Genomic DNA, 55034 nt, shown 5'->3' on the forward strand with positions numbered 1-55034 from the left:
GTTAGGATGCCACAATATAGATAATATCTGTTTTGTTCAAATTGATGGTGATCCTGTTGGTCCTAGTTCATGTAAGACTAATTCAGTTCGGTGGGATATAGAAAAGGATCCTAATGGTAAGAGCAGTTTTAGTTTGCTAAATGCCGCATATTTCTCTGGAAAGTCAGTAGTACTACAAATTAGTGAGCAATGTTTCAAATATCAAAATAACTTTCCTACTTTTGTATGGCTGACAGTGGTTAATTAAGGTTTAACATATGTTTATAAGAAAATTATTTATTTTTTTTATATTTTTCTCTGTCTCTATGTCTTCCCAAGCAGAGTGTGAAAAATGGGGTTGCATCGGGAAAATAACTAATATCTATACTAATGCGGATGGGATGATCTATTTTGGCACTGAGTACAACGAGAAGAAAGCGAATTGCACACCAGTTTCTGATGTTTACTTTACACTTAATCCTAAATCAGAAAATGCAAAAGAAATATATTCTTCCGTATTGTCTGCTTATATGGCAGACAAGAAAATACAGCTAAGGGTCAAAGAGGGTAGTCAGGGGTGTGAATTGGCTTATGTTAATTTATCCACATCAATTTAAGGTGAAACTTGTATGATTTTAAAAATGAAAATTAAACAATTTTTTTGGTTTATGTTAATGGCTGTCTCATGTAATGCTTATGCCGATATTACCTGTTCTGGTAAGGTATTGACTGTTTTACAGTATGCTAATGGTAGTGTAAATGTTAAGACATCTTATCGTAATGATTATACATATATATGTAATACCGTATCTAATTGGAAGGGCATCAGCCCTGATGCCTGTCGTTCTATGTTGAGTATTGCTCTTTCCGCTAAGGCTGTCGATAAAAATATCCTTGTTTACTATTCTGGTAATCAATTTTCTTGTGCAACGATCCCTAAATATGCTAATTCACCTTCTCCTGTCTATGTAGGAATAGATCAATAATGATGACTAAAAATTCTGTTATAAGCATAACGCTACTCACGTTAATGTCTGTCTTGACCGCATTTAATGCCCATGCTGCTCGTCAGGTTGGTAAGATTACAGGTGTCATTCCCTATGAAGCTTCAGGGAAAAAGATTGTAATTTTTAAAATCGAAAACAATATTGCCCAAGGGTGTAATGTTACTGGCCGTTTTGCATTTGATGAGTCCAAGAAAAATTTTGATTTGATGTCTTCTGCGCTTCTTTCAGCATTTCATAGCCAAAAGACTGTTCAAGTAGAATATACGGACAGTTGCAATATTTGGGGAAATTCGTACGACATTGCATATTTCTGCATCGGGGACATACCTTGTTAGCTTACTTATCACCAACTTTCTGGTTTGCCTTTCCTCTTTAAACTTAATACTTGCCTTTCATTATGGGTATTGCACAATAGCGCCTCTCGCTGACTTTACCCAGAGCGCTTTAATTCACATGCTACTTATCATCGATAACTACGATTCGTTTACCTACAACTTGTACCAATACTTCTGTGAGCTGGGAGTTCAAGTGACGGTGGTGCGTAATGATGAAATCGATATCGCTGGCATTGAAGCGCTCAGCCCAACGCATCTGGTGATTTCCCCTGGGCCTTGCACGCCGAATGAGGCGGGAATTTCACTGGCCGCGATTGAACATTTTGCGGGTAAACTTCCGATTTTAGGAGTCTGCCTTGGGCATCAAGCCATTGCGCAAGTGTTTGGCGGGCAAGTGGTGCGAGCCAAAAAGGTGATGCATGGTAAAACTTCACCGATCCAACACACCAACCGTGGCCTCTTTCTAGGGCTCAATAACCCGTTAACCGTTACTCGCTACCATTCGTTGGTGGTCAAAGCCGATTCTCTTGCGGACTGTTTTGAGCTCACCGCTTGGACTCAACAGGCCGATGGTTCGATGGACGAAATCATGGGTTACCAACATAAAACACTGCCAATTGATGCCGTGCAGTTTCATCCTGAATCAATTAAAACAGAACAGGGTCATCAACTGCTCGCAAATTTTTTGCGCCGTTGAACCATTCTCAACCGGACTGCGATCACCTTTCTTAACATTTTCTTCATCATTTCTGCTGTTTTTTATCTTTGCAATATTATGCACCATACATCCTGTTGGAATGAGGGATGGCTTGTTGCCTCAAGGCCTTGTTGTGCTTATTCATATTATTTATAAAAAAGTGCTTCATAAAAGAGGTGACTTAATGCATAAATAATCATAAGTAGTGACGATTGTCGGTGGTTCTGCCGATCTAAAAGAATAAATCACTATTGAAATGGTTAATAATTTGTAAATACAATGCTGCATTAGCTAAAAAGCGAAACAATATCTTCCACTCAAGCGTTTAGTAGGAAGATCGCAATCTGCTTGGCATGCGGTATCAAGAGGGAATGTGTAATGACAGTGGAAAATAATGTAGATCGCAATCTGTTTGATGAGGTGATGGTCCCTTGTTATAACCCGATGGAGATGATTCCAGTTAAAGGGCAGGGCTCTCGAGTGTGGGATCAACAAGGTCATGAATACATCGACTTTGCTGGCGGTATTGCGGTGAGTTGTTTGGGCCATTGCCATCCGGCGATGGTTGATGCGATCACCAAGCAAGCCAATAAGTTGTGGCATCTCAGTAACGTGATGACTAATGAGCCTGCTTTGCGCTTGGCGAAAAAATTAACGCAAGTCAGTTTTGCTGAAAAGGTGTTTTTTGCTAACTCCGGCGCGGAAGCTAATGAAGCGGCGCTCAAACTGGCGCGTCGCTGGGCCGCTGATGTCCATGGTGAACAAAAATCAGAAATCATCGCCTTTAACCAAGGCTTCCACGGCCGCACTTTCTTTACAGTGACGGTTGGGGGGCAAGCAACTTATTCCGATGGATTTGGTCCTAAACCTTCGGATGTTACCCACCTACCGTATAACGATATTGAAGCGTTGCAAGCACACATCTCTGATCGCACTTGTGCGGTAATGATGGAACCCTTGCAAGGCGAGGGTGGCATTGTGTCCCCTTCGGCTGAGTTTGTCCAAGCCGTGCGTGAATTGTGCAATAAGCACAACGCCCTGTTGATCTTTGATGAAGTGCAAACCGGTAATGGCCGCACTGGTGAGTTCTATGCTTATCAAGGATTGGGCGTCACGCCGGATATTTTAAGTACCGCGAAATCATTAGGTGGCGGTTTCCCTATTGGCGCTATGCTCACCACAAACGAATTGGCCGCGCATTTTAAAGTGGGCACTCACGGCTCTACTTATGGTGGCAACCCACTGGCTTGCGCGGTAGCGGAAGCGGTGGTTAATGTGGTTAGTCAGCCAGAAACCTTGGCTGGCGTGAAGGAGCGTGAAGCGCTCTTTCGTGAAGGATTAGCTAACATTAATGAGAAGTACCACATTTTTAGTGAAATCCGTGGTAAAGGTCTACTGCTTGGCGCGGCATTGAATGAGCAGTGGCAAGGTCGCGCTCGCGATATCCTACAAGCCGCGGGCAAGCAAGGTTTACTGGTGTTGGTTGCGGGTATGAACGTGGTTCGTATGACGCCTTCATTAGTGATCACCAAACAAGAAATAGAAGAAGGCTTAGCAAGATTAGATAAAGCTATTGCATCACTCATGTAGTGAAAAAGCCTAGCAGCCCAAGGTAGGATGCCTTGGGCCACTTCAAGCATCTGGAGGGAAGTATTGATGCTAGTTGTTCGCCCTATCGCAATGTCGGACTACGATGCGCTACACACATGCGCTATTGAATCCGGTCACGGGTTTACATCACTACCCGTGAATGAAAAGCTCTTAACCAACCGTATTACTCATTCTGAATACAGCTTCGCTAAACCCGACGTCTCAGAGCCGGGAGATGAAGGTTACCTGATGGTCGGTTTTGATTCTGAAACCGGTGAGGTAGCAGGGACGACTGGCGTTGAGGCATCGATTGGCCATGACGTGCCGTTTTATTCTTATCACATCAGCACGATCGTGCATTCGTCGCCTAAGCTGAAGGTCAACAATACCGTCAAGTTGCTTACTTTTGGCAATAACTACACGGGATGCAGTGAAATTTGTACGCTTTTTTTACGCCCAGATTTTCGTCAAGGGTTGAATGGGCGTTTGATGTCGAAATGCCGTTTTCTGATGATGGCAGAACACCCACATCGTTTTTCTAAAACCATCTTTGCTGAAATGCGTGGTGTGTCTGATGCCGAAGGCAACTCGCCCTTTTGGCAATGGCTGCAAGAGCATTTTTTCTCGATTGATTTCACTATGGCTGATTATTTAACTGGCATTGGTAAAAAAGGGTTTATTGCTGATCTGATGCCCAAACTGCCGATATACGTCAACTTATTGAGTAAAGAGGCACAAGCGGTGATTGGTCAAGTGCATGACAATACCCGTCCAGCGTTAACGCTACTCGAGCGTGAAGGATTCACCTGCCGTAACTATGTAGACATTTTTGATGCAGGTCCAACGGTTGAGTGTGATTTGCGCAATATCGAATCCGTACGTCACTCGGTGCGAGCGAAAGTGGAACTGACCGAGCATTCAAGCTCGCAAGATTATCTTATCTGCAATAGCTCGTTTGAAAACTTTCGTGCTACTGCTGCAAAAGGTGCTTATAACCGCGAAACGGAAACGGTGATCATCTCACCTAAAGTGGCGCAAGCTCTATTGGTTGATAGTGGTGATTTTGTTCGAATTTTGGCGCAGTAAAATAGGTACATTGGAAGGTAAGGATTAACAGATGACTCAGTGGATTGCAGGTGAATGGTTAGCTGGACAAGGCGAGGCAATGCTTTCGCTTAGTCCCTATAACAATGAGACGATTTGGCAGGGCGATAGCGCCACACCCGCGCAAGTAGAAGCAGCGGTTACGGCGGCAAGAGTCGCATTTATAGAGTGGAAAAAACGCCCTTTTGTTGAGCGTGAGCAATATGTCTTAGCCTTCGCTGAAAAAGTGAAACAGCGCAGTGAAGAGCTTGCGCAGATCATCGCCAAAGAGACAGGGAAGCCACTCTGGGAAACGCGTACTGAAGCGGCAGCAGTAGCGGGTAAAATCGCTATATCCATTCGAGCTTATCATGATCGCACTGGTGAAAACACACGCGAAGCGGCGGGTAATCAACTGGTATTGCGTCATCGTCCATTGGGCGTTCTTGCGGTTTTTGGTCCGTATAATTTTCCTGCCCACCTGCCGAATGGTCATATTGTGCCTGCACTTTTAGCGGGTAATACGGTTGTGTTTAAACCTTCAGAGCAGACTCCGTGGACGGGTGAGTTTGTGATGAAGTTGTGGCAAGAAGCAGGCCTACCTGCGGGTGTACTTAACCTAGTGCAGGGCGCGAAGGAAACGGGTATTGCGCTTGCTCAGGCCAAAGGTATTGATGGCCTTCTTTTTACTGGCAGCGCAAATACAGGTCATTTACTCCATCGCCAGTTTGCTGGGCAGCCGGGGAAAATGCTGGCTTTAGAAATGGGCGGCAACAACCCAATGGTCATCTCTAAGCAGTATGGCGAGCTTGATGCGGCAGTGTATACCATTATCCAATCGGCATTTCTGAGTGCCGGGCAGCGGTGTACCTGCGCACGGCGTCTTTACGTTCCTGAAGGGAATGAAGGTGATCTGTTACTTGAAAAGCTGGTCAGTGCCACTCAAAAATTGCGTATTGATCACCCCTTTGCTGAGCCAGCACCTTTTATGGGGCCACAAATATCACAAGCGGCGGCGCAGTTCATTCTTGCTGCTCAGGATAATTTACGCACCTTAGGTGGCGTCAGCTTGCTGGCCGCGACACCTTTGCAGGCGGCGTTTGTCACTCCGGGCATTATTGATGTCACCGCAGTTAGTCAATTGCCTGATGAAGAGTATTTCGGGCCATTGTTACAAGTCGTGCGTTACCAAAGCTTAGATCAAGCGGTGCAACTGGCTAATGAAACTCGCTTTGGTTTATCGGCAGGCTTAGTGTCGACCAATGATGCCGAATGGGATTACTTTGTCGATCATATCCGCGCTGGTATTGTAAATCGTAATCGACAATTAACCGGAGCCAGTGGTGATGCACCGTTTGGTGGGCCGGGAGCGTCGGGAAATTTAAGACCAAGCGCCTATTACGCGGCTGATTACTGCGCATACCCAATGGCATCAATGGAAGGTTGTTCGACAGAACTGCCTGCCACGCTCAGCCCTGGGGTTGAGCTATAGCAGTAAACTTTATCTAAAACCCCATGCCTACTAGCATGGTTTAAACCGAGCACAGACAAGGAGGCGTTATGACGCCAACCGTTTTATTTCAATCATTATGGAATGACTACATTCAGCGCCTTTGCCCTTCTGCCGACAAAGTCCATCACTTGCTTCAAGAAGACGAAGCCTTGATTAATGACCATATTGCGTTGCGAACCTTCAATGTTGCGCCATTAGGTATTGAAACGCTGGCTAAGCCTTTTCTTGCCTTAGGCTACGTTGCCTGTGGTGATTATGTGTTTGAAAGTAAGAAGCTGGTAGCGAAGCACTATGAACACCCTGATTCGACCCAGCCTAAAGTATTCATAAGCGAGCTGAAAGTGGAAGAGTGCTCACCTGCACTCCAAGCCATTGTGGAGAAACTGCTACATCAAGTCGATAGCAATAAATTAAACAGCAGTGACTTTTTATATGGCGGTCGCCTGTGGCAACTAAGCTACAGCGATTATTTGCAGCTTGCCAACGAAAGTGAATACGCCGCTTGGTTGGCGGCGCATGGTTATGGCGCAAACCATTTCACTGTTAGTGTTAATCAACTGCAGGCGTTTAATGAAGTGAAAGCGGTCAATGATCATCTACGCCAAGCGGGTTTTACCATCAATGAAAATGGTGGGGAAGTGAAAGGTACGCCTGATGTGCTGCTTGAGCAGTCGTCGACCATGGCCGATAAAGTACCGGTGCAATTTACGGAAGGGGTGGAGGTGATTCCCGGTGGATTCTATGAATTTGCCAAACGCTATCCAATGGTCAACGGTGAACTCTACAGTGGTTTTGTGGCGGCCTCTGCAGATAAGATATTTGAAAGTACAGACATGCAATAGCCTCTCATCTTTTTACTTTCGTATCGAAATATCACCAAAGAAAAAGCCACCTGAGTTCCCCAAGGTGGCTTTATGCATTCAATCTCAATCATTTTGATTGAAATTAACGAGTTCCGTACACCACGATAGTTTTACCGTGGGCAGAAATTAAATTCTGCTCTTCGAGCATCTTCAAAATACGTCCCACAGTTTCACGAGAACAGCCTACAATTTGGCCGATCTCTTGACGGGTGATTTTGATTTGCATGCCATCTGGGTGCGTCATTGCATCAGGTTGTTTCGCTAGGTTAAGTAGCGTTTGTGCAATACGGCCCGTCACGTCTAGGAAGGCTAAATCGCCTACTTTTTGACTGGTGACTTGCAGGCGTCGAGAAATTTGTGCAGACAGACGCATTAAGATGTCTGGGTTCACTTGGATAAGCTGACGGAATTTCTTAAAAGAGATTTCCGCAACTTCACAAGGTGATTTTGCACGGACCCAAGCAGTACGCTCTTGGTCTTCTTCAAATAGACCAAGCTCACCGATAAAGTCACCTTGGTTGAGGTAAGAGAGGATCATCTCTTTACCTTCTTCGTCTTTAATCAATACCGCTACCGAGCCTTTGACGATGTAGTACAGCGTCTCTGCTTTTTCGCCAGCATGAATCAACGTGCTTTTCGATGGGTATTTATGAATATGACAGTGTGAAAGAAACCACTCTAGTGTTGGATCGGTTTGAGGTTTACCTAGAACCATAATATCTCACTTCCTCTGCAGGGTACGCTTGCCGCTTTCCATATTGTAGCTAAGCCTAAAATAAGCTTACTAGGATAAGAGCACTTTCCAAATGCTGCAAGCTAACTTGTGTTTCGGTTAAGGATAGTATCCTTTTTCAGAAACGATTTCTTGATTTTAATCGTGTCAGTGGCATGATTTTTTACGCAAAACTGTGCACATGATCACGGTATGAAAAGTAACCGTCAACTTGTCCGATCACTTAGCCAATTTTACCTGTTTCAATCAATTGCTGCAGGATCGGTCTGACGATCAATTCCATCGCAAAACTCATCTTGCCACCCGGCACCACAATGGTGTTGTGGCGCGACATAAAAGAGCCATCAATCATGGCGAGCAGATAGGGGAAATCAACATTCTTTATGCCGCGCAGACGGATCACGACGAAGCTTTCATCCAAACTAGGGATTCCCTTGGCGTTAAGTGGGTTTGAAGTATCAACCGTTGGCACCCGTTGAAAGTTGATGTGAGTTCGCGAGAATTGAGGGGTGATGTAATTGAGGTAATCGTCCATTGAACGAACGATAGAATCCATCACTGCTTCACGTGAATGGCCTCTATCACGTGTATCACGCACGTATTTTTGTATCCACTCAAGGTTAACGATTGGCACCATACCTATCAAAAAATCGACATGCTGCGCGACGTTTACATCGCCATCGACTACACCGCCATGCAGACCTTCGTAAAACATCACATCCGAGTTTTCTGGTAAATCTTGCCAAGGTGTAAAGGTGCCGGGCATTTGATTGTAGGGCACAGCTTCGTCAAAAGAGTGCAGATAACGACGAACTTGGCCTGTGCCTAATTTCCCATATTGGCGGAAAAATTCTTCCAATGCAGGAAAATCATTGGCTTGTGGACCAAAGTAGCTGATGTGCTTCCCTTGTTCGCGCGCTTTACGAATTTCCACATCCATTTCTGGGCGGGTAAAGCGGTGGAAGCTATCCCCTTCAACCCATGCTGGTTTTATGTTCATCATATTGAACATTTTGCGAAAGGCTTCAGAGGTCGTAGTTGTACCGGCACCGGACGAGCCGGTGACAGCGATAATTGGATGTTTTGCTGACATGACAAACCCTGTCTGTATGTAACGTACTTGTTATCGATGGCTGCAATATAGCACGAAAAGAGTAGATTGTTTTGTGCGGAAATTATTTACGCAATTGAATATCCACACTTTCATGCAACTCAGAATAGACGATGATCGCTTCCCCTGTTGCGAGCTGTTTCTTTATTTGCTCGATTTTTTGCTGCAATGGTACTTCCTGCTCTCCGTAATCAGTACCTTCGCGTAATACAAACGTTTCAATCAAATTATCCAGTGTTTCAGGCGCAATGTGCTGCCAAGGAATAAGCATGACGACCTCTTAAACTGTCATGGAGAAAAGGGTATCGATTTAAAGCGATATGTGATTAATCATGCGTTGCACTGATGGTCAATAGGGTTGCCGTGACGCAGGTTTTCGTAATAAGTTGGAAGTGCTTCTTCGAGCCAAAATTTAGGCTTAAGCGCGCTACCGCTGAGAAAACCGACATGGCCACCTTGGGTAAATAAGCGGTAATGGATATTCTCTGGTAAAGAAAATTTGGGGATCACGGCATCCGTCATAAAGGGGTCATCTTGCGCTTGAATGATTTGTAGCGGCACGCGAATTTGTGTCAGCTTTGAAAGGCCTGAGCACTGCTGGTAGTAATCCTGCGCATCTTGAAAACCATGCAAAGGCGCGGTGATGAGATCGTCAAATTCGTAAAGTTTTTTGATGTGTTTAATTTGATGGTGAGAAATACCTAACTCATTATGTAAAAGATGCTGTTTCTTTAGTGCATTTTTTTTCAATGATGTCAGTAAGTAAGCGCGATAAACCTTTGAAAATCCCTGTTCAATGCGTGTGGAACACGCTGCCAGATCGAGCGGAGCGGAGACAACGGTTGCCGCGCTAACGATCGGGTCGTGATTATATTGCGCTAAGTAATTAACCAACATATTGCCGCCAAGAGAAATGCCCACCGCGACGATAGGTCTATTCGGGCATTGCTTGCGTATGTATTCGAGCACAAAGCGTGCATCTTCAACCTCACCAGAATGGTAAGCGCGTGCCAAATGGTTCGGTTTGCCGCTACAGCCGCGAAAATGCATCATGACCGATAACCATCCCTGTTGTGCGAAGGCGTACATTAAGCCATTGGCATAAGGGCTATGAAAACTGCCTTCTAAGCCATGAAACAAGACGAATAGGGGTTTATTTTGTACTCGCTCTGAGCGCCAATCATCACTCCAAGCAAGGTCTAAAAAATCACCATCAGGTGTAAACAGCGTTTGCCACATCGGCTCAAAACGTGCGCGTTTGCGCAATAAACGAGGAAGCAGAGTCTGAAGGTGTGGATTTGTTAGTCCAGTAGCAGCGATAAATGGAGTCATAACCATAGCGTATTATTTTTATGAATTGCGACCAGTATACACTGAGAGAGCAATTGATGTAGTTACGGTTTTTGAGAATGAGGCGCTGGGGTTTTAAAGGCGAGATGCAAATGCTCACAGCCAAGCTGGCGACAGTAACGCAGCGTTAATTGTTCACCATGGTTATTCTGCAATGCCAATGCGTTGATACATTCCACAAGATCAGCTTGCTGCTGCTTTTCAAGTTGCAGCTCAAATTGCAGCGCCTCGCGGTACAGCGTATCTGGCACCATGCTTTTCAAACGTCGTCTTAACTCTCGGTAACTGTGCAACAGCGCTTCTGAACGACCGATGCATTGAGTGACATTTTGCCAGTCAGCATCGGCAACCGTCACTTGTTGCTCATCAAGCCATTTGAGTAGCAGCAATAAGTTGACGTTGCCGTGGAAGTTATTTTGTAAACTTAAGCACGCCTCTTTCACTTCTCGCACGCTGTAGTATTGCAAACTGAATTGCCATAAGCGTTCTAAGGTCAGTGATAATCGTACGTGCTCTTGGCTCATCTTAGCGACTGAATTCCTGCTCTAGTTGTTCGAGTGTCTCTTGTTCCGACATCCATTCCATTTCGATTGCTTCAAGTGCCGATTTGCTGCGAGCTTGAAGCGCAATCACTTCGGTAAGTTTAGCTTTGTTTTCGGCTTCATACAGCGAAGTATCAGACAATTGCACTTCAGTTTGCGCCAGTGCCGCGTTCAATGTGTCCATTTTCGCTTCGAGTTGTGTCAGTTTTTTGCGAATTGGTGCGGTTTGGATGCGAAATTCCGCTTCTCGGCGCTTTTGATCTTTTTTGGCAGCGGCACTGTTGCTGCTGTCTTTGGCAGGTTGCTGAGATTGAACTTCTCTACGTTCCGCTTTCTGTTGTTCTGTCAGCCACTTGTAGTAGTCGGTTAAATCCCCATCGAAAGGCGCGACTTGACGATCGTGCACCAAGTACAAGTCATCGGTGGTTGCGCGCAGTAGATAACGATCATGGCTGACGATGACCATCGCGCCTTCAAAGGTTTGCAGGGCAAACGTTAGGGCTTGACGCATATCCAAGTCTAAGTGGTTGGTGGGTTCATCAAGCAGCAGCAAGTTCGGTTTTTGCCACACAATTAGCGCAAGCACTAAGCGAGCCTTTTCACCCCCGGAAAACGGAGCTATTTTTTCTAGCGCTTTGTCGCCTTGGAAACCAAAACTACCCAGATAATTACGCAGCTCAAGTTCGTTTTTATCCGGGGCAATTTGCATCATGTGCTGCAGAGGGGTCTCTTCTGGATGCAGTGTTTCTAACTGATGCTGGGCAAAGTAACCAATCTTTACACCTTGCGAATAAGTGAGATCGCCGCCTTGCGGTTTTAACTCACCGGAGAGTAATTTAATTAATGTTGATTTACCCGCACCGTTACGCCCGAGTAATCCAATACGGCTTCCCGGTACAAGGTTGAGGCGAATTTTTTCTAAAATTAAACGTTCACCATACCCGGCGTAGACTTCGTCCATCATCATGATTGGGTTAGGCAGTGCCGAAGGCTCTCGAAATTCGAAATTAAATGGGTTATCAAATTGAGCTGGCAGCACTTTTTCCATTCGTTCCAGCGCTTTTATACGGCTTTGTGCTTGGCGAGCTTTGGAGGCCTTGTAGCGGAAACGGTCGATGTAGCTTTGCATGTGCACCATCTGTTTTTGCTGCTTCTGGTACATGGCTTGTTGCAAGATCAGTTTTTGCGCCCGTTGATTTTCAAACGATGAGTAGTTTCCGGTGTATTCGTTCATGGCTTGATTTTCGATATGGATGATGCGTCCGACGATCGGATCAAGAAAATCGCGGTCATGGGAAATCAAGATCAAGGTGCCGGGATAGTTTTGTAACCAACGTTCAAGCCACATGACGGCGTCCAAATCCAAGTGGTTGGTCGGTTCATCAAGCAGCAGTAAATCCGAGCGGCACAACAGCGCTTGCGCTAAGTTTAAGCGCATCCGCCAACCACCTGAAAATTGCGTTAAGCTCCATCCCATCTGTTCTTGGCTAAACCCCAAACCATCAAGCAGTTCAGAAGCCCGGGCGCGAATACTGTATCCACCGATGGTTTCAATTTTTCCATGCAGCTCTGCAACTAAGGTTCCTTGGTCAGCCTCTTCAGCAACGCTGAGGCGCCGTTCTAATTCACGATATTCACGATCGCCATCGATGACATACTCAATCGCATTGCGATCAAGAGCTGGAGTTTCTTGGGCAACCCAAGCCAGTTCCCAATGAGCTGGTTTACTGAAGGAGCCGGCGTCAATAGATAGCTCATCTTTGAGTAGGGCAAAGAGCGTTGATTTGCCACAGCCATTTTTGCCTACTAGGCCAACTTTATCGCCCGGCTGGATAGTTGCAGAGGCCTTTTCAAGGAGCGGTTTACCGCCGCGCAGTAATTGAATATCAGAGAAGGTAATCATAAAAATCTATTTTTCATATCGAGACGTTATCGCGTGGAATAGTAGGGGCAATAAGGATAAATGTCGATCATTATGCAAATTGCGTTATTATGCCTAATAACATATTGATAACTATTGGGAGCGCAGACAAAAATGTCCACCACCGTCATGCCTGACCAAATTACACCTAAAATATTGGTGATTTATGCGCATCCTGAGCCATTAAACTCCATCGCCAATCAAACTATGCTGCACAATATTGCGTCACTTTCCCACGTCACTGTGCATGATTTGTATGCAACCTATCCCGATTTTTTTATCGATGTGCACGCAGAGCAGCAAAAACTACTTGAGCATGATGTGATTGTGTTTCAACACCCTCTTTATCTGTATTCCTGCCCAGCGCTACTCAAAGAGTGGTTTGATCGCGTGCTTGCCAAAGGGTTTGCCTTCGGCGGACAGACGGCGTTGCATGGTAAATACTGGCGTAGCGTCATCACCACGGGCGGAAAAAAAGAAGCGTTTGATGAGCGGGGCTACAACAAATACCCACTGGATCAAATTCTCCAACCATTTGAATTAACTGCGGCTCTGTGTTGTATGAATTGGATGGAACCGTTAGTGCTCTACTGGTCACGTAATGTGACTGATATGGAGCGCTATCAACACGCTGAACGTTATCGGCACTGGTTGCAACACCCACTGGCCACACAAGGAGAGCTTGATGGCGTTAAGCGGTGATTTTTTACAAAGCAGCGTGGTGTTTTTAACCGCAGCTGTGGTGGCCGTACCGATTGCTCAGCGTGCAGGGCTGGGTTCGGTGCTCGGCTATTTGTTAGCGGGTGTAGCCATAGGCCCTTGGGGGCTCGGTTTAATCAGTGATGTGAAAGCCATATTACACTTTGCTGAATTTGGCGTAGTGCTGCTGTTGTTTCTGATTGGGCTGGAATTAAACCCCAAAAAATTGTGGCAGATGCGCGGGCCGATCCTTGGTTTGGGTGGCGCGCAGGTGGTGGTCAGTACCTTAGTCATCGCCAGTATTGCTTATCTATTAGGCGTTAACTGGCAGAGTAGTTTAGTGATTGGTATGGGCCTTGCGCTCTCTTCGACAGCAATCGCATTACGCGTAATTGAAGAACAAGGGCTAACACGCAGTGAAGCTGGCCAGTCTGGTTTTGCGGTACTGCTTTTTCAAGATATCGCTGTCATCCCAATGTTGGCCTTTTTGCCTTTGCTGGCAGGCAACGCGGGTGGAAGCTGGTTAGATATGATTTGGATGTTGGGTGGTATTACCGCTTTGCTGGTGGCGGGGCATTTCCTCTTGAGCCCACTGTTTCGTTATATTGTGACCAGTGGCGTGCGAGAGCTTTTTACCGTTGCTGCCTTACTGTTGGTAATTGGTATTGCACTGCTGATGCAGCAGCTTGGCTTGTCAATGGCGCTCGGTACTTTCCTGGCTGGTGTGCTGCTGGCTGAAAGTGAATTTCGCCATGAACTAGAAATCGCGATTGAACCGTTTAAAGGGTTATTGCTCGGGCTATTTTTTATTGCCGTTGGAATGGCGGTTAATTTGGGCTTATTGGCGCAAGCGCCGCTGCAAGTGTTGGCGGCTGTATTCGGTCTAGTGGTGCTCAAAGGAGGAATCCTTTATCTCCTCGCGCGTTTGTCGGGTACGCGTTCTAAAGCGCGCAGCAAAATGGCGGCGATCCTCAGCCAAGGCGGCGAGTTCGCGTTCGTGATTTTCACTGCGGCAAGCGCGCAGGGCGTGCTATTACCGGATCAAGTGGCCTTTTTGCTCGTTGTGGTCAGTCTGTCGATGGTCACCACACCTTTATTACTAACGATTCAGAACAAATGGTTTGCGCGAAAATTGAACCTCAGCAGTGATGATGAGATGCATTCCGATGTCGTCAATAAACAGCCGCAAATCATCATTGCGGGTTTTGGCCGTTTTGGGCAAATTGTAGGGCGTTTGATGTACGCCAATAAGATTAAAATTACCGTATTAGAAAGCGATGCCAGTCAAATTAAATTATTGAGAGAGTACGGTTATAACGTTTTTTATGGTGATGCGACTCAACTTGAACTATTGCGCGCCGCGGGTGCAGAAGAAGCTGAAGCGATCGTCATCTGTACCGATGCGCCCGATGAAGTGATGAAAATTGTCGAGCTTTGTCAGCACCATTTCCCGCAGTTAAAGATCTTAGCTCGCGCTCGTAGCCGGGTAGAGGCGTATCAGTTACTCAGTCATGGGGTCGATAAATACTCGCGGGAAACTTTCTTAGGCGCTTTGGACCTCGGCCGACAAGTACTGGTCGAATTGGGCATGCACCCTTACCAAGCCAAGCGCGCCGAAGCACATTTTAGAAAACTCGATAATGCGATGCTCAAAGAGCTGCTACCGCAACATAACCAAGACAAACAACTCGCACTGCGCGCCAAAGAGGCACGTAAAGAGCTAGAAGAAATATTTGGGCGTGAAATGGATAATGATCGCCAATCTCGTCATTATTGGGAAAAATAACGCTAATCAATATTCAGTTGTAGGATGTAACGTGAAACAGAAAAAACGCTTTATTGCCGGTGCAAAGTGCCCAAGTTGTCAGTCACAAGACACTCTGCGCTGGTGGGTTGAAAACAACATAGAGCTCGTTGAATGTGTCGAGTGCGACTACCATGAGCAGCGAAAGCCCAAATCTGTAGAAAAAAGTGAACATGCTCGGCAAGAGATGATCGGGATTTTTAAACCAGAATAATTGAGTTTCTGGAATAGATCTTCATAATACGCCTCATACTGATCGATTTCTTAGGTTTGAAGATGACAACCTAGGAACAAACCTCCTTGGAGTTGTTATGAAAATTGAAAAGAACGTGGTTGTAAGCCTAGCCTACCAATTAGTATTGGAAGATGGTGCAGTCGTAGACCAATCAACAGTTGATGCACCACTAGATTACCTTCACGGTCACAACAATCTAATCACTGGCCTTGAAAATGAGTTAGAAGGAAAAGTTGTGGGCGATAAGTTCACAGCAACTATCGCTCCTGAAGATGCGTACGGTGAATACAACGATGAGCTTGTACAACGTGTACCTGCTGAAGTTTTCCAAGGCGTTGATGAAATTGAAGTGGGTATGCGTTTTCTAGCGGATACTGACCAAGGCCAAATTCCAGTTGAAATCACGGAAGTGGATGGTGACGAAGTGGTGGTTGATGGCAACCACATGCTGGCTGGCCAAACATTAACGTTTGATGTAGAAGTCGTTGCGATTCGCGCTGCAACTGCAGAAGAGATCCAACATGGTCACATTCACCAAGCTGGTGGCTGTGGGCATGGCCACGACCACGACCATGAAGGTGGTTGCTGTGGTGGTGAAGGCCATGACCATGGTGAGAAAAAAGAAGGTTGTTGCGGTGGCGGCAGCTGCGGTTCACATTAATCATTTTTTGGTTGGTTGTGCCAAGTAGGCAGCAATAACCGATTGATACAATGAAATGGAAAGCGTTAATCGTCATGCGATTAGCGCTTTTTTGTTGCTTGTTAATTATTACAGTACTCACTTGCCGCCTACCTGCAACTTCAAGTTATTTGGGTATCGTTAATGTGTAGAACAGAAGTGTATTGCCTCTCAATTTATTAAGTTAAGGAATTCTCATGTCACAACCTTTTGCTATCGCCATTCATGGCGGCGCCGGAACCATCATTCGTCAACAAATGAGCGAATCATTAAAGCGCGATATTTTGAACACACTAGAAAGCGCTGTCCGAGCGGGGTATCAAGTACTGACGCAAGATGGTGATGCACTGGATGCGGTGGTCTAGGCTGTGAAAATACTTGAAGACTCTCCGTTGTTTAACGCAGGAAAAGGTTCGGTGTTAACGCATCAAGAGATGGTGGAGATGGATGCTTCTGTCATGCATGGCAAAATGATGGATGCAGGCGCGGTCGCTGGGGTTCGGCACATTAAAAACCCAGTGCAGCTCGCGCGTGATGTAATGAAGCACAGTGATCATGTGTTGTTGATTGGTGAGGGCGCAGAAGCGTTTGCTTTTACTCAAGGGCATCAATATACAGAACAAGATTACTTTTTTACTGAGCGTCGTTATGAACAGTTGCTAGCGATGAAAAGCCGCAATCAATTTGCTTTGTCGGAATCAAAATTCCCAGATGACAAGAAATTTGGCACTGTTGGCGCAGTTGCATTGGATAAACAAGGCAACCTTGCCTCTGCTACTAGTACCGGTGGCATCACGAATAAAAAATTTGGTCGCGTCGGTGACTCTCCCATCATTGGTGCAGGAACGGTGGCTGAAAATGGTAATGTGGCGGTATCGACAACGGGCATGGGGGAATATTTCATTCGTAAAATGGTTGCCAGTGACGTGGCGGCACGTATGCGTTATTTAAAAGAAGATGTCCACACCGCATGTGAAACCATTATTCAGGGAGAGCTTAAAACGCTCGGTGGTGAGGGTGGATTGATCGCCATTGATGCGCAAGGCGACATTCATTTTGCGATGAACAGCTCCGGTATGTACCGTGCTTGTATTGATCGTCAAGGTATGCTGAGTATAAAAATATATTCGGATGAGTAACTTACGTGCCTAATAACTGAATCATTTATTAAGTCATATTTTTATGACATTTTCGTGTTTAAAAAAGGACTGCAAGGAAAATGATTCGGTGCTAGAATCCTTTTTTAACTAGCAATCAGACTTGGAAAGATGGGAAATAACGTAGTCGTTCTAGGCACCCAATGGGGTGACGAAGGCAAAGGTAAAATCGTAGACCTTTTAACTGAAGATGCAAAATACGTGGTTCGCTACCAAGGCGGCCATAATGCAGGCCACACTTTGGTCATTGACGGTGAAAAAACCGTTCTTCATTTAATTCCATCCGGCATTCTTCGCAATAAAGTGAAATGCATCATCGGCAACGGTGTTGTGCTTTCACCTGACGCACTAATCAATGAAATGAAGCCTCTAGAAGAGCGTGGTATTCCAGTCCGCGAACGTCTTTTCATTTCTGAAGCTTGCCCACTTATTCTTCCTTACCACATTGCGCTTGACCAAGCTCGTGAAACAGCTCGCGGTAAAAAAGCAATTGGTACGACAGGCCGTGGTATCGGTCCTGCTTATGAAGATAAAGTGGCTCGCCGTGGTTTACGCGTTGGTGATTTGTTCGATATGGTTTCATTTGCAGAAAAGCTAAAAGAAGTGATGGAGTTCCATAACTTCCAACTTGAGCATTTCTACAAAGCTGAACCAGTAAGCTACGAATCCGTACTTGAGCAAGCACAAGGCTATGCTGATTTGCTGACTTCGATGGTGATCGACGTGACCGATGAACTTGATGCAGCGCGTAAGCGTGGCGACAAAATCATGTTTGAAGGTGCGCAAGGTACTATGCTTGACATCGACCACGGTACTTACCCATACGTAACGTCTTCTAACACGACTGCTGGTGGTGTTGCAGCCGGTTCTGGTTTCGGCCCTCGCCATCTAGGTTATATCCTAGGTATCGCGAAAGCTTACTGTACTCGCGTTGGTGCAGGTCCATTCCCAACCGAATTGGATGATGAAATCGGTAATCACCTAGGCACTAAAGGCCATGAGTTTGGTGCTACAACAGGCCGTAAGCGTCGTTGTGGTTGGTTTGATGCGGTAGCGATGCGTCGCGCCATTCAAATTAACTCAGTCACAGGCTTCTGCTTGACTAAACTTGACGTACTTGATGGTCTAGAAGAGCTAAAAATCTGTACGGGTTACCAAATGCCAGATGGCTCAATTGCTCAAGTATCACCAATGGCAGCTGACGCTTTTGAAGCGGTAACACCTATTTACGAAACCATGCCTGGTTGGTCTGAAAATACTTTCGGTGCTAAATCAATTGATGCCCTGCCACAAGCGGCGCTTGATTACATCAAACGTATTGAAGAGTTGACTGGTGTACCTGTTGACATCGTTTCTACAGGTCCAGATCGTAACGAAACCATTATCAAGGTTCACCCATTTTCAGTTTAATGGTTGATTGATAAACGTTTTTAAAACCGGCTTTTAGAGCCGGTTTTTTTATACCTGTACTGATCACATTTTGCTCTTGATGTGGCAATAAATGGCCGAGTAACGGCAAATTTTGTCTAAAGAGTTTGCCGCACTGGTCGATAAGATTATCAAGCCCAGCCCTAGACGAAACTGAGGCTATAATTTTAGGGCTATCGATAGACATAAAGAGTGCAGGTATGAAGCTACGAACGGTAGCAGCTTCATTGTTTTTAGCGCTGACCTCATCCTTGAGTTATGCCAACGTGGCGGAAGTGGGTGAGCCGGTCCCTATTTACACTGAAGCTGAGCTAATCAAGTTAATTGAGCAAAATAAACATTTAGAGCAAGTCAAAGCCGACAACTGCCAATTGGTAGAAGATATTGTTGCGCGTGCTACTCGCATCAGCCTGCCTTCCTACGAGTTTTTGTATGGAGATATGCTAGCGTGGGGGGTCTGCGTAGATCAAGATGTCGAACTTGGCTTGTACTATATGGAAAATGCAGCTCATCAAGGTTTACCCGCTGCGTTAGAGCAGCTTGGGCGTTATTATTCGCGTGGTACTTTAGTACAGCAGGATAAAGAGCGAGCTATTCCTTATCTGCGTGAAGCTGCTGCGATGGGCAATATTAATGCTCGTATCCATCTAGCTGAGCTTTTGCTGCGTGATTATGGCAGCCCGCTTGATTATGAAGATGCTTATCGCTGGCTCTATAATTCGGTGACTATCGATCAAAGAATACATTCTCGGATCTCTATGCTCCGGCAGGGGTTAGAGCAACGAATGCCACAAAATGTGGTTGCGCGAGCCAAGCGCAGAGATACCTTTTGGTAGCCTTCATTATTGCTTTTCTTATTTCGCCCACACGGTTGGGCGAAGTCATTTCTACGCTTTTCCTCTAACGCATTAGCCTATAATAATCAATACGCTGCTGTAGCTTCTGCCGTGAGTCAGTTATACTCTGGCTATCTCTCCTTGCTTTAGCAGGTCTGCCTATGTCTGAAATTATCAATAACGATCCTTTTGCGGATCGAGAATCTAGCAATTACGAAAATCCAATTCCAAGCCGAGAATTCATCCTCGAATTTCTAACTGAAGCCAATGTACCGATGAATCGTAATGATCTTTTTGAGGCATTAGGTTTGTCTGGTGAAGAGCAATACGAAGGGCTACGCCGTCGTTTGCGTGCGATGGAGCGAGATGGCCAATTGGTATTTACTCGTCGCCAATGCTATGCATTGCCAGAAAAACTGGAAATGATCAAAGGTCACGTAATCGGACATAAAGATGGTCATGGGTGGGTTCGTCCTGATGGCAGCGTTGGCAAAGATAACGATGTTTTGCTACCTCATCACCAAATGCGTACCATTATTCATGGCGACTACGTGCTGGTACAACCGACAGGCACGGATAAAATAGGCCGTAAAGAAGGGCGTTTGGTTCGAGTGTTGGAAGAACGTAAAACCCAACTTGTTGGGCGTTTCTTCCTCGAAAATGGCTACTCTTATGTCGTGCCCGATGATTCACGCATCACTCAAGACATCTTGATCCCTAATGAGCACAAAGGCGGAGCTCGCATGGGGAACGTGGTGGTGATTGAAATTACCGATCGCGGTGCCAGAGCTAGAGGAATGACAGGTCGGGTTGTAGAAGTACTTGGCGAAAATATGGCTCCCGGCATGGAGACACAAATAGCGATCCGCACTCACCAGATCCCTCATGAGTGGCCGCAAGAAGTATTAAAGCAAGTCGAAAACCTGAGAGAAGAAGTTCCAGAAGAGGCGAAGCAAGGGCGCGTGGATCTGCGTCAATTACCTTTAGTGACTATTGATGGTGAAGACGCACGTGACTTTGATGACGCGGTTTATTGCGAAGCCAAAAAAGGTGGTGGCTGGCGTCTCTGGGTTGCGATTGCTGACGTAAGTTATTATGTGCGCCCCGATACCGCTCTTGATAAAGAAGCGATCAACCGTGGTAACTCAGTTTACTTCCCATCGCAAGTCGTTCCTATGCTACCGGAAGTACTGTCGAACGGTCTTTGTTCACTTAATCCACAAGTCGACCGCCTATGCATGGTGTGCGAGATGACAGTCTCTGCAACGGGCAAAATTTCGGGTTACAAACATTACGAAGCCGTGATGAACTCCCATGCTCGTTTAACTTACAACAAAGTACACGCCATTCTTGAAGGGGATGAAGAGCTACGCGAACGTTATCAAGCCGTGGTTCCTCATCTTGAAGAACTCTATTCGATGTATAAGGTGCTAAAAGCAGCGCGTGATGAGCGTGGCGGTATCGAATTTGAAACGATTGAAACTAAGTTTATCTTTAATGCTGAGCGTAAGATCGACAGCATTGAACCTGTCATTCGTAATGATGCGCACAAAATAATCGAAGAGTGCATGATCCTCGCTAATATTGCTTCAGCCTCGTTGGTGGAAAAAGCGAAAGAGCCCGCTCTGTACCGTATCCATGAATCACCGGGAGAAGAGCGTTTGACCGGCTTTCGGGATTTCTTAGGTGAGCTTGGCTTGAACTTAGCGGGTGGGCTAGAGCCTTCGCCAACCGATTACGCTAACTTAATGAAACAGATTGGTGAGCGCCAAGACAAAGAACTGATCCAAACCATGCTACTGCGTTCCATGAAGCAGGCTGTGTATAACGCGGATAACTGTGGTCACTTTGGTTTAGCGCTCAAACGCTATGCGCACTTTACTTCACCTATTCGTCGCTACCCTGATCTCCTATTGCACCGCGCCATTAAGTATCTGATTGCCAAAGAATCGGGCAATCATACCGACCGTTGGACAACAACCGGTGGTTATCACTACTCTTTTGATGACATGGATTTCTATGGTCAGCAATGTTCAATGACAGAACGTCGTGCGGATGATGCGACGCGTGAAGTATCCGATTGGCTCAAGTGTGAATACATGCAAGATCATGTAGGCGAAGAGCTTGATGGAGTCATAGCCAACGTGACAGGTTTCGGTTTCTTTGTTCGTTTGACTGAGCTGCACATTGATGGATTGGTCCACATATCTACGCTCGCGAATGACTACTATCAATTTGATCCCGTTGGGCAACGATTGATCGGCGAAAGTTTTGGCAACATCTATCGCTTAGGTGACGCCGTTAAAGTCAAAGTGTTATCCGTCAACTTGGATGATCGTCAAATTGACTTTGAAATCGTGGGCACTAGCCGTAAGCTGCGCGGAGAAGGCAAGACAGCGAAGAAACGTGCAACGGATGCACGAGAGAAAGCACGTGGCAAGAAGGTGACGTCAAGTAAAGGAAAGGCTACTCCTTTAGTTGAAGCGACTAAACGCCCAGATGAAAAAAGCAGTGCAGGCTCAAAACCTGAACGAAAAAAAAGCAAAACAACAAAAGCACGCAAAAAGAAACCCGCGGCCAAAGCAAATAAAGCGCGTGCTGGTAAATAACGATCAATGGGTAAATCATGAGTAACGAATGTATTTATGGTATTCACGCGGTCAGCGCTGTACTTGAAAAAGATCCAGCGCGATTGATTGAAGCGTTTGTACTGAAAGGGCGGCAAGATGATCGCCTGCTTCCACTGTTAAATGAACTGCAACATTGCGGTGTCTCTATTCAACATATGGGACGTAAAACATTGGATGATAAGGCTCAAGGGGCGAATCATCAGGGCATCATTGCTCGTGTAAAACCAGCAAAACAGCTTAATGAACATGATTTAGAAGCAATCATCGCACAGCATGAACAACCGCTATTACTGGTTTTGGATGGTGTTACCGACCCGCATAATCTCGGCGCATGCTTGCGTAACGCTGATGCTGCCGGGGTCGCTGCTGTGATCGTACCGAAAGATAAGTCAGCACCAATGACAGCAACGGTCAGCAAAGTCGCTTGTGGCGCGGCTGAAACTGTGCCTTTAGTACGAGTGACGAATCTTGCACGTACCATGCGCGCCCTTCAAGAACAAGGCGTATGGTTTGTTGGCACTGCGGGTGAGGCGACGCATGACATTTACCAAGCCAAACTGACAGGGCCCCTTGCGATTGTTATGGGCGCAGAAGGGGATGGTATGCGTCGTTTAACGCGCGAAACCTGCGATGATCTGATCAAAATACCGATGGCGGGCACCGTTTCTAGCCTAAACGTATCAGTAGCGGCTGGGATCTGTCTGTTTGAAGCAGTGAGACAGCGCCAAGCGGTATAATTGTGCATCAGGGATAAAAGGATAGGGTAGTGAGTGCTCACCTCATCTTTCTATCCCTTCTATTACTTCTTCAGCAGAAGAAATAGATAGTTTATAAGTTTAATTTCTACACAGCGCTTGCATGTGTAATGGTGATCTGTATAATGCACCGCACTGGTTAAATCCAGTTGTGAACCAATGAGCAGTGAGGAGTAAACTGACCTAGCTGTTAGTTTAGTAACGTATACTCAGCTTATGTTCGCAGTTAATACAATTAGCTCTGTTGCGTTTAGTAATAGATTAAAGTTAATCGAAAATTAACTGACAATGTGCCTAATTTTGGCACTACGGTTTCACATAAATCAATCGGCATTCTCTCGTTTTAACGAGTTTGAGTGGCGATATTTTTTGTGTAATTTTTAATTATTGGAGCTCTGTCTCATGCAGAACCAACGTATCCGTATCCGCCTTAAAGCGTTCGATTACAAACTAATCGATGCTTCTACAGCGGAAATCGTTGAAACAGCTAAGCGTACCGGCGCACAGGTTCGTGGTCCTATTCCACTTCCTACTCGTAAAGAGCATTTCACTGTTCTTATCTCTCCACACGTCAACAAAGATGCTCGTGATCAGTACGAAATTCGTACTCACAAACGTCTAATCGACATCGTTGAGCCAACAGATAAAACTGTTGATGCACTGATGCGCCTAGATCTAGCTGCTGGCGTTGACGTACAAATCAGCCTAGGTTAAGGGAGATTAGAAGAATGATTGGTCTAGTCGGACGTAAAGTGGGTATGACCCGCGTATTTACTGAAGAAGGCGTTTCTATCCCAGTAACTGTTGTTGAGGTTGAAGCAAACCGTATTTCTCAAGTGAAAACTCTTGAGACTGACGGCTATGCAGCAATCCAGGTAACTACTGGTACTAAGAAAGCCAACCGTGTAACTAAACCAGAAGCTGGTCACTTTGCGAAAGCAGGTGTAGAAGCTGGTCGCGGTCTTTGGGAATTCCGTTTAGAAAACGGCGAAGAGTTTGCAGTAGGTTCTGAACTGACTGTTGAACTGTTCAACGAAGTTAAAAAAGTAGACGTTACTGGTACATCTAAAGGTAAAGGATTCCAAGGTGCTGTTAAGCGCTGGAATTTCCGCACTCAAGATATGACTCACGGTAACTCTTTGTCTCACCGTGCACCGGGTTCAATTGGCCAATGTCAAACTCCAGGTCGCGTGTTCAAAGGCAAAAAAATGGCAGGTCACATGGGTGCTGAGCGTGTAACGACTCAAAACCTAGAGATCGTACGTGTTGACGCTGAGCGCAATCTGCTTCTTATTAAAGGTGCAGTACCAGGTGCAACTGGCGCTAACGTGATCGTCAAACCAGCTATTAAAGCATAACGTCTAGGAGTAAGTAATGGAATTGATGGTTAAAGGTGCTAACGCACTAACTGTTTCCGAAACTACTTTCGGACGTGAGTTCAACGAAGCCCTTGTACACCAAGTAGTTGTTGCGTATGCAGCAGGTGCTCGTCAAGGTACTCGTGCTCAAAAGACACGTTCAGAAGTTTCTGGCGGTGGCGCTAAGCCATGGCGTCAAAAAGGTACTGGCCGTGCACGTGCTGGTACAATTCGTAGCCCAATCTGGCGTACAGGTGGTGTTACTTTTGCTGCGAAACCACAAGATCACAGCCAAAAAGTAAACAAAAAAATGTACCGCGGTGCTATGAAGAGCATTCTTTCTGAACTAGTTCGTCAAGAGCGTTTAATCGTTGTTGATAACTTCTCAGTAGAAGCACCAAAAACTAAAGAGCTATTAGCTAAGCTTAAAGAACTTGAGCTTAACGATGTACTCATCGTTACTGGCGAAGTAGACGAGAATCTATTCTTAGCTGCTCGCAACCTATACAAAGTTGACGCACGTGACGTAGCGGGTCTTGACCCAGTTAGCCTAATTGCGTTTGACAAGGTTCTAATGACTGCAGAAGCAGTTAAGCAAGTTGAGGAGATGCTGGCATGATCAGTGAAGAGCGTCTACTAAAAGTTCTACGTGCACCGCACATCTCTGAAAAAGCAACTATGACTGCTGAGAAAGCGAACACTATCGTTTTCAAAGTAGCAAAAGATGCAACTAAGAAAGAGATCAAAGCAGCTGTAGAAAAGCTATTTGAAGTTGAAGTTAAGTCTGTAAATACCCTTATCACTAAGGGTAAGACCAAACGTCAAGGTCTACGCCAAGGTCGCCGCAGCGACGTTAAAAAAGCGTATGTGACTTTGAAAGAAGGTCAAGATCTTGACTTTGTTGGCGGCGCGGAATAACAGGAGTAGTTGAATAATGGCTATTGTTAAATGTAAGCCGACTTCCCCTGGTCGTCGTCACGTCGTTAAAGTTGTTAACGCTGACCTACACAAGGGTAAGCCATACGCACCTCTTCTAGAGAAAAACTCTAAGAATGGTGGTCGTAACAACAACGGTCGTATCACAGTACGTCATATCGGTGGTGGTCATAAGCAACACTATCGTTTGGTTGACTTCAAACGTACTAAAGATGGCATCCCAGCGAAAGTTGAGCGTCTAGAATACGATCCAAACCGTAGCGCAAATATCGCTCTAGTTCTGTACGCAGACGGCGAGCGTCGTTACATTATCGCACCTAAAGGTGTTCAAGCTGGTGATACAATCCAGTCTGGTGTTGATGCGCCAATTAAAGCAGGTAACACTCTGCCAATGCGCAACATCCCAGTGGGTTCTACTATCCACTGTGTTGAACTTAAGCCTGGTAAAGGTGCACAGCTAGCTCGTTCGGCTGGTGCATATGCTCAACTTGTCGCTCGCGACGCTACTTATGCAACTATCCGTCTACGTTCTGGTGAAATGCGCAAAGTACTTTCTGAAGGCCGTGCAACAATCGGTGAAGTTGGTAACTCTGAGCACATGCTACGTGAACTAGGTAAAGCTGGTGCTTCACGCTGGCGCGGCGTACGTCCAACTGTACGTGGTGTAGTAATGAACCCGGTTGACCACCCACACGGTGGTGGTGAAGGCCGCACATCTGGTGGTCGTCACCCAGTATCTCCTTGGGGTATGCCTACTAAGGGCTTCAAGACTCGTAGCAACAAACGCACCGACAAGTACATCGTACGTCGTCGTAATAAGTAATCTATATAAGAGGATAAGCCATGCCACGTTCTCTCAAGAAAGGTCCATTTATTGACCTACACTTGCTGAAGAAGGTAGAGAAAGCGGTGGAAAGCGGAGACAAAAAGCCTATTAAGACTTGGTCCCGTCGTTCAATGATCATTCCATCAATGATTGGTTTGACCATCGCTGTCCATAATGGTCGTCAGCACGTTCCAGTATTTGTCACTGATGAAATGATCGGTCACAAACTGGGCGAATTCGCACCAACTCGTACTTACCGTGGTCACGCTGCGGATAAGAAAGCTAAGAAGCGCTAAGGAGTAAATGATGGAAGCTATTGCTAAACATAACTTTGCTCGCATTTCTCCTCAGAAAGCTCGCTTAGTTGCAGATCTAATCCGTGGTAAATCTGTGGATCAGGCTATTGAAATTCTAACTTTCAGCAACAAAAAAGCGGCTGTATTAGTTAAGAAAGTTCTAGAGTCAGCTATCGCTAACGCAGAACACAACGAAGGTGCAGATATCGACGATCTTAATGTCGCTAAAATCTTCGTAGATGAGGGCCCGGTCATGAAGCGTATTATGCCTCGTGCAAAAGGCCGTGCGGATCGTATCTTGAAGCGTTCAAGCCACATCACTGTTGTTGTAGCAGACCGCTAAGAGACTAGGAGAGTAAGCAATGGGTCAGAAAGTACATCCTAATGGTATTCGTCTTGGCATCGTTAAGCCTTGGAATGCTACATGGTTTGCTAATACCAAAGATTTCGCTGACAACCTAGACGGCGACTTCAAGGTACGTCAGTTCCTTACTAAGGAACTTTCAAAAGCGTCTCTATCACGCATCGTTATCGAGCGTCCTGCTAAGAGCATTCGTGTGACTATCCACACTGCTCGCCCAGGCGTTGTTATCGGTAAGAAAGGTGAAGACGTTGAGAAGCTACGCGCAGCTGTAGCTAAAATTGCAGGTGTACCAGCGCAAATTAACATCGCTGAAGTACGTAAACCTGAGCTAGACGGCCAATTAGTGGCTGATAGCATCGCGTCTCAACTAGAGCGTCGCGTTATGTTCCGTCGTGCAATGAAGCGTGCGGTTCAAAATGCTATGCGTCTAGGCGCTAAAGGTATCAAAGTGGAAGTAAGCGGTCGTCTTGGCGGCGCTGAAATTGCACGTTCTGAGTGGTACCGTGAAGGCCGTGTGCCTCTACACACTCTACGTGCTGACATTGATTACGCAACTTCTTCGGCTCACACCCAATACGGTGTGATCGGCGTTAAAGTTTGGATCTTCAAGGGCGAAATCCTTGGTGGTATGCCAGCTGCAAACGCTGTAGAGCCAAAGGCTGACAAGCCTAAGAAGCAGCGTAAAGGCCGTAAGTAAGGAGTCGACTGATGCTACAACCTAAACGCACTAAGTTCCGTAAGGTTCATACTGGTCGCAACCGCGGTCTAGCTAAAGGTACTGACGTAAGCTTCGGTACATTTGGTCTTAAAGCCGTTGGACGTGGTCGTCTAACTGCTCGTCAGATCGAAGCGGCACGTCGTGCAATGACACGTCACGTTAAGCGTCAAGGTAAAATCTGGATCCGTGTGTTCCCAGATAAGCCAATCACTGAAAAACCACTAGAAGTTCGTCAAGGTAAGGGTAAAGGTAACGTTGAGTACTGGGTAGCCCAAATCCAACCTGGTAAGGTTATGTACGAAATGGACGGTGTACCTGAAGAATTGGCACGTGAAGCGTTCCGCCTAGCGGCTCGTAAACTGCCATTCAAAACTACATTCGTAATTAAACAGGTGATGTGATGAAAGCACTAGATCTACGCGCAAAAAGCGCTGAAGAGCTTAACGCTGAGCTATTGAATTTGCTACGTGAACAGTTCAACTTGCGCATGCAAGCAGCAACTGGTCAACTGCAGCAAACTCATACTTTGAAAGCTGTACGCCGTGATATCGCACGCGTTAAAACTGTTTTGACTGAGAAGGCAGGCGAATAATGAGCGACAAAACTCGTACTCAACTAGGTCGTGTTGTTAGTGACAAGATGGATAAATCTATCACTGTTGCTATCGAGCGCATGGTGAAACACCCAATTTACGGTAAATTCGTAAAGCGTACGACTAAAGTACACGCACATGACGAAAACAACGAGTGTGGCCTAGGCGATACCGTTGAGATTCGTGAGTGTCGTCCTCTGTCTAAGACTAAGTCTTGGACATTGGTTAAAGTTATAGAAAAAGCGAAGATGTAATCATCGTTATTCTATGATTTTAAACGGCTCCAAAGTTTTTTTGGAGCCGTTTATTTTTTGTCTACCCAATCCTAGGAAAGGGTGGTACAATTCGCGTCCCTTTTAAAGAGGCAGCCCGACCCGAGAGGGTCTAGTTTTAATATTTAGCGGAGCACTAACAATGATCCAAATGCAAAGTACACTTGATGCAGCTGATAACTCAGGCGCGCGCAAGGTAATGTGTATTAAGGTTCTGGGTGGCTCTCACCGCCGTTATGCACATATCGGTGACATCATCAAAGTTACAGTGAAGGAAGCAATTCCTCGCGGTAAAGTTAAAAAAGGTGATGTACTGAAGGCGGTGGTAGTTCGCACCCGTAAAGGCGTACGTCGTCCAGACGGTTCTGTCATTCGCTTCGACCGTAATGCTTGCGTATTGTTGAACAATAATACAGAGCAACCTATCGGTACACGTATCTTTGGTCCAGTGACTCGTGAACTTCGCAATGCGAAATTTATGAAAATCGTGTCACTAGCACCTGAAGTTCTGTAAGGAGCGGCACACATGGCAGCTAAAATCCGTCGTAATGACGAAGTAATCGTTCTTGCTGGTAAAGATAAAGGCAAGAAAGGTAAAGTAACTAAGGTTCTCGTAACTGGTAAAGTTATCGTTGAAGGTATCAACCTTGTTAAGAAACACCAAAAGCCGGTTCCGGCTCTAGGTCAACAAGGTGGCATCGTTGAACAAGAAGCAGCTATTGATGCTTCTAACGTTGCAATCTTTAACGCAGCAACTGGTAAAGCGGACCGTATCGGTTTCCGTTTTGAAGACGGCAAAAAAGTTCGTTTCTTCAAATCTAACGGTGAAATCGTTTCTAACTAATTAGAAGTAATTTGGAGTTCTACTATGGCGAAACTGCATGATTACTACAAGTCGTCTGTAGTGACTGAACTGACCAAACAGTTCGGTTACACAAGCGTCATGCAAGTCCCTAGGATTGATAAAATCACCCTAAACATGGGCGTTGGTGAAGCTATCAACGATAAGAAACTATTAGAAAATGCAGCAGCTGATATGGCTACGATCTCTGGTCAAAAACCATTGATCACTAAAGCTCGTAAATCTGTTGCAGGTTTCAAAATTCGTGAAGGCTACCCAATTGGTTGTAAAGTAACCTTGCGTGGCGAACGTATGTGGGATTTTTTAGAGCGTTTAATCTCTATTGCACTTCCACGTGTACGTGACTTCCGTGGTGTTAGCGCTAAGTCTTTTGACGGACGCGGTAACTACAGCATGGGCGTTCGCGAGCAAATCATCTTCCCAGAAATCGACTACGATAAAGTCGATCGTGTACGCGGTCTTGATATCACTATCACGACTTCTGCTGGTACCGATGAGGAAGGCCGTGCTCTGCTGGCTGCCTTTAACTTCCCATTCCGTAAGTAAGGTGAAGGGTTACTGTTATGGCTAAACAATCAATGAAAGCACGTGAAGTAAAACGTGCGAAGCTAGTAGCTAAGTTCGCAGAAAAGCGTGCAATGCTAAAAGCTACCATTAGCGATGTAAACGCATCTGAAGAAGATCGTTGGAACGCAGTTCTTAAACTGCAAGCTCTTCCACGTGATTCAAGTGCTTCACGTCAGCGCAACCGTTGCAACCAAACTGGTCGTCCACACGGTTTCCTACGTAAGTTCGGTCTAAGCCGCATCAAAGTTCGCGAAGCTTGCATGAAAGGCGAGATTCCTGGACTTCGTAAGGCTAGCTGGTAATTGCCACTTAATCATTTGGAGTAAATCTTATGAGCATGCAAGATCCGATTTCGGATATGCTGACCCGCATTCGTAACGGTCAGGCAGCAAATAAAGTTGCTGTAAAAATGCCTTCTTCAAAGCTTAAAGTTGCAATTGCTGCACTACTAAAAGCTGAAGGTTATATCGCAGATTTCGCTGTTGAAGGCGAAGTAAAACCTGAGCTAGAAGTTACTCTTAAGTACTTCCAAGCTAAACCAGTAATCGAGCAAATCCAACGTGTTTCACGTCCTGGTCTACGCGTTTATAAGAAAAAAGACGCGTTACCAACAGTGATGGGCGGTATGGGTGTTGCTGTGGTGTCCACTTCCAAGGGTCTGATGTCTGACCGTGCTGCTCGCAAAGCAGGTCTTGGCGGTGAAATCATTTGCTACGTAGCGTAAGGAGTAGGATATGTCTCGTGTTGCTAAAGCACCTGTTGCTATTCCAGCTGGCGTAGAGGTGAAACTAAACGGCCAAGAAATCACTGTAAAAGGTGGTAAAGGTGAGCTGACTCGCGTCCTGAATAAAGGCGTAGTTATTGCACAGGAAGAAAACAACCTTACTTTCGGTCCTCGTGAAGGTGTTGCGAACGCTTGGGCACAAGCAGGTACTGCTCGTGCACTTGTAAACAACATGGTTGTTGGTGTTACTGCAGGCTTTACTAAGAAGCTTGTTCTTAAAGGTGTTGGTTACCGTGCTGCCATTAAAGGCAACTCAGTAAGTCTTACTTTAGGCTTCTCACACCCTGTAGAGCATGAACTACCAGCGGGTATCAATGCTGAATGTCCTAGCCAAACTGAAATTGTCCTAACTGGTTGCGATAAGCAAGTAGTGGGTCAAGTTGCGGCTGACATCCGTTCTTACCGTGAGCCAGAACCTTATAAAGGTAAAGGCGTCCGTTACGCAGATGAAAATGTGCGTAGTAAAGAAGCTAAGAAGAAGTAAGGTAACACTATGGATAAGAAAGCATCTCGCATCCGTCGTGCTACACGCGCACGTCGTAAGATTGCTGAACTGGGTGCAACTCGCCTAGTAGTACACCGTACTCCTCGTCACGTGTACGCTCAGGTTATCGCATCAAACGGCTCTGAGGTTATCGCAGCAGCTTCTACTGTAGAAAAAGCGATCCGTGAGCTAATTAAGAACACCGGTAACGTAGACGCAGCTAAAGCGGTAGGTAAAGCTATTGCAGAACGCGCTCTTGAAAAAGGCGTATCAGCTGTTGCGTTTGATCGTTCTGGTTTCCAATACCACGGTCGAGTAGCGGCGCTAGCAGAATCTGCTCGCGAAGCTGGTCTGAAATTCTAAGGTAGGGTTGGAAGATGGCTAAAGAACAACAACAAGCTAGTGATTTGCAAGAGAAGTTAATCGCAGTTAACCGTGTTTCTAAAACGGTTAAAGGTGGTCGAATCATGAGCTTTACTGCGCTAACTGTAGTTGGTGACGGTAATGGTCGCGTAGGTTTCGGATACGGCAAAGCTCGTGAAGTACCTGCAGCGATTCAAAAAGCAATGGAAAAAGCGCGTCGTAACATGGTTACGATCGCTCTTAACGAAGGCACTCTTCACCACGCGGTGAAAGGTCGTCACTCGGGCTCTAAAGTTTACATGCAGCCAGCTGCAGAAGGTACAGGTGTTATCGCCGGTGGTGCGATGCGTGCTGTACTAGAAGTTGCCGGTGTACATAACGTACTTGCGAAAGCGTACGGTTCTACTAACCCGATCAACGTTGTTCGCGCAACTGTTGCTGGTCTAGTAGATGTGAAGTCACCAGAAATGGTTGCAGCTAAACGTGGTCTCACTGTTGAAGCGATTTCGGAGTAAGCACCATGGCAACTATTAAAGTAACTCAAACTAAAAGCTCAATTGGTCGTCTACCAAAGCACAAAGCTACTTTGCGTGGTCTAGGCCTTCGTCGTATCAACCATACAGTAGAACTTGAAGATACAGCGTGTGTACGCGGTATGATCAACAAGGTTTACTACATGGTTAAAGTTGAGGAGTAATCAGAATGCGTTTGAATACTCTATCACCGGCTGCTGGTTCTAAGCACGCTCCTAAGCGTCTAGGCCGTGGTATCGGTTCTGGCCTTGGTAAAACAGGTGGCCGTGGTCACAAAGGTCAAAAGTCACGTTCTGGCGGTACAGTTCGTCCAGGTTTTGAAGGCGGTCAAATGCCTCTAAAACAACGTCTACCTAAATTCGGTTTCACTTCTCGTAAGAGCCTAGTGTCTGCTGAAATTCGTCTAGCTGAGCTAGCGAAAGTTACGGGTGACGTGGTCGATCTAAACAGCTTGAAAGCAGCTAACCTAATCACTAAGAACATCGAAAATGTTAAAGTTGTTCTTTCTGGTGAGATTAGCAAAGCAGTGACTGTGAAAGGTCTTCGCGTGACTAAAGGCGCTAAAGCTGCAATCGAAGCTGCAGGCGGTAAAATCGAGGAATAATCTCGAGGAACGAGGTACAGATGGCTAAGAAACCAGGACAAGATTTTCGTAGTGCTCAGAGCGGCTTAAGTGAACTAAAGTCGCGCTTATTATTCGTAATTGGTGCACTTTTAGTATTCCGAGCCGGTTCTTTTGTGCCGATTCCTGGTATTGACGCAGCTGTACTTGCCGATTTGTTCGAACAGCAAAAAGGTACCATCGTTGAAATGTTTAACATGTTCTCCGGTGGTGCTCTTTCGCGTGCATCTATCTTAGCATTGGGCATCATGCCGTATATTTCGGCGTCAATTGTTGTCCAATTGCTAACTGTAGTTCATCCAGCGTTAGCCGAACTCAAGAAAGAGGGTGAGGCAGGGCGTCGTAAGATTAGCCAATATACGCGTTATGGCACGCTTGTACTTGCAATATTCCAAGCTATTGGTATCGCAACAGGCTTACCAAACATGGTCAACAATCTGGTTGTTATCGACCAAACCATGTTTACCCTGATTGCTACCGTGAGTTTAGTAACTGGCACCATGTTCTTAATGTGGTTAGGTGAACAAATTACTGAGCGTGGAATAGGAAATGGTATTTCCATTTTGATTTTTGCAGGTATTGTTGCTGGATTGCCTTCGGCAGTCGGACAAACGATTGAGCAAGCGCGTCAAGGTGAATTGCATGTGCTTCTTCTGTTGTTAATTGCGGTACTTGCTTTTGCTGTGATTTATTTCGTTGTTTTCATGGAGCGTGGTCAACGTCGTATTGTCGTTAACTATGCAAAGCGTCAACAAGGTCGTAAAGTATTTGCAGCGCAAAGTACTCACTTGCCATTGAAAATTAATATGGCGGGTGTAATACCTGCAATTTTTGCATCGAGCATTATTTTGTTCCCAGGAACATTAGCCCAGTGGTTTGGCCAAAATGGTGAGAGCAGCACATTCGGTTGGTTAACTGATGTGTCTTTGGCTCTTAGCCCAGGTCAACCTCTGTACGTTATGCTTTATGCAGCGGCGATTATTTTATTCTGTTTCTTTTACACAGCGTTGGTTTTTAACCCTCGTGAAACAGCGGATAACTTGAAGAAGTCCGGTGCGTTCGTACCCGGCATCCGCCCAGGTGAGCAGACAGCGAGATACATCGATAAAGTAATGACAAGATTAACCTTAGCCGGTGCTCTATACATTACCTTTATCTGTCTGATTCCCGAGTTCATGATGGTCGCGTGGAACGTACGTTTCTACTTCGGCGGTACATCACTACTTATCGTAGTGGTTGTGATTATGGACTTTATGGCACAGGTACAGACTCATATGATGTCCCAGCAGTATGATTCTGTGTTGAAAAAAGCAAATCTGAAGGGCTACGGCCGTTAATTCAGATTTCACTTACGGAGTTTAGCAATGAAAGTTCGTGCTTCCGTTAAAAAAATCTGTCGTAACTGTAAAGTAATCAAGCGTAACGGTGTCGTTCGCGTGATTTGCAGTGAGCCAAAGCACAAGCAGCGCCAAGGCTAATTAGCAGAAATTTTTACTTGAAATATAAAGGTCGGTCGAGTATATTCCTCGGCCTACCTTTTGTGTGCAAAAGAAGTAGTATGCCGCAGCGTATCCTCGACGGGCTTTGCTGCGGATAATTTCTTATATAAGTACTAGGAGTGAATAGTGGCCCGTATAGCAGGCATTAACATTCCTGATCAGAAGCATGCTGTAATTGCATTAACTGCAATCTATGGCATCGGTAAGACCCGTTCAAAAGCTATCTTAGCTGATTTGGGTATTGCTGAAAGTGTTAAGATCAGTGAACTAACTGAAGAGCAGATCGATCTACTGCGTGATGGTGTAGCTAAATACACTGTAGAGGGTGATCTTCGTCGTGAAGTTTCCATGAACATCAAGCGTCTTATGGACCTTGGCTGTTACCGTGGTCTTCGTCATCGTCGCAGTCTACCACTACGTGGACAGCGTACTAAAACCAACGCTCGTACCCGTAAGGGTCCGCGTAAACCGATCAAGAAATAGTCGGAAGGGTATAGAGTACAATGGCAAAACAACCAACTCGCGCACGTAAGCGTGTACGCAAGCAAGTTGCTGATGGCGTAGCGCACATCCATGCATCTTTCAATAACACAATCGTAACTATCACAGACCGTCAAGGTAATGCTCTAGCGTGGGCAACTGCTGGTGGTTCTGGTTTCCGCGGTTCTCGTAAGTCTACTCCGTTCGCTGCACAGGTTGCTGCTGAACGTTGTGCTGAAATGGCTAAAGAATACGGCCTTAAGAACCTAGAGGTTATGGTTAAGGGTCCAGGTCCAGGTCGTGAATCAACTGTTCGCGCACTGAACGCTGCTGGTTTCCGTATCACTAACATTGTTGATGCGACACCAATCCCTCATAACGGTTGTCGTCCACCTAAGAAACGCCGCGTATAACGTTTCTAGGAAGATTGGAGAAAGATCATGGCAAGATATTTGGGTCCTAAGCTGAAGCTTAGCCGCCGCGAAGGTACTGACTTGTTCCTTAAGTCAGGCATTCGTGCGATTGATACCAAGTGTAAAATTGACAACGCACCAGGTGTACACGGCGCTCGTCGCGGTCGTCTATCTGAGTACGGTGTTCAGCTTCGTGAGAAGCAAAAAGTTCGTCGTATCTACGGCGTTCTAGAAAAACAATTCCGTAACTACTACAAAGAAGCTGCGCGTCTTAAAGGCAATACGGGTGAAAACCTACTTCAGCTTCTTGAAGGTCGTCTTGATAACGTAGTTTACCGCATGGGCTTTGGCGCTACTCGCGCAGAAGCACGTCAGCTAGTAAGCCACAAAGCTATCCTAGTTAACGGTAAAGTTGTAAACGTTCCTTCTTTCAATGTTGCGGCTAACGACGTTGTTGCAATCCGTGAGAAAGCTAAAAAGCAATCTCGCATTAAAGCAGCTCTAGAAGTTGCTGAACAACGCGAAAAACCAACTTGGATTGAAGTAGATGGCGGCCAAATGGAAGGTACATTCAAGCGTATGCCTGAGCGTTCTGACCTGTCAGCTGACATCAACGAACAATTGATCGTCGAGCTTTACTCTAAGTAAGGTTAAACTAAAGAGAGGACACAATGCAGGGTTCTGTAACAGAATTTCTTAAGCCACGTCTTGTTGATATCGAACAGATTAGCACGACACACGCAAAAGTAACTCTTGAGCCGTTAGAGCGTGGTTTCGGCCATACTCTGGGTAATGCACTTCGCCGTATTCTTCTATCTTCAATGCCAGGTTGTGCTGTAACTGAAGTGGAGATTGAAGGCGTACTACACGAGTACAGCACCAAAGAAGGCATTCAAGAAGATATCCTTGAGATCCTTCTGAACCTAAAAGGTTTGGCTGTTCGCGTTGCCGAAGGCAAAGATGAAGTGTTCATTACGCTAAACAAATCAGGCTCGGGCCCTGTTGTTGCAGGTGACATCACCCATGATGGTGATGTAGAGATCACTAACCCTGAGCACGTGATTTGTCATCTAACGGATGACAACGCTGAGATCGCTATGCGTATCAAAGTAGAACGTGGTCGTGGTTATGTTCCAGCTTCAGCTCGTATCCATACTGAAGAAGATGAGCGTCCAATCGGTCGTCTACTTGTAGATGCTACTTACAGCCCAGTAGACAAAATTGCCTACTCTGTGGAAGCCGCTCGTGTAGAACAGCGTACTGATTTAGACAAGCTCGTTATCGATATGGAAACGAACGGTACTCTAGAACCTGAGGAAGCAATCCGTCGTGCAGCAACTATTCTTGCTGAGCAATTGGATGCGTTCGTAGATCTTCGTGATGTACGTGTACCTGAGGAGAAGGAAGAGAAGCCAGAATTCGATCCAATCCTACTGCGTCCTGTAGACGATCTTGAACTAACAGTTCGCTCTGCTAACTGTCTGAAAGCAGAAGCGATTCACTACATCGGTGATCTAGTACAGCGCACTGAGGTTGAGCTACTTAAAACGCCAAACCTTGGTAAGAAATCTCTTACAGAGATTAAAGACGTGCTTGCATCACGTGGTCTATCTTTGGGCATGCGCCTAGAGAACTGGCCGCCAGCGTCTATCGCTGAAGATTAATCGATACTAGTTAGAAGGATTAGGTCATGCGCCATCGTAAGAGTGGTCGTCAACTCAACCGCAACAGCAGTCATCGCAAAGCGATGTTCAGCAACATGGCTAGCTCTCTAGTACGTCATGAAGTTATCAAGACTACTTTGCCAAAAGCAAAAGAGCTACGTCGCGTCGTTGAGCCTTTGATTACACTAGCTAAGACTGACAGTGTTGCAAACCGTCGTCTAGCATTTGCTCGCACTCGTGATAACGAAGTTGTGGCAAAACTATTTAACGAACTAGGTCCACGTTTTGCAGCTCGCCAAGGCGGCTACACACGTATCCTAAAGTGCGGTTTCCGTACTGGTGATAAAGCTCCAATGGCATACATTGAGCTTGTCGATCGCCCAGAAGTAGCTGTAGAAGCTACGGCTGAGTAATCAGTTCGTATAATTTAAAAAGCCGAGTAGTGATACTCGGCTTTTTTGTATCTGGAATTTTTTTATATCTGGAATAAAGTAGATCATCGTTTTTATTTTATACAAAAAAGGTTGGCAATTGCCAACCTTGGGTCATTCACTACAAGGCTATCTTATAGGATATCGAGTAGTTCAACTTCAAATACAAGAGCTGCAAAAGGAGGAATTGCAGCACCAGCGCCACGCTCACCGTAGGCTAGATCTTGTGGAATATAGAGTTTCCATTTTGAACCCACAGGCATCAGTTGTAGTGCTTCTACCCAACCTTTGATTACACCTGTTACTGGGAATTCAGCCGGTTGACCGCGAGATACAGAGCTATCAAATACTGTACCGTCAGTCAATTCACCGTGGTAATGAACACGTACTTGCTTGTCAGATGTCGGGATATCACCCGTACCTTCTGTAAGAATTTCGTACTGTAGACCAGATTCAAGAACGGTCACTTCAGGGCGTAGTGCGTTATCTGTTAAGAATACTTCACCGTCGGCTGCGGCTGCTTTGGCAGCTTCTTGGCGTAGAGATTCTGCACGCATGTGCAACTCTTGCAGTGCATTATTGATTTCATCAATTTCAATTGATGGCATGTCGCCTACTAATGCGGTTGCGATACCTGCGGCGATTGCGTCAACGTTAAGTCCTTCTAGACCACTACCCGCAAGTTGTTGGCCCATTTGTAGACCGATACCGTAGCTTGCTTTTTGCTCTACAGTGTCAAATTTTACTTCAGACATAAACAGTCACTCTTTTTATGTAAATAAACAAGGGCCAAAGGATATCAGTTTCAAGCATGGGATGAAATGCTAATGGGAAATATCCAATATTGAACCTTCAGGTTGTGACAAATCGCAGATCCCAAAGAAAAATGTTCAAGATTGTGTCAACGTTTACGTTATCGCCACCTTGGCTCTATACTGATCCCTCTTGAGTTTTTATACTGTAGCTCGACAGAAAAGGAGACGGGTTAAGATGAATCGTCGTCACAAGAACAAACCGAAAACCGATTATTTAGCATCTATTCAACAACAATGGGATAGACTCGATTGGCGTGACCTTAGTGTGCGTGTTCGCACTGTTTGGCTGGCGCTGCCTAAGCTTCACCAGCGCGCTTTATTAGCGATCGTTCCAGTAGTGTGTTTGCTCATTATTATTCCTTTTCCTGAGCGAACAGAGCAGACCTCTGTACCGAAAAGTAGTGAGCGTGTGGAAATCAGCATTAATACGGTTGGGTTGAGTGAACAAAAAACGCTTCAGCAAACCGAGCTTAAATCTGATGCTTGGCGAGAGTACACGGTTAAAAATGGAGATACTCTGTCGCAGGTTTTTCGGGCAAATGATTTACCTATGTCTGATCTCAATGCCTTAGTCAAAATTGAAGGCAATGACAAACCGCTCAGCCAAATTACCCAAGGCCAATTAGTTCGCTTCAAACTCGCGGCTGATGGACAGCTCGATATTCTGCAACTTGAAAAAAACACTCAATCAGTGATGTTTTTCAGGCGCTCAGATGGCGGTTTTGGTCGCAGTAAATAAGCGCTTGATTAAATAGCGTTATTTACTTTCTGAGTTTCATATCGAGATGTGGAATATCATCTTCAAGATACATCTCTGATGTCGGCTGAAAACCATAATTTTGATAGAAGTTAGCAAGATAGTGCTGTGCACCAATCTCAATATCTTGATTGGGCCACAGCTTCTGGCATTCGGCTAATGCTTGCTGCATTAATTGGTGTCCAAGGCCATTTCCTCTCGCTTCTTTTTGGGTTGCAATGCGACCAATACTGACACTTGGGTAGCTAATCCCAGCAGGGAGCAAGCGCGCGCAGGCAACAATCTGCTGTCCCTGTTCGCCAATTAAATGGAAAACACCCGGCTGAATATCTTTATTATCCAACTCAGGGTAAGGACAGGTTTGTTCGACCACAAAAACATCGACGCGCAGTTTAAGTAGCGCATAAAGTTGATGAGTGGTTAATTGTGAGAATGAAAGACAGTGCCAAGTAATCATCGTAGTGTCCCTTTAAAAATGGATGTCGTTACTCTATCAAGCTTAAGTGCATGATTCATTAACAAAGGTTAAGGGTGAACGGTAAACTTGATGAATGATAAATAAAGATTCACTAGCCACACGAGGTTAAATAACGATAATAGGCGTTTAATTTTCGTCTAACGAAAGGACGGTCTCTTGAGTAATCTCTCTTTTTCAACGGTAAATCTACAACCCGAACTTCTTTCTAACCTCGATACTTTGGGATACACCAAGATGACGCCGATTCAGGCGTTAAGCTTGCCAACCATTTTGGCGGGTAAGGATGTGATTGGCCAAGGAAAAACAGGCTCAGGAAAAACGGCAGCGTTTGGTTTAGGTGTATTATCTAACCTCAACGTTAAGCGTTTTCGCGTTCAAGCATTGGTGTTGTGTCCAACCCGTGAGTTAGCCGATCAAGTCGCAACGGATATTCGCACACTCGGCCGCGCCATTCATAATATCAAAGTGCTCACCTTATGTGGCGGCATGCCAATGGGGCCACAAATTGGTTCGTTAGAGCACGGCGCACACATTTTGGTTGGTACTCCGGGGCGTATTCTTGACCATTTAGACAAAGGTCGTATCGATCTTTCTGAACTCAATACGTTAGTGCTTGATGAAGCGGACCGAATGCTCGAGATGGGTTTCCAAGAAGCGTTGGATGCGATCATCAATGAAACGCCAACCAGCCGCCAAACATTGCTGTTTAGTGCGACGTTCCCCAATCAAATCAAAGAAATTGCGCAGCGGATTATGCGTGAGCCTGAAATGGTCAAAGTTGAATCCACCCATGATACGTCGAGCATTCAGCAATATTTTTATAAAGTAGAGGGTACAGAGGCGCGTGATCGCGCGTTAGAACTGCTGCTTTTACACCATCAGCCTGAATCTGCCGTGGTGTTCTGTAATACAAAGAAAGAAGTACAAAGTGTTGCTGAAGATCTACATCACAAGGGCTTTAGTGTGGTGGAACTGCATGGTGACTTAGAGCAGCGTGACCGTGACCAAGCTTTGGTGCAGTTTGCTAATAAAAGTATCTCCATTTTAGTTGCCACCGATGTGGCGGCACGCGGCCTTGATGTGGATAACTTAGATGCGGTATTTAACTTTGAGTTATCACGTGATCCTGAAGTGCACGTGCACCGCATTGGGCGTACTGGCCGAGCGGGCAGCAAAGGTTTAGCTTTTAGCTTCTTCAGTGACAGTGAAATGCACCGCGTGGCGATGATTGATGAATATATGGATATGCCCATCGAACCCGCTAAATTGCCTGATGCCAGTGCGCTAAACAACGCGCCTTATCAAGCCAATATGGTCACTATCCAGATTGATGGCGGTAAAAAGCAGAAAGTGCGCCCGGGAGATATTCTAGGGGCGTTGACCAGTAACGACGGTATTGACGGTCAATATGTCGGTAAAATTAACATGTTACCGATGCGCAGCTACGTTGCAGTCCATAAATCGGTGGCGAAAAAAGCGCTGAAGAAAATGGAAACTGGCAAGATGAAAGGACGCCAATTTAGAGCACGTCTTTTGAAATAGATGCTTTTTGTTCCGATATCCAAAACCAGTGAGTTATTCGCTGGTTTTGGCGTTTAGGCGTGCTTTAATTCTACTCAAACTGATGGGGGTTATGCCCAGATAGGCCGCAAGTTGACTATCTGTAATGTGCACTTTGAGGGGAGCAAAATGTTCAGTAAAAAGCTGGTACCGCTCTGCTGGCGTATGTAGCAGCATGAATCGTTCTTTGTTTTCTTTATGCATCAGCTGAGCTTCGACTAATTTAAGATACAGCGGATGCTGCATTTCACGCCACGCGTGTAAAATGTCGATCGGTAGCTCAACCAATCGGATCGGTGTTAAGCTTTCTAGCAAGTATGGGGACGGCTTATTCCTGATGACACTCTCAAAGCCAATAATCCAATCTTGCGCCCAATAAAATTCTTTACTAAATGATTTCCCCTGCTCGGTGAGATAGCAAGCGTGGCACACTCCGTCTAGAACAAAATAGATCCGTTGTAGGCATTCACCTTGCTGAACTAATATATGCCGCGTTGGTAGCTCTAAAAGCTTACAACGTGTAAGTAAATATTCGATTTCATCTTGTTCAAAGCCGATTCGCGATAACTGGTGTTGAAACTCTGCATGCATATCAAAAAGGACCAGTAAAAAGAAACTGGTCCTATTTTACCTTGGCTATATGGTAAAGACCACGGCCAAAAATGAGCCTACTTGAGTAGGCTCATTTGACGGTTGGACCTATTGAGTCAGGTCGATGGTATAGACTGCGAAACCAATGCTATCGTTTTCCACCCAGGTCATTGGGTATTGGCCTTTCTCTTTGATGAACTGTGCTGCTTTCTCGCTTGGAGAGGTTTCAAAACGAATATCTAACGCGGTATTAGTTTTAATCGGAGCAAACGACCAGTTGTTATCAGCACTTGGCGTAACTTGACCTTTTTCTTTACTCACGCGCGAAATGTAGTTGGCAACGGCCGTGCGGTTTTCGTCGGGTGAGTCAAAGGCAACAAATTGTGCGCCTGTGCCTGCAAATTTATTGCTATAAGCGCGGTAGTTATTGGTGGCGACAATAAAGGTCTGTTTTACATCGATAGGTTTACCTTGATAAGTTAAGCCTACAATGCGCTCAGCATCTTTATTCGCCACTTTACAATCACCATCGTATTTGGCGGGTTGAGTAACATCGATTTGGTAATTCACCCCATCCATCACATCAAAGTTATACGTGCGGAAATCAGCCCAATTGATCAAGGGTTGTGGTTGAGTGCTGTGCGGATCAATCTGATTAAACTGCCCCGCGCTGCATTCCAACCACTCCTTCACTTCTTTACCCGTCATTTTCAGCGCGACTAAGGTATTAGGGTAAAGATAGAGATCCGCTGCGTTACGAAAGGTCAGTTGGCCAGCTTCGACTTCGGTGAAACCGGCAGGATCATCTTTACGGCCACCAACTTTGAAAGGGGCTGCGGCCGATAACACCGGCAAACCATCAAGATCAGGGTCGCCTTGAATAAAGCGTTCCACATAATCTTTTTGTGCAAGGTTAACGATTTGCACGGTTGGGTCATCTTGTACCAAGGATAAAAAGCTGTACATCACATCATTCGCTTGGCCAATCGGTTGATTCACGAAATCTCGCGTACCTTTGTGGTCCGACTCTAAGGCTTTCACAATGCCTGTATCGGCTGCTGCCAGTGATTTCTTATTGGCTTTATCGAAGATTGGGCGAGCTTGGGATTGACCATCCACTACCGACCATTGGCCATCTTTGCTTTGCAAAGTCAGATCCATCACACCGACATGGCTACCCCAGCGCCCCGGCATGACAGCGGTCACGCCATTAATGGTGCCTTTAGTCACATCTGCTCCCGGCAGTTTGGCAAAATATTGGCTAGGGAATACCGCGTGAGAGTGACCAAAAGCAATCGCGTCAATGCCTTCTACTTGAGTGAGGTAGTAAACCGAGTTCTCTGCACCAACGGAATACGGGTCAGCAGAGACACCAGAGTGCGGGATCGCCACGATCACATCGGCACCCTCTTTTTTCATTTGTGGGATCAGCTCCTCGGCTGTTTGCTTGATGTCTTTGGCAAACACTTTGCCATCCAAGTTTTTCTTATCCCACACCATGATTTGTGGTGGGACAAAACCAATGTAACCCACTTTAATGTGGTGCTCTTTGCCGTCGGTATCTTTGAACGTGTGCGTTTTAATGAGATAGGGATTGAAGAGGTGTTTGCCCGTTTGCTGGTCATAGACGTTGGCATTAACATACGGGAATGCGGCGTCGTTAATACTCTCTTTTAAAAAGGACAAGCCGTAGTTAAATTCATGGTTACCAATGTTACCCACATCGTAGCCGAGCTGATTCATCGCTTTGTAAACTGGGTGAACCTCACCAACCTTGATGCCTTTGGCGGCCATATAGTCGCCCATCGGGCTCCCTTGGATCAAATCACCGTTATCGACCAAAATGCTGTTTTCGACTTCGCTGCTCGCTTGCTTCACTAACGTCGCCGCACGGGATAAACCAATCTGGTTCGATGGTTTGTCTTTGTAGTAATCGTAATCCATCACATTGGTGTGAATATCGGTCGTTTCGACGATACGCAGTTTAATGGTGTCCGCCATTGCTGGGCCAGCCATTGCTAACATACCGCTCAAAATCGCGATGGAGAGAGGTTTCACTGCCACTTTCATTGTGTACTCCAGTTAGGGGTAGGGAACAAATAACTCGTCTAATGTAACAAAATCTTATGAAACGATGATTTCAATGAATATCAATTTGTGATGTTACGCGTTAACTCACCGGCATTCTGTCGACAAGATCTCATCATTGATTGGCTTTTAATCAGAGAGATAGTCACTTCTTATTCGGAATTATCCATTCCCTTATCAGCTTTTGATATAAAAAATGAAATTTTAGAATTTCAGGTAATATGAAGAGCCCGCCATAATACATCCATGAATTAAGTTATGGATAACAACAATGAGTACGACGGAAACCATTTCTCAGTTGCCAATCAAAGGGCCGCGCTTAGTTGCGGTCAACAATGATGCTTTGGCAAGTAGCGCTCCATCGTACGTCAAAAGCCAATTGACCTGCGGTGAAGTGGCTTTGATTGGTGCAGGGCCGGGAGACCCAGAACTGCTGACGCTCAAAGCGTTGAGCTTTCTACAACAAGCTGACGTGGTGTTGTACGACTACCTAGTGTCTGATGAAATTATGGCGCTGGTGCCGAGCGATACCATCTTAGTCTGCGTGGGTAAGCGCGCTGGACATCACAGTGTTCCTCAAGAAAAAACCAATCAATTGCTGATCGATTTTGCGCAGCAAGGTTACAAAGTCGTGCGCATTAAAGGCGGCGATCCGTTTATGTTTGGCCGCGGTGGTGAAGAGTTGGAAGTGCTGTTTGATGCGGGGGTGAAATTCCAGGTGATCCCCGGTATTACAGCGGCGGCAGGCGCAACGGCCTATGCGGGCATTCCACTGACTCATCGTGATTATGCGCAATCCGCTCTGTTTGTCACCGGCCACCTTAAAGCGGAAAACGATGACATGGATTGGTCAACACTGGCGCGTGGTAATCAAACCTTAGTCATTTACATGGGCTTGATGAAGTCGAGTTATATCCAGCAGCAGTTGATTGAACATGGACGCCAAGCCAACACACCAATCGCGATTATTGAACGCGGTACTCAGCGTTCGCAAAAAGTCTTCAAAGGGCAGCTCTGTGACTTATCACAACTGGCGGCGCGGGCGCAGGCTCCGGCCTTGATTGTGGTGGTCGAAGTGGTGGCGCTGTCGGAAAAACTGCATTGGTTTGGTGAACAACCCGCGCAGCAAAACCAAGTAAATTATGCCTAATTGCAAGCCTAGTCAGTTAGTTCCAACTCAATACTCAAACCAATTTCTCATTGCACAAGGCTCGCAATGCGAGCGAAAAGGAAGCATGAAGATGGATCAACAACGCTTAACCCATTTACAACAGCTCGAAGCCGAAAGTATTCATATTTTACGTGAAGTGGCGGCTGAATTTGATAACCCAGTAATGATGTATTCGATTGGTAAAGACTCTTCGGTGATGCTGCATTTAGCGCGCAAGGCTTTTTATCCGGGGAAAATTCCGTTTCCTTTGCTGCATGTCGATACTGACTGGAAGTTTCGCGAGATGATTGAATTTCGTGATCGCGCAGCACAAAAGTATGGCTTTGAACTGCTGGTGCACAAAAACCCAGAAGGTTTGGCAATGGGTTGTAGTCCATTTGTTCATGGATCTTCAAAACACACTGATATCATGAAAACTCAAGGGTTAAAGCAAGCGTTGAATAAGTACGGTTTTGATGCTGCTTTTGGTGGTGCGCGTCGTGATGAAGAGAAATCACGCGCGAAAGAACGTGTTTATTCTTTTCGTGACAAGAACCACACGTGGGATCCGAAGAACCAGCGTCCGGAGCTATGGAAAACCTACAACGGCCAAATCAATAAAGGTGAGAGCATCCGTGTTTTCCCGTTGTCGAACTGGACTGAATTGGATATTTGGCAATACATCTATTTGGAAAACATCGAGATCGTACCGCTGTATTTATCGGACATTCGCCCAGTTGTCGAACGCGATGGGATGCTGATCATGGTTGATGATGAGCGGATGAAGCTGCAACCTGGAGAAGAAGTTCAGCACAAGAGTGTGCGTTTTCGCACGTTAGGTTGTTATCCACTCACTGGCGCAATTGAATCAGAGGCCAATACGCTAACGGGCATTATTGAAGAGATGCTGGTGGCCACTTCCAGTGAACGACAAGGCCGCGCGATCGACCACGATCAATCAGGATCGATGGAATTGAAAAAACGCCAAGGTTATTTCTAAGCCTCTAAGGAAAGATTATGAATAGTGCAGTTCAGGCTCAGCTTTCTGAGATCGGTATTGAAGCTTATCTCACGCAACACCAGCACAAATCGTTACTGAGATTTCTGACTTGTGGCTCGGTTGATGATGGAAAAAGTACCTTGATTGGTCGTTTGCTTCATGACACAAAACAGATTTATGAAGATCAACTGGCCGCCGTCCATTCCGATAGTCAGCGTGTTGGCACGACGGGCGAGCGCCCCGATTTAGCTCTGTTAGTTGATGGCCTGCAAGCGGAACGTGAGCAAGGGATCACCATTGACGTGGCGTATCGCTATTTCTCTACTCAAAAGCGCAAATTCATCATTGCCGATACTCCGGGGCATGAGCAGTACACGCGCAATATGGCGACGGGCGCATCCACTTGCGATCTCGCGGTGATTTTGATCGATGCCCGTAAAGGCATTTTGGATCAAACGCGTCGCCACTCATTCATTGCCAATCTGTTAGGTTTGAAGCATTTTGTGGTGGCGGTGAATAAGATGGATCTGGTCGATTACTCACAAGATCGTTTTGAGCAGATCCGTCAAGACTACGTGGAATTTTCAAAGCATCTGCAAGGTGATACTGATATTCAGATCATCCCGCTTTCTGCTCTGGAAGGGGACAACGTGGTTGAAGCAAGCCAGCACATGCCTTGGTATCAAGGCCCATCACTGCTGGAGCTGCTTGAAACGGTGGACGTTGATCAGCAAAAAGGAGCCGGTGAGTTTCGTTTTCCAGTGCAGTATGTGAACCGACCGAATCTCGATTTTCGCGGTTTTGCTGGCACGATTGCAGCGGGCAGCATCAGCGTTGGAGATGCAATCACCGCACTTCCGTCCGGAAAAACATCCACCGTGGCACGTATTGTTACTTTCGATGGAGATTTGCCGCAAGCGCAAGCAGGCCAAGCGGTGACGTTAACGCTTAGCGATGAAATTGATATCAGCCGCGGTGATCTTATTGTGTTGCAAGGAGCACAGGTTGAATCAACCAACCATCTATTAGCCGATGTGGTTTGGATGACAGAACAACCGCTCAAAGCCGGGCGTGAATACAACATCAAAATTGCAGGTAAGAAAACCGTCGGCCAGTTGCAAGCGGTGCGTCACCAGTACGATATTAATAATTTATCGACTTATCACAGTGAAGAGTTGCCGCTCAATGGCATTGGCTTGTGTGAATGGTCGCTAACAGAGTCGATCGCGCTGGATAAATACTTAGACAGTGCCAATACTGGCGGTTTTATCATCATCGATCGCCTGACGAATGTGACGGTGGGGGCGGGTTTGGTTCGAGATAGTTTGCAAAACATCGCTCATGCTCAAAGCGCCCATTCTGCGTTTGAAGTTGAATTGAATGCCTTGATCCGCAAGCACTTTCCACACTGGGAAGCCAAAGATCTTCGTCAGTTATTCAAGGCTTAACTGTGGTGATTCGGTGGGAGGGATTGCCGCTTACCGCGTCCCTCTATTGGCTAGTTTGAGGCAACAAAGGATTGAGTAATGAGTACGAATTTGGCCAATAAAGATGAAAATGTTGTCTGGCATCAGCATACGGTGGATAAGTCGTTCCGCGCCAATTTAAAACAACAACAGCCAGCAGTATTGTGGTTTACGGGGCTGTCAGGGGCGGGAAAATCAACCATTGCTGGTGCGTTGGAACAGCGTTTAGCTCAACTCGGGTATCACACCTATTTACTCGATGGGGATAATGTACGCCACGGCTTGTGCAACGACCTTGGGTTCTCAGAGCAAGATCGGCGAGAAAATATTCGCCGTATTGGTGAACTCGCGAAGCTGATGGCCGATGCTGGGTTAATCGTGTTATCAGCATTCATTTCACCGCATCGCGCTGAGCGTCAATTAGTGCGCGATATGCTGCCACAAGGTGAGTTCATCGAAGTGTTTGTCAATACCAAGTTGGACGTGTGCGAGCAGCGCGATCCGAAGGGGTTATATAAAAAAGCGCGCGCTGGTGAAATCAGTAATTTTACGGGCATTGACTCTGAGTATGAGTCTCCGCAAAACCCTGAGATCGATCTTGCGGCTGGCGAAAAAAGCATTGATGAGCTGGTGGAAATTTTCCTAACAGCGCTGCAAGTACGAGCGATTATCGCCTAATGTAGAAGAGGGCTCATCAGCTTGAGCCCTTTATTTTTGAGGCTAGACGGCGTGATGAAAAGAGCTGCTGGCAACGTCGGTGTGGACAGTGAATTTCTGGCTAAGCACCGCCAACATCTGATCGTAGTATTGCATATTCGGTTTATTACCCAGTAGCTTACACAGCTCATTGCCAGTGGGACTGAAACGGTAATAGAGCAGCCTGACTCCTTTACTCATCGATTGCAGTGACAGATTCTTGCCTTGATAGGTCAACAGCAGTGCCGGTTCAAGTTCAATTTCTCCAGATTCCAGTTCAGTGGCATGCAGTAAGCCAAGCTCGATCAGTACTAATAGGCTCGAATAGGGCAGTTGGAAGCTACCCATATTGATGACAAATGTGCTGATGCGTTTTCCTAAACTAAAAATACCGTTAGTAGCACGAATGCCGACCAACAGCTTGCGGCTGTTATCGCTGCCAAAACAGCAGGCTAACGCTGAGGCTTTTTGGAGTATCTGCGCCTCTTTTGGTGTCATGTCTTGTAATACTTGCAGTGCTTTCATTGAGGTTGAACCGGGGTTAGTCACCTCGCGTTTGAGCACTTGCGCCCAAAGTCGCTGCATCGAAGAGTTGTGGATGTCTTGCGCCATATCGAAAAAGCGGTGTAACCAATCTTGATCTGGCTCTCCGGCGGTCTCATTTTTACAAGAAACATGCGCCAGTTTGACGATCTGCTCTAGGTTTTTTTGTCGCTGCTCTTTACGTTGCTGTTCTCTAAATAAGGCGCGATCAAGCGAGGTTTTTTCTGGCGGATCCGTTTGTAGCAGCGCATCTAAGCCGTGATATTGAGCAATATTCAAAATGCGACTACCACTGTCTTTGATATAGCTCGATTTTTTTTCGTGGCTTTGACCTGAGTTGGCTTGATGTTCAATCACTACAGGGTTGTTGGTATCTGCCATTTTATGTCCGCTTCAATCACCCATTTCATTCATGGATTAAAATGTAACGTGTAACGCATTTTCCATCTAGGAAAAACATTCGTTCTAGATCATAAATTTGCGCTATCCCTTATGATAATAAATTGTTAAGGTTGTTATCAGAGTTTGTGGGGTGCTTATGAAGTGTTGGAAAGAAAATAGACGGAAAAAGCACCTATCGATCACTTTACTATTGTTGATATATGTCGCTTTGCTAGCGTATTTATCTAAATATATCGTTTAGTTTAGATGAATCAATAGGTTGCTATTTTGTTAACTACATGTCGTCGTATTCTTCGATTGCAGTGCCTTCGATTACATACCCTGTTTCGGCCAGATCGTGGCTAACACTTTCGGTTTTCAGTGTCCCAATCAGATAAATTACATCCCAGAGCTGCTGGATTGGAGCACTTTGCGGATATTTCACATAAATAATTTGGTTTGGTGGCGGTGGTGGCACGTGAATGCATGCGCCAAAGTAGGGCACCAGTAGAAACTCAGTAACGTTATTGGCGTCACCTTCCAGTGGGATCACAAAGCCGGGTATTTTGACCACGCTGCCATTGAGCTCTTTTCTAACCCCGCCGATTTTTGATTGTGCAGCCGTCATGTCACCGTCATGGCTCAATGCTGGCATGCCATCGGCGTTGAATTGGTTACGTTCGTTCTCCGGGATCAGATCGATCCAATCGAGCGTCAGTACTTGTTCATTACTCTGTGCGTACATCGGTAACAAGCCTGATAGCAGCAGCGCGCTGATAAGCAGTAGTTTTTTCATCGTTAAGTCCTAAATTCGAATGGTCATTCCATCGCTAAGTGATTGTCTATAGGCGCGTAGAGCAGGGATAACACCAATAATAATGCCAGCCAGCTGTACATAAGCTAATAATTGCCACTCATAGCCGCTTAAGGTGCTGAGTGTGATTTGAATGCCATAATGCTGCGCAATAAAAGGTTGCGCCAGTGCGAGCAGTGAATATAACCCCGCTAATCCAACGCAGATGCCAATGAAGGTCAGCGTCGTCGCTTCGCTGATAAGCAGAGCAAAAATATGTTTAGGTTGTGCGCCCATGGCGCGCAGAATCGCCATTTCACGGCGTCTTTCCTGCAAGCTTGTCAGTAAACTGCTGAGCATGCCAAGTAACCCGGCTGCTACCACAAAGACCGACACCGCCATTAAAGCTTGTTCTGCTATCGACATCATACCCCACAGTTCTTGCAGAGCGACGCCGGGCATAATGGCGCTCAAGGGTTCTTGGCGATAGTTATTGATTTCACGTTGCAGTGCAAAGGTTTGAATTTTCGATTTTAAACCGATCAACATGGCGGTGATCTGCTTGGGTTGAAAGTTGTGTTGTTCAAGCTGCTCTTTGGATGGCGAATTGCCTAAATGCGCACCCGATTCCCAACCCACGTGAATGGCTTCAATTGCTTCTAATGAGACATGCACCGTTTTGTCTACGGGCGTTCCCGTTGGCGCTAAAATGCCCACTACTTTGAAAGGGAGGTTGTCGTGGCGGCTAAAACCTACATCGCTGATGCCATGCGCAATAATGATGTCACTGCCAATATGGTAACCTAAGGTTTTGGCGACATCAGAACCCAATACCGTTTCAAATAAACCATGAAAATCAGTGCCTTGAGAGAAGGTAAGTGGTTGCTTACTTCCATATTTGAAATGCTCAAAATAATGGTGATTGGTGCCCATGACGCGAAACCCTTGGTGTGAGTCACCCAAGGAAATGGGGATCGCCCACTTGACGCTGCGATGCTCACTGAAGGCTTGGTAGCTTTTCCAGTCGATATTGTTGGTGGCATTGCCAATTCTAAATACCGAATAGAGCAGCAAGTTGACTTGTCCAGAGCGGCCACCGACGATTAGATCGGTCCCTGAAATGGTGTTGGCAAAGCTCTCTTTGGCTTGAGTTCGAATGCGTTCAACACCCATTAACAGGATGACTGAAATGGCGACCGTCAGAATGGAGAGTAGTGCCGTGGTTTTGCGGTTAAGTACGCTTTTCCACGCCAGATTGGTAATCACATTCATGCTGCGACTCCTGCCTTATTCAATTGAGGGAGGTAAACTGCGCGGTCAAATAAAGCTTCTAAGGTGGGATCGTGGCTCACAAACACCAGTGTTGAACCTGCCCGATTCGCCTCTTCCAATAGCAGTTCGATAAACGCGAGTCGGTTATCGTGATCCAGCGCCGAGGTTGGCTCATCGGCGATGATCAGCTTGGGTTCGCCAATCAGTGCTCTCGCCGCCGCGACACGCTGCTGCTGGCCAATACTCAGTTCGATAACCGGTTTGGCCAATAGTTCTGGTGCAAGATGTAATCGAGTGAGTAGCTGCTGTGCTTTCTCAATCAGAGCGCCTGCCACATTCTGCTGGCGAGTGCTGGAAAAGTGGCAAGGTAGCGTAACGTTTTCAATCACTGAGAGATAAGGCAATAAATTAAATTGTTGAAAAATGTAGCCAATGTGATCGGCTCGAAAACGATCCCGCTGACGAGAAGTTAGCGTCGACAGGTTGGTGCCTAAAATAGAGACCTCCCCTCGTTGTGCTTGGTTGATCCCGGTCAGTAAGCTCAGTAAGGTCGATTTGCCACAACCACTTGGCCCTTTAATAAAAAGGTGCTCTCCACGTTTTACACAAAGATCCTGGATAGATAAGGCTGGTTGTGAGCTGTTCGGCCAACGAAATTCGACCTCTTTCAATTCAATGACAGACGTCAGCGATAGAATATGCAAATCACTCATTGTAAATTCCTTTAACGACAATAAACCTAGAGTAAGTGTGTGCTTACTCTAGGTTGTTGCTTATACGTCTTAAAACGTAATGCGAGTGCTGTTTGTTTTTAACTCTAAGGCAGATTGTGCTTTGTCTGTCAGTACATTGGCAGAGATTGTTTGGGTATTTGGGAACAAGTTAAACCATTGCGTGTCGAGGTAATGCAATTGTGGCATGTTATCGCAGTGATATTGGTACTGAACCGTGAATTCACCGTGACCACTGTGCTCGCCTTCATCATGCACATCTTTTTTATGGTCATGGTGTGCGTGTTGAGCATCTTTATCTTGATGTTTATCATCATGTTTTTCATGATGGTCGTGGTCGTGGTCGTGGTCGTGGTCGTGGTCGTGGTCGTGGTCGTGGTGCTCACCATTTAACGTATGCGCGATACGACTTTCTTCTAAATGACATTTGGCTGGAGCGGGCAGCTGGAAAATGCCATCGGCGTGGCTGAACTGCTCAAGGACTTTATTTAAGCGCTGTTGTTGTTCATCATTTTGTGGTGCATGTTCAAAGCCGACTACATCAGCGCCAGGGGCGGTGATTTCAATCAGTAAATCTTGCCCATCTTGAGCAATATTGAACTCGACGTGGCCATGTACATGGGCTTCATGCTGGCGAAACTCTTCATTTGCCAGTGCTGGCGTGCTTAAAATTAGGCCGATAGAGAGAGCGAGTTTACGTTGGATAAACATTGGGTGATTCCTTTTAAACATCAAAATAGCCCTTAGCGCGTTGGCTTTGGGTAACAAACCATAAATAACTAGATAAGACGTCTAAAAGTGAGGAGGCGAGCGAGCAAGATAAGCGTAATGAACTGAGGGGCGACGCTGAGTTTTCTCTACAGATGATCGAATTTCGCTGCCACTAACGGCAGGAAGGATAGGCAGTGCGCAGCTTAATGCATTTTGTAGCCCAGAAAAAAGTTGGCAATGATGCTGCGCGTGATGCGCAGGATTAGTATCGAGGTGATGATCTACATAAGCGACATTCAGCCATAGCATCAGCAGCATGGCACATAATGCAATGTTTTGAGCTCGGTAATGGGGGCAACGTAGACGGGTAAACATCAAACCAATACAGTAGTAAAATGATAATTGTTATAATATAACAATATTGTGAGAATAAAGCGTACTCTTATTTTTATAAAAGCACCTTTCACCCCGATATGTTTAGCAAAGGCAGCCGTGTTATCGGCCACCTAAGGTTATTATAAATTCTGCTTAATCAAGCCTAAAACCGTTTGAATTTCCTCATCACTCAATGCACCTTCCTTAACAAACAGTACCTTGCCTTGCTTGTCTTGAACGATGATCGCCGATGATTCCTCTTTTAAATCCCACGCTTTGGCTATATTTCCCGCTTCATCTAGCACCATGGAAGACCACGGAAACTCTTTCTTGCTGTCTTGAGCGGAAGATTTGACAAACGATCCTGTGCCCCAAATCGCATCATCTTGGTTGATGATCGAGGTGGTTTGATAACTTTCTGCGGGAAATTGTGCGGCCGTAATGGCACCCATCAATGGTGCATTTAACGCTTTAGCACTGCTGCGACCAGCAATAGCTTGAATGACGCGTACTTTGCCTAGCAGTTGGCTGGTATCCCAAGTTTGAAAGGCCGTTTTATCATCTTGTAGAATGATTTCACCATATTTTTCCACTGAAACATCAGCAACTCGCTGACCTTGGGTAATGTTGTGTGCCATGGCAAGCGCTGGACAGCAGGCCATTAGAATGGCGATCACTCGTTTACTTTTCATTGTAGGGGTCCCCTTTAGTTGAGCAACAAAAGTATAGCACAGAATCAATAAAACCACGAAAAGAGGCCATTAACCGGTTAACAAAATGCTAACAAAGCCTCAATTCTACACGCTTATTCGCTGAGCTGGGGTGGGAAGCAGATGCCTGTTCCTCCTAACCCACAATAACCATTTGGATTTTTAGCTAAGTATTGTTGATGATAGCTTTCGGCGTAGTAGTAAGGACCAGCGGGTGCAATTTCGGTGGTAATTAAGGCTCGTTGACTGGCTGACAACGCCTGTTGGTACCGCTGCTTTGAGGCCTGTGCTATTTGCTGTTGTTGTGCTGAATAGGTATAGATAGCGGAGCGATACTGGGTGCCTTTATCGTTACCTTGACGCATGCCTTGGGTCGGATCGTGTTTTTCCCAAAAATGACTTAATAGCCTTTCTAATGGCAAGCGTTGTGGATTAAAAATCACGCGTACCACTTCAGTATGGCCAGTTTCACCACTGCATACTTCTTCGTAAGTTGGGTTTGGGGTAAAGCCGCCTGCATAGCCTACTGCAGTCGACACCACACCATCGAGTTGCCAAAATAAGCGTTCAGCGCCCCAAAAACAGCCCATACCAATCACTATTTGTTGCTGATGCTCATTAGGCTGCTCAGTGATTTTGCTGTGGTTAACGTAATGAATTTCCTCCACTGGCATAGGGGTTTCTCGTCCTTTCAGTGCTGTTTGTGCGCTGACCATTGTTTGTTTATTGAGCATGAACTTTCCTTTCGTGTGTCTATTTTGGGCTTTATTTATTGTTGTTGAGCCACTGTTTCACGTTCAGCCCCAATAATTGACTGATTTCATACAGACGAAGCGTGCTATTGGCGGTATGATTTCCAGCCATTAACGATCTGTTTACTCAACTGTTCCTTTAATTAAGCATGAGACGAAAATCATTACCAGTTCTATTCACGATGCTACTTGTTTCCACTTCCGCGTATGCCAAGGTGGCGTTAACCATTAATGGTTTACAGGGTGAATTAGAAAACAACGTTGAAGCCTATTTATCGTCTATTCTAGAGAGCGACTATTCAACGCATCCTCGTTTTCAATCTCGTTTAGAGAAAAGTATGACGGAAGCGCTTGCGGCGCTCGGTTACTATCATCCTCAATTTGAGTTTGTGGTGGCGAGCGATGAGCAAGCGCTGGTGGTTAATATTAATCCCGGGCCGTTAACCACTATTAAAGAGATGGATGTGGTGATCAGCGGGGAAGCTGAATCTGATGTTGATTTTGCCAATCTTATTAGCCGCAATGCTCTTAAAGTGGGCGCGGCGGTTAATCATGGCCAGTACGATGCTTTGAAATCGGGTATCCGTAACTTAGCGCTGCAAAAAGGTTATTTTAACGGCAATTTTGAATTAAGCCGTTTGGAAGTCGCGCCAGAGTTGAATGAAGCTTTTGTTCGTCTTCATTTTAACAGTGGTATCCGTTACCATTTTGGTCCTTCTGTTATTACTGGCAATCAAATTGAAGAGCAGCGAGTCCGCTCACTTCAGCCTTATAAAAACAATGATCCTTATCTGGTTTCCAAGGTCGGGGAATATAACCAAAACTTATCCAATACTGATTGGTTTTCCTCGGTTTTTGTCGAACCCGATCTCAGCCAACTGGAGAACGGCCGCGAACTGCCGATGAAGGTTTCCCTTGCACCGCAAGCTCGAAACCAACTTGAAACTGGTTTAGGTTACTCAACGGATGTGGGAGTGCGCGGTTCATTTAAATGGAAGAAACCTTGGGTTAACAGCCTCGGCCACAGCTTTGATAGTAGTTTCTCCCTTTCCTCCCCTGAGCAGACTATTACTGCTGGTTATAAAATTCCACTGGAAGATGTGCGGCGTGAATATTATCGAATTCAGTATGGGATGAAGAATCTCGACAACCGT

Annotated in this window: 70 protein-coding genes and 1 pseudogene (1 of these 71 running past the window's edge); 53 read left to right on the forward strand and 18 right to left on the reverse strand. The window is 45.8% G+C overall.

Annotated features, from left to right (window positions below):
- The 9 genes from VOR_RS19070 to VOR_RS0105585 all read left to right on the forward strand — a co-directional run.
- Window positions 1–247: hypothetical protein (locus VOR_RS19070; RefSeq protein WP_010318732.1), on the forward strand; the 247-nt coding region annotated here is incomplete at its 5' end.
- A gap of 10 nt (window positions 248–257) precedes the next feature.
- Entirely contained in the window at window positions 258–596 is a 339-nt protein-coding gene (locus VOR_RS0105550) for a hypothetical protein (RefSeq protein WP_010318733.1), read from the forward strand.
- 12 nt (window positions 597–608) lie between these two features.
- On the forward strand, window positions 609–965 hold the full coding sequence (locus tag VOR_RS16830) for a hypothetical protein (RefSeq protein WP_010318734.1): 357 nt from the start codon (window positions 609–611) through the stop codon (window positions 963–965).
- Window positions 965–1321, forward strand: coding sequence for a hypothetical protein (locus VOR_RS0105560; protein WP_010318735.1), 357 nt, complete (start codon window positions 965–967; stop codon window positions 1319–1321). Before VOR_RS16830 ends, VOR_RS0105560 begins: the two co-directional genes overlap by 1 nt.
- 118 nt (window positions 1322–1439) lie before the next feature.
- A complete protein-coding gene (locus VOR_RS0105565) occupies window positions 1440–2018 on the forward strand; it encodes an aminodeoxychorismate/anthranilate synthase component II (protein ID WP_010318736.1) in 579 nt (192 codons plus the stop codon).
- A 378-nt stretch (window positions 2019–2396) separates the two neighbouring features.
- A complete protein-coding gene (locus tag VOR_RS0105570; RefSeq protein WP_010318737.1) occupies window positions 2397–3608 on the forward strand; it encodes an aspartate aminotransferase family protein in 1212 nt (403 codons plus the stop codon).
- A 66-nt stretch (window positions 3609–3674) separates the two neighbouring features.
- A complete protein-coding gene (gene astA, locus VOR_RS0105575) occupies window positions 3675–4694 on the forward strand; it encodes an arginine N-succinyltransferase (protein ID WP_010318738.1) in 1020 nt (339 codons plus the stop codon).
- Between the two features lie 31 nt (window positions 4695–4725).
- Window positions 4726–6183 carry a succinylglutamate-semialdehyde dehydrogenase gene (gene astD, locus VOR_RS0105580; protein ID WP_010318739.1) on the forward strand — a complete coding sequence of 486 codons (1458 nt, stop codon included), beginning with the start codon at window positions 4726–4728 and terminating at the stop codon, window positions 6181–6183.
- Between the two features lie 68 nt (window positions 6184–6251).
- On the forward strand, window positions 6252–7046 hold the full coding sequence (locus VOR_RS0105585; protein ID WP_010318740.1) for a DUF1338 domain-containing protein: 795 nt from the start codon (window positions 6252–6254) through the stop codon (window positions 7044–7046).
- 103 nt (window positions 7047–7149) lie between these two features.
- Here the strand turns inward: VOR_RS0105585 and crp are convergent, their stop codons facing one another.
- The 6 genes from crp to VOR_RS0105615 form a co-directional block, all read right to left on the reverse strand.
- Window positions 7150–7782 (reverse strand): cAMP-activated global transcriptional regulator CRP, encoded by a 633-nt coding sequence (crp, locus tag VOR_RS0105590; protein ID WP_010318741.1) that lies wholly within the window; start codon window positions 7780–7782, stop codon window positions 7150–7152.
- A 241-nt stretch (window positions 7783–8023) separates the two neighbouring features.
- Window positions 8024–8893, reverse strand: coding sequence for a phosphoribulokinase (locus VOR_RS0105595; RefSeq protein ID WP_010318742.1), 870 nt, complete (start codon window positions 8891–8893; stop codon window positions 8024–8026).
- An 82-nt stretch (window positions 8894–8975) separates the two neighbouring features.
- The gene (locus VOR_RS0105600) at window positions 8976–9182 is read right to left on the reverse strand and encodes a YheU family protein (protein WP_010318743.1); all 207 of its coding nucleotides are present in this window, start codon (window positions 9180–9182) and stop codon (window positions 8976–8978) included.
- 59 nt (window positions 9183–9241) lie between these two features.
- Complete coding sequence (locus tag VOR_RS0105605; protein ID WP_010318744.1) at window positions 9242–10249, reverse strand: hydrolase; 1008 nt, start codon at window positions 10247–10249, stop codon at window positions 9242–9244.
- A gap of 56 nt (window positions 10250–10305) precedes the next feature.
- The gene (locus tag VOR_RS0105610; protein ID WP_010318745.1) at window positions 10306–10785 is read right to left on the reverse strand and encodes a TIGR02444 family protein; all 480 of its coding nucleotides are present in this window, start codon (window positions 10783–10785) and stop codon (window positions 10306–10308) included.
- Window position 10786: 1 nt separating this feature from the next.
- Window positions 10787–12706 carry an ABC transporter ATP-binding protein gene (locus VOR_RS0105615; protein ID WP_010318746.1) on the reverse strand — a complete coding sequence of 640 codons (1920 nt, stop codon included), beginning with the start codon at window positions 12704–12706 and terminating at the stop codon, window positions 10787–10789.
- Window positions 12707–12838: 132 nt separating this feature from the next.
- Here VOR_RS0105615 and kefG point away from each other — a divergent pair, with 132 nt between their 5' ends.
- The 37 genes and pseudogenes from kefG (at window position 12839) to rplQ (ending at window position 36993) form a co-directional block, all read left to right on the forward strand.
- Window positions 12839–13426 carry a glutathione-regulated potassium-efflux system ancillary protein KefG gene (kefG, locus tag VOR_RS0105620; RefSeq protein WP_010318747.1) on the forward strand — a complete coding sequence of 196 codons (588 nt, stop codon included), beginning with the start codon at window positions 12839–12841 and terminating at the stop codon, window positions 13424–13426.
- The gene (gene kefB / locus VOR_RS0105625; RefSeq protein WP_010318748.1) at window positions 13410–15209 is read left to right on the forward strand and encodes a glutathione-regulated potassium-efflux system protein KefB; all 1800 of its coding nucleotides are present in this window, start codon (window positions 13410–13412) and stop codon (window positions 15207–15209) included. Before kefG ends, kefB begins: the two co-directional genes overlap by 17 nt.
- Before the next feature lie 31 nt (window positions 15210–15240).
- On the forward strand, window positions 15241–15441 hold the full coding sequence (locus tag VOR_RS0105630; RefSeq protein WP_010318749.1) for a YheV family putative zinc ribbon protein: 201 nt from the start codon (window positions 15241–15243) through the stop codon (window positions 15439–15441).
- A 97-nt stretch (window positions 15442–15538) separates the two neighbouring features.
- A complete protein-coding gene (slyD, locus tag VOR_RS0105635; protein WP_010318750.1) occupies window positions 15539–16123 on the forward strand; it encodes a peptidylprolyl isomerase in 585 nt (194 codons plus the stop codon).
- Window positions 16124–16338: 215 nt separating this feature from the next.
- A pseudogene (locus VOR_RS17735) lies at window positions 16339–17280 on the forward strand (isoaspartyl peptidase/L-asparaginase family protein).
- 129 nt (window positions 17281–17409) lie between these two features.
- The gene (locus VOR_RS0105645; protein WP_010318753.1) at window positions 17410–18708 is read left to right on the forward strand and encodes an adenylosuccinate synthase; all 1299 of its coding nucleotides are present in this window, start codon (window positions 17410–17412) and stop codon (window positions 18706–18708) included.
- A 218-nt stretch (window positions 18709–18926) separates the two neighbouring features.
- Entirely contained in the window at window positions 18927–19562 is a 636-nt protein-coding gene (gene motX / locus VOR_RS0105650; protein ID WP_010318754.1) for a flagellar protein MotX, read from the forward strand.
- Between the two features lie 161 nt (window positions 19563–19723).
- Window positions 19724–22171 (forward strand): ribonuclease R, encoded by a 2448-nt coding sequence (rnr, locus tag VOR_RS0105655; protein WP_010318755.1) that lies wholly within the window; start codon window positions 19724–19726, stop codon window positions 22169–22171.
- Window positions 22172–22188: 17 nt separating this feature from the next.
- Window positions 22189–22929: a 23S rRNA (guanosine(2251)-2'-O)-methyltransferase RlmB gene (gene rlmB / locus VOR_RS0105660; protein WP_010318756.1), complete on the forward strand. Its 741-nt coding sequence runs from the start codon at window positions 22189–22191 to the stop codon at window positions 22927–22929.
- 420 nt (window positions 22930–23349) lie between these two features.
- On the forward strand, window positions 23350–23661 hold the full coding sequence (gene rpsJ, locus VOR_RS0105665; RefSeq protein WP_010318757.1) for a 30S ribosomal protein S10: 312 nt from the start codon (window positions 23350–23352) through the stop codon (window positions 23659–23661).
- Between the two features lie 14 nt (window positions 23662–23675).
- Entirely contained in the window at window positions 23676–24305 is a 630-nt protein-coding gene (gene rplC, locus VOR_RS0105670) for a 50S ribosomal protein L3 (protein ID WP_010318758.1), read from the forward strand.
- A gap of 16 nt (window positions 24306–24321) precedes the next feature.
- On the forward strand, window positions 24322–24924 hold the full coding sequence (gene rplD / locus VOR_RS0105675) for a 50S ribosomal protein L4 (protein ID WP_010318759.1): 603 nt from the start codon (window positions 24322–24324) through the stop codon (window positions 24922–24924).
- On the forward strand, window positions 24921–25223 hold the full coding sequence (rplW, locus tag VOR_RS0105680) for a 50S ribosomal protein L23 (RefSeq protein WP_010318760.1): 303 nt from the start codon (window positions 24921–24923) through the stop codon (window positions 25221–25223). The genes rplD and rplW overlap by 4 nt, the downstream gene beginning before the upstream one ends.
- 16 nt (window positions 25224–25239) lie before the next feature.
- Window positions 25240–26064 carry a 50S ribosomal protein L2 gene (rplB, locus tag VOR_RS0105685; protein ID WP_010318761.1) on the forward strand — a complete coding sequence of 275 codons (825 nt, stop codon included), beginning with the start codon at window positions 25240–25242 and terminating at the stop codon, window positions 26062–26064.
- A 20-nt stretch (window positions 26065–26084) separates the two neighbouring features.
- Entirely contained in the window at window positions 26085–26363 is a 279-nt protein-coding gene (gene rpsS, locus VOR_RS0105690) for a 30S ribosomal protein S19 (RefSeq protein WP_010318762.1), read from the forward strand.
- Window positions 26364–26373: 10 nt separating this feature from the next.
- Window positions 26374–26706 (forward strand): 50S ribosomal protein L22, encoded by a 333-nt coding sequence (gene rplV / locus VOR_RS0105695; protein ID WP_010318763.1) that lies wholly within the window; start codon window positions 26374–26376, stop codon window positions 26704–26706.
- Between the two features lie 19 nt (window positions 26707–26725).
- Complete coding sequence (rpsC, locus tag VOR_RS0105700; RefSeq protein WP_010318764.1) at window positions 26726–27424, forward strand: 30S ribosomal protein S3; 699 nt, start codon at window positions 26726–26728, stop codon at window positions 27422–27424.
- Between the two features lie 11 nt (window positions 27425–27435).
- Window positions 27436–27846 (forward strand): 50S ribosomal protein L16, encoded by a 411-nt coding sequence (rplP, locus tag VOR_RS0105705; protein WP_010318765.1) that lies wholly within the window; start codon window positions 27436–27438, stop codon window positions 27844–27846.
- Window positions 27846–28037 carry a 50S ribosomal protein L29 gene (rpmC, locus tag VOR_RS0105710; RefSeq protein WP_010318766.1) on the forward strand — a complete coding sequence of 64 codons (192 nt, stop codon included), beginning with the start codon at window positions 27846–27848 and terminating at the stop codon, window positions 28035–28037. The genes rplP and rpmC overlap by 1 nt, the downstream gene beginning before the upstream one ends.
- Window positions 28037–28291 carry a 30S ribosomal protein S17 gene (gene rpsQ / locus VOR_RS0105715; RefSeq protein WP_010318767.1) on the forward strand — a complete coding sequence of 85 codons (255 nt, stop codon included), beginning with the start codon at window positions 28037–28039 and terminating at the stop codon, window positions 28289–28291. Before rpmC ends, rpsQ begins: the two co-directional genes overlap by 1 nt.
- Before the next feature lie 160 nt (window positions 28292–28451).
- Window positions 28452–28823, forward strand: a complete 372-nt coding sequence (gene rplN / locus VOR_RS0105720; protein WP_010318768.1) for a 50S ribosomal protein L14 — start codon at window positions 28452–28454, stop codon at window positions 28821–28823.
- Between the two features lie 12 nt (window positions 28824–28835).
- A complete protein-coding gene (gene rplX, locus VOR_RS0105725) occupies window positions 28836–29153 on the forward strand; it encodes a 50S ribosomal protein L24 (protein WP_010318769.1) in 318 nt (105 codons plus the stop codon).
- A 24-nt stretch (window positions 29154–29177) separates the two neighbouring features.
- On the forward strand, window positions 29178–29717 hold the full coding sequence (rplE, locus tag VOR_RS0105730) for a 50S ribosomal protein L5 (protein WP_010318770.1): 540 nt from the start codon (window positions 29178–29180) through the stop codon (window positions 29715–29717).
- A 17-nt stretch (window positions 29718–29734) separates the two neighbouring features.
- On the forward strand, window positions 29735–30040 hold the full coding sequence (rpsN, locus tag VOR_RS0105735; RefSeq protein ID WP_010318771.1) for a 30S ribosomal protein S14: 306 nt from the start codon (window positions 29735–29737) through the stop codon (window positions 30038–30040).
- Between the two features lie 29 nt (window positions 30041–30069).
- The gene (gene rpsH / locus VOR_RS0105740) at window positions 30070–30462 is read left to right on the forward strand and encodes a 30S ribosomal protein S8 (RefSeq protein WP_010318772.1); all 393 of its coding nucleotides are present in this window, start codon (window positions 30070–30072) and stop codon (window positions 30460–30462) included.
- Between the two features lie 10 nt (window positions 30463–30472).
- A complete protein-coding gene (rplF, locus tag VOR_RS0105745) occupies window positions 30473–31006 on the forward strand; it encodes a 50S ribosomal protein L6 (RefSeq protein WP_010318773.1) in 534 nt (177 codons plus the stop codon).
- 9 nt (window positions 31007–31015) lie between these two features.
- On the forward strand, window positions 31016–31369 hold the full coding sequence (gene rplR / locus VOR_RS0105750; RefSeq protein ID WP_010318774.1) for a 50S ribosomal protein L18: 354 nt from the start codon (window positions 31016–31018) through the stop codon (window positions 31367–31369).
- Between the two features lie 14 nt (window positions 31370–31383).
- Window positions 31384–31884, forward strand: coding sequence for a 30S ribosomal protein S5 (gene rpsE / locus VOR_RS0105755; RefSeq protein WP_010318775.1), 501 nt, complete (start codon window positions 31384–31386; stop codon window positions 31882–31884).
- 5 nt (window positions 31885–31889) lie between these two features.
- On the forward strand, window positions 31890–32066 hold the full coding sequence (gene rpmD, locus VOR_RS0105760; protein ID WP_010318776.1) for a 50S ribosomal protein L30: 177 nt from the start codon (window positions 31890–31892) through the stop codon (window positions 32064–32066).
- A gap of 5 nt (window positions 32067–32071) precedes the next feature.
- Entirely contained in the window at window positions 32072–32506 is a 435-nt protein-coding gene (gene rplO, locus VOR_RS0105765; RefSeq protein ID WP_010318777.1) for a 50S ribosomal protein L15, read from the forward strand.
- Between the two features lie 20 nt (window positions 32507–32526).
- Window positions 32527–33861, forward strand: coding sequence for a preprotein translocase subunit SecY (secY, locus tag VOR_RS0105770; protein WP_010318778.1), 1335 nt, complete (start codon window positions 32527–32529; stop codon window positions 33859–33861).
- Window positions 33862–33888: 27 nt separating this feature from the next.
- Window positions 33889–34002 (forward strand): 50S ribosomal protein L36, encoded by a 114-nt coding sequence (rpmJ, locus tag VOR_RS0105775; RefSeq protein ID WP_000868186.1) that lies wholly within the window; start codon window positions 33889–33891, stop codon window positions 34000–34002.
- A gap of 147 nt (window positions 34003–34149) precedes the next feature.
- Window positions 34150–34506: a 30S ribosomal protein S13 gene (gene rpsM, locus VOR_RS0105780; RefSeq protein WP_010318779.1), complete on the forward strand. Its 357-nt coding sequence runs from the start codon at window positions 34150–34152 to the stop codon at window positions 34504–34506.
- Window positions 34507–34526: 20 nt separating this feature from the next.
- The gene (gene rpsK / locus VOR_RS0105785) at window positions 34527–34916 is read left to right on the forward strand and encodes a 30S ribosomal protein S11 (RefSeq protein ID WP_001118870.1); all 390 of its coding nucleotides are present in this window, start codon (window positions 34527–34529) and stop codon (window positions 34914–34916) included.
- A 27-nt stretch (window positions 34917–34943) separates the two neighbouring features.
- On the forward strand, window positions 34944–35564 hold the full coding sequence (rpsD, locus tag VOR_RS0105790) for a 30S ribosomal protein S4 (protein WP_010318780.1): 621 nt from the start codon (window positions 34944–34946) through the stop codon (window positions 35562–35564).
- Window positions 35565–35587: 23 nt separating this feature from the next.
- Window positions 35588–36580, forward strand: coding sequence for a DNA-directed RNA polymerase subunit alpha (locus VOR_RS0105795; RefSeq protein ID WP_010318781.1), 993 nt, complete (start codon window positions 35588–35590; stop codon window positions 36578–36580).
- A gap of 26 nt (window positions 36581–36606) precedes the next feature.
- On the forward strand, window positions 36607–36993 hold the full coding sequence (gene rplQ / locus VOR_RS0105800; RefSeq protein ID WP_010318782.1) for a 50S ribosomal protein L17: 387 nt from the start codon (window positions 36607–36609) through the stop codon (window positions 36991–36993).
- Window positions 36994–37145: 152 nt separating this feature from the next.
- Here the strand turns inward: rplQ and bamJ are convergent, their stop codons facing one another.
- The gene (bamJ, locus tag VOR_RS0105805; RefSeq protein WP_010318783.1) at window positions 37146–37766 is read right to left on the reverse strand and encodes a BamJ family beta-barrel-assembly machinery protein; all 621 of its coding nucleotides are present in this window, start codon (window positions 37764–37766) and stop codon (window positions 37146–37148) included.
- 235 nt (window positions 37767–38001) lie between these two features.
- Here bamJ and VOR_RS0105810 point away from each other — a divergent pair, with 235 nt between their 5' ends.
- Window positions 38002–38565, forward strand: coding sequence for a LysM-like peptidoglycan-binding domain-containing protein (locus tag VOR_RS0105810; protein ID WP_010318784.1), 564 nt, complete (start codon window positions 38002–38004; stop codon window positions 38563–38565).
- A 22-nt stretch (window positions 38566–38587) separates the two neighbouring features.
- Here the strand turns inward: VOR_RS0105810 and VOR_RS0105815 are convergent, their stop codons facing one another.
- Window positions 38588–39040, reverse strand: a complete 453-nt coding sequence (locus VOR_RS0105815) for a GNAT family N-acetyltransferase (RefSeq protein WP_010318785.1) — start codon at window positions 39038–39040, stop codon at window positions 38588–38590.
- 177 nt (window positions 39041–39217) lie between these two features.
- On the opposite strand from VOR_RS0105815, the gene dbpA reads away from it, so the two are divergent.
- Complete coding sequence (gene dbpA / locus VOR_RS0105820) at window positions 39218–40603, forward strand: ATP-dependent RNA helicase DbpA (protein WP_010318786.1); 1386 nt, start codon at window positions 39218–39220, stop codon at window positions 40601–40603.
- Between the two features lie 33 nt (window positions 40604–40636).
- On the opposite strand, the gene VOR_RS0105825 is transcribed toward dbpA, so the two are convergent.
- Window positions 40637–41212 (reverse strand): Crp/Fnr family transcriptional regulator, encoded by a 576-nt coding sequence (locus tag VOR_RS0105825; protein WP_010318787.1) that lies wholly within the window; start codon window positions 41210–41212, stop codon window positions 40637–40639.
- A gap of 108 nt (window positions 41213–41320) precedes the next feature.
- Window positions 41321–43282, reverse strand: coding sequence for a 2',3'-cyclic-nucleotide 2'-phosphodiesterase (gene cpdB / locus VOR_RS0105830; protein WP_010318788.1), 1962 nt, complete (start codon window positions 43280–43282; stop codon window positions 41321–41323).
- Between the two features lie 289 nt (window positions 43283–43571).
- Between cpdB and cobA the strand changes: the two genes are divergently transcribed.
- From cobA to cysC, 4 genes are all read left to right on the forward strand, one after another.
- Window positions 43572–44450: a uroporphyrinogen-III C-methyltransferase gene (cobA, locus tag VOR_RS0105835; protein ID WP_010318789.1), complete on the forward strand. Its 879-nt coding sequence runs from the start codon at window positions 43572–43574 to the stop codon at window positions 44448–44450.
- A gap of 91 nt (window positions 44451–44541) precedes the next feature.
- A complete protein-coding gene (gene cysD / locus VOR_RS0105840; RefSeq protein WP_010318790.1) occupies window positions 44542–45450 on the forward strand; it encodes a sulfate adenylyltransferase subunit CysD in 909 nt (302 codons plus the stop codon).
- Between the two features lie 17 nt (window positions 45451–45467).
- Window positions 45468–46898 carry a sulfate adenylyltransferase subunit CysN gene (gene cysN / locus VOR_RS0105845; RefSeq protein WP_010318791.1) on the forward strand — a complete coding sequence of 477 codons (1431 nt, stop codon included), beginning with the start codon at window positions 45468–45470 and terminating at the stop codon, window positions 46896–46898.
- A gap of 78 nt (window positions 46899–46976) precedes the next feature.
- Window positions 46977–47594 carry an adenylyl-sulfate kinase gene (gene cysC / locus VOR_RS0105850; protein ID WP_029626938.1) on the forward strand — a complete coding sequence of 206 codons (618 nt, stop codon included), beginning with the start codon at window positions 46977–46979 and terminating at the stop codon, window positions 47592–47594.
- A gap of 42 nt (window positions 47595–47636) precedes the next feature.
- Here cysC and VOR_RS0105855 read toward each other — a convergent pair whose 3' ends face one another.
- The 8 genes from VOR_RS0105855 to msrA form a co-directional block, all read right to left on the reverse strand.
- On the reverse strand, window positions 47637–48536 hold the full coding sequence (locus tag VOR_RS0105855; RefSeq protein ID WP_010318793.1) for a TIGR03899 family protein: 900 nt from the start codon (window positions 48534–48536) through the stop codon (window positions 47637–47639).
- Window positions 48537–48831: 295 nt separating this feature from the next.
- Window positions 48832–49332: a DUF3299 domain-containing protein gene (locus tag VOR_RS0105860; RefSeq protein ID WP_010318794.1), complete on the reverse strand. Its 501-nt coding sequence runs from the start codon at window positions 49330–49332 to the stop codon at window positions 48832–48834.
- 9 nt (window positions 49333–49341) lie between these two features.
- Entirely contained in the window at window positions 49342–50601 is a 1260-nt protein-coding gene (locus tag VOR_RS0105865) for an ABC transporter permease (protein WP_010318795.1), read from the reverse strand.
- Complete coding sequence (locus tag VOR_RS0105870; protein WP_010318796.1) at window positions 50598–51314, reverse strand: ABC transporter ATP-binding protein; 717 nt, start codon at window positions 51312–51314, stop codon at window positions 50598–50600. Before VOR_RS0105870 ends, VOR_RS0105865 begins: the two co-directional genes overlap by 4 nt.
- A 69-nt stretch (window positions 51315–51383) precedes the next feature.
- Window positions 51384–52043, reverse strand: coding sequence for a zinc uptake protein ZrgA (gene zrgA / locus VOR_RS0105875; protein ID WP_010318797.1), 660 nt, complete (start codon window positions 52041–52043; stop codon window positions 51384–51386).
- A gap of 81 nt (window positions 52044–52124) precedes the next feature.
- Window positions 52125–52418, reverse strand: a complete 294-nt coding sequence (locus tag VOR_RS0105880; protein ID WP_081480707.1) for a DUF2607 family protein — start codon at window positions 52416–52418, stop codon at window positions 52125–52127.
- 140 nt (window positions 52419–52558) lie between these two features.
- Entirely contained in the window at window positions 52559–53110 is a 552-nt protein-coding gene (locus tag VOR_RS0105885) for a YtfJ family protein (RefSeq protein WP_010318798.1), read from the reverse strand.
- Between the two features lie 113 nt (window positions 53111–53223).
- Complete coding sequence (gene msrA / locus VOR_RS0105890) at window positions 53224–53862, reverse strand: peptide-methionine (S)-S-oxide reductase MsrA (protein WP_010318799.1); 639 nt, start codon at window positions 53860–53862, stop codon at window positions 53224–53226.
- 167 nt (window positions 53863–54029) lie between these two features.
- On the opposite strand from msrA, the gene tamA reads away from it, so the two are divergent.
- Window positions 54030–55034: the 5' portion of an autotransporter assembly complex protein TamA gene (tamA, locus tag VOR_RS0105900; RefSeq protein WP_029626940.1), read on the forward strand. 708 nt of this gene lie beyond the right edge of the window; 1005 of the gene's 1713 nt are visible here — the first part of the coding sequence; the start codon lies at window positions 54030–54032; the stop codon falls past the right edge of the window.

Source organism: Vibrio ordalii ATCC 33509 (genome assembly GCA_000257205.1).
Taxonomy (GTDB): Bacteria; Pseudomonadota; Gammaproteobacteria; order Enterobacterales; family Vibrionaceae; genus Vibrio; species Vibrio ordalii.

Coding starts and splice junctions, on each gene's coding strand:
- rplF (WP_010318773.1), top strand. CDS start 30,473: ATGTCTCGTGTTGCTAAAGCACCTGTTGCTATTCCAGCTGGCGTAGAG.
- rplW (WP_010318760.1), top strand. CDS start 24,921: ATGATCAGTGAAGAGCGTCTACTAAAAGTTCTACGTGCACCGCACATC.
- cysN (WP_010318791.1), top strand. CDS start 45,468: ATGAATAGTGCAGTTCAGGCTCAGCTTTCTGAGATCGGTATTGAAGCT.
- rpsK (WP_001118870.1), top strand. CDS start 34,527: ATGGCAAAACAACCAACTCGCGCACGTAAGCGTGTACGCAAGCAAGTT.
- motX (WP_010318754.1), top strand. CDS start 18,927: ATGAAGCTACGAACGGTAGCAGCTTCATTGTTTTTAGCGCTGACCTCA.
- zrgA (WP_010318797.1), bottom strand. CDS start 52,043: ATGTTTATCCAACGTAAACTCGCTCTCTCTATCGGCCTAATTTTAAGC.
- rpmC (WP_010318766.1), top strand. CDS start 27,846: ATGAAAGCACTAGATCTACGCGCAAAAAGCGCTGAAGAGCTTAACGCT.
- rlmB (WP_010318756.1), top strand. CDS start 22,189: ATGAGTAACGAATGTATTTATGGTATTCACGCGGTCAGCGCTGTACTT.
- crp (WP_010318741.1), bottom strand. CDS start 7,782: ATGGTTCTAGGTAAACCTCAAACCGATCCAACACTAGAGTGGTTTCTT.
- VOR_RS0105885 (WP_010318798.1), bottom strand. CDS start 53,110: ATGAAAAGTAAACGAGTGATCGCCATTCTAATGGCCTGCTGTCCAGCG.
- rpsE (WP_010318775.1), top strand. CDS start 31,384: ATGGCTAAAGAACAACAACAAGCTAGTGATTTGCAAGAGAAGTTAATC.
- kefB (WP_010318748.1), top strand. CDS start 13,410: ATGGCGTTAAGCGGTGATTTTTTACAAAGCAGCGTGGTGTTTTTAACC.
- rplX (WP_010318769.1), top strand. CDS start 28,836: ATGGCAGCTAAAATCCGTCGTAATGACGAAGTAATCGTTCTTGCTGGT.
- rplD (WP_010318759.1), top strand. CDS start 24,322: ATGGAATTGATGGTTAAAGGTGCTAACGCACTAACTGTTTCCGAAACT.
- rpsS (WP_010318762.1), top strand. CDS start 26,085: ATGCCACGTTCTCTCAAGAAAGGTCCATTTATTGACCTACACTTGCTG.
- rplE (WP_010318770.1), top strand. CDS start 29,178: ATGGCGAAACTGCATGATTACTACAAGTCGTCTGTAGTGACTGAACTG.
- secY (WP_010318778.1), top strand. CDS start 32,527: ATGGCTAAGAAACCAGGACAAGATTTTCGTAGTGCTCAGAGCGGCTTA.
- rpsQ (WP_010318767.1), top strand. CDS start 28,037: ATGAGCGACAAAACTCGTACTCAACTAGGTCGTGTTGTTAGTGACAAG.
- rplP (WP_010318765.1), top strand. CDS start 27,436: ATGCTACAACCTAAACGCACTAAGTTCCGTAAGGTTCATACTGGTCGC.
- cysD (WP_010318790.1), top strand. CDS start 44,542: ATGGATCAACAACGCTTAACCCATTTACAACAGCTCGAAGCCGAAAGT.
- VOR_RS0105825 (WP_010318787.1), bottom strand. CDS start 41,212: ATGCATGCAGAGTTTCAACACCAGTTATCGCGAATCGGCTTTGAACAA.
- cysC (WP_029626938.1), top strand. CDS start 46,977: ATGAGTACGAATTTGGCCAATAAAGATGAAAATGTTGTCTGGCATCAG.
- rplB (WP_010318761.1), top strand. CDS start 25,240: ATGGCTATTGTTAAATGTAAGCCGACTTCCCCTGGTCGTCGTCACGTC.
- VOR_RS0105645 (WP_010318753.1), top strand. CDS start 17,410: ATGGGAAATAACGTAGTCGTTCTAGGCACCCAATGGGGTGACGAAGGC.
- cpdB (WP_010318788.1), bottom strand. CDS start 43,282: ATGAAAGTGGCAGTGAAACCTCTCTCCATCGCGATTTTGAGCGGTATG.
- rpsD (WP_010318780.1), top strand. CDS start 34,944: ATGGCAAGATATTTGGGTCCTAAGCTGAAGCTTAGCCGCCGCGAAGGT.
- VOR_RS0105795 (WP_010318781.1), top strand. CDS start 35,588: ATGCAGGGTTCTGTAACAGAATTTCTTAAGCCACGTCTTGTTGATATC.
- slyD (WP_010318750.1), top strand. CDS start 15,539: ATGAAAATTGAAAAGAACGTGGTTGTAAGCCTAGCCTACCAATTAGTA.
- VOR_RS0105860 (WP_010318794.1), bottom strand. CDS start 49,332: ATGAAAAAACTACTGCTTATCAGCGCGCTGCTGCTATCAGGCTTGTTA.
- kefG (WP_010318747.1), top strand. CDS start 12,839: ATGTCCACCACCGTCATGCCTGACCAAATTACACCTAAAATATTGGTG.
- rpsJ (WP_010318757.1), top strand. CDS start 23,350: ATGCAGAACCAACGTATCCGTATCCGCCTTAAAGCGTTCGATTACAAA.
- rplQ (WP_010318782.1), top strand. CDS start 36,607: ATGCGCCATCGTAAGAGTGGTCGTCAACTCAACCGCAACAGCAGTCAT.
- VOR_RS0105605 (WP_010318744.1), bottom strand. CDS start 10,249: ATGGTTATGACTCCATTTATCGCTGCTACTGGACTAACAAATCCACAC.
- VOR_RS0105865 (WP_010318795.1), bottom strand. CDS start 50,601: ATGAATGTGATTACCAATCTGGCGTGGAAAAGCGTACTTAACCGCAAA.
- VOR_RS0105585 (WP_010318740.1), top strand. CDS start 6,252: ATGACGCCAACCGTTTTATTTCAATCATTATGGAATGACTACATTCAG.
- VOR_RS0105600 (WP_010318743.1), bottom strand. CDS start 9,182: ATGCTTATTCCTTGGCAGCACATTGCGCCTGAAACACTGGATAATTTG.
- rplO (WP_010318777.1), top strand. CDS start 32,072: ATGCGTTTGAATACTCTATCACCGGCTGCTGGTTCTAAGCACGCTCCT.
- rpsN (WP_010318771.1), top strand. CDS start 29,735: ATGGCTAAACAATCAATGAAAGCACGTGAAGTAAAACGTGCGAAGCTA.
- VOR_RS0105610 (WP_010318745.1), bottom strand. CDS start 10,785: ATGAGCCAAGAGCACGTACGATTATCACTGACCTTAGAACGCTTATGG.
- msrA (WP_010318799.1), bottom strand. CDS start 53,862: ATGCTCAATAAACAAACAATGGTCAGCGCACAAACAGCACTGAAAGGA.
- VOR_RS0105550 (WP_010318733.1), top strand. CDS start 258: ATGTTTATAAGAAAATTATTTATTTTTTTTATATTTTTCTCTGTCTCT.
- VOR_RS0105870 (WP_010318796.1), bottom strand. CDS start 51,314: ATGAGTGATTTGCATATTCTATCGCTGACGTCTGTCATTGAATTGAAA.
- rpmD (WP_010318776.1), top strand. CDS start 31,890: ATGGCAACTATTAAAGTAACTCAAACTAAAAGCTCAATTGGTCGTCTA.
- astA (WP_010318738.1), top strand. CDS start 3,675: ATGCTAGTTGTTCGCCCTATCGCAATGTCGGACTACGATGCGCTACAC.
- astD (WP_010318739.1), top strand. CDS start 4,726: ATGACTCAGTGGATTGCAGGTGAATGGTTAGCTGGACAAGGCGAGGCA.
- rpsH (WP_010318772.1), top strand. CDS start 30,070: ATGAGCATGCAAGATCCGATTTCGGATATGCTGACCCGCATTCGTAAC.
- rplV (WP_010318763.1), top strand. CDS start 26,374: ATGGAAGCTATTGCTAAACATAACTTTGCTCGCATTTCTCCTCAGAAA.
- VOR_RS16830 (WP_010318734.1), top strand. CDS start 609: ATGATTTTAAAAATGAAAATTAAACAATTTTTTTGGTTTATGTTAATG.
- VOR_RS0105880 (WP_081480707.1), bottom strand. CDS start 52,418: ATGTTTACCCGTCTACGTTGCCCCCATTACCGAGCTCAAAACATTGCA.
- VOR_RS0105570 (WP_010318737.1), top strand. CDS start 2,397: ATGACAGTGGAAAATAATGTAGATCGCAATCTGTTTGATGAGGTGATG.
- VOR_RS0105615 (WP_010318746.1), bottom strand. CDS start 12,706: ATGATTACCTTCTCTGATATTCAATTACTGCGCGGCGGTAAACCGCTC.
- rpsC (WP_010318764.1), top strand. CDS start 26,726: ATGGGTCAGAAAGTACATCCTAATGGTATTCGTCTTGGCATCGTTAAG.
- VOR_RS0105560 (WP_010318735.1), top strand. CDS start 965: ATGATGACTAAAAATTCTGTTATAAGCATAACGCTACTCACGTTAATG.
- VOR_RS0105565 (WP_010318736.1), top strand. CDS start 1,440: ATGCTACTTATCATCGATAACTACGATTCGTTTACCTACAACTTGTAC.
- cobA (WP_010318789.1), top strand. CDS start 43,572: ATGAGTACGACGGAAACCATTTCTCAGTTGCCAATCAAAGGGCCGCGC.
- rplR (WP_010318774.1), top strand. CDS start 31,016: ATGGATAAGAAAGCATCTCGCATCCGTCGTGCTACACGCGCACGTCGT.
- VOR_RS0105815 (WP_010318785.1), bottom strand. CDS start 39,040: ATGATTACTTGGCACTGTCTTTCATTCTCACAATTAACCACTCATCAA.
- VOR_RS0105810 (WP_010318784.1), top strand. CDS start 38,002: ATGAATCGTCGTCACAAGAACAAACCGAAAACCGATTATTTAGCATCT.
- rplN (WP_010318768.1), top strand. CDS start 28,452: ATGATCCAAATGCAAAGTACACTTGATGCAGCTGATAACTCAGGCGCG.
- bamJ (WP_010318783.1), bottom strand. CDS start 37,766: ATGTCTGAAGTAAAATTTGACACTGTAGAGCAAAAAGCAAGCTACGGT.
- rnr (WP_010318755.1), top strand. CDS start 19,724: ATGTCTGAAATTATCAATAACGATCCTTTTGCGGATCGAGAATCTAGC.
- rplC (WP_010318758.1), top strand. CDS start 23,676: ATGATTGGTCTAGTCGGACGTAAAGTGGGTATGACCCGCGTATTTACT.
- VOR_RS0105855 (WP_010318793.1), bottom strand. CDS start 48,536: ATGGCAGATACCAACAACCCTGTAGTGATTGAACATCAAGCCAACTCA.
- rpmJ (WP_000868186.1), top strand. CDS start 33,889: ATGAAAGTTCGTGCTTCCGTTAAAAAAATCTGTCGTAACTGTAAAGTA.
- VOR_RS0105595 (WP_010318742.1), bottom strand. CDS start 8,893: ATGTCAGCAAAACATCCAATTATCGCTGTCACCGGCTCGTCCGGTGCC.